The organism is Mycolicibacterium agri (genome assembly GCF_002553505.1).
In the GTDB taxonomy this organism is placed as follows: Bacteria; Actinomycetota; Actinomycetes; order Mycobacteriales; family Mycobacteriaceae; genus Mycobacterium; species Mycobacterium agri.
Genome location: NZ_PDCP01000002.1, coordinates 167,933 through 219,294 on the forward strand (window position 1 = coordinate 167,933; position 51,362 = coordinate 219,294).

At 67.5% G+C, this 51,362-nt stretch carries 48 protein-coding genes and 1 riboswitch (1 of these 49 cut by a window edge); of the genes, 20 read left to right on the forward strand and 28 right to left on the reverse strand.

Features of this window, described 5'->3' with window-relative positions:
* Together CQY20_RS02010 and ddaH are read left to right on the forward strand one after the other, a co-directional pair.
* Positions 1-101: the final stretch of a uracil-xanthine permease family protein gene (locus CQY20_RS02010; protein ID WP_097937968.1), read on the forward strand. Its footprint begins 1,180 nt before the window's first position; only the last 101 of its 1,281 coding nucleotides appear in the window; its start codon lies beyond the left edge, outside the window; it ends in the stop codon at positions 99-101.
* The gene (gene ddaH / locus CQY20_RS02015; RefSeq protein ID WP_097937969.1) at positions 98-898 is read left to right on the forward strand and encodes a dimethylargininase; all 801 of its coding nucleotides are present in this window, start codon (positions 98-100) and stop codon (positions 896-898) included. The genes CQY20_RS02010 and ddaH overlap by 4 nt, the downstream gene beginning before the upstream one ends.
* Here ddaH and CQY20_RS02020 read toward each other — a convergent pair.
* On the reverse strand, positions 888-2,060 hold the full coding sequence (locus tag CQY20_RS02020; RefSeq protein ID WP_097937970.1) for an acyl-CoA dehydrogenase family protein: 1,173 nt from the start codon (positions 2,058-2,060) through the stop codon (positions 888-890). The two genes, ddaH and CQY20_RS02020, sit on opposite strands and share 11 nt — an antisense overlap.
* A gap of 57 nt (positions 2,061-2,117) precedes the next feature.
* Here CQY20_RS02020 and CQY20_RS02025 point away from each other — a divergent pair, with 57 nt between their 5' ends.
* The 3 genes from CQY20_RS02025 (at position 2,118) to CQY20_RS02035 (ending at position 5,227) form a co-directional block, all read left to right on the forward strand.
* Positions 2,118-3,311 carry an NAD(P)/FAD-dependent oxidoreductase gene (locus tag CQY20_RS02025; RefSeq protein ID WP_097937971.1) on the forward strand — a complete coding sequence of 398 codons (1,194 nt, stop codon included), beginning with the start codon at positions 2,118-2,120 and terminating at the stop codon, positions 3,309-3,311.
* Entirely contained in the window at positions 3,308-3,652 is a 345-nt protein-coding gene (locus CQY20_RS02030) for a cupin domain-containing protein (protein WP_097937972.1), read from the forward strand. Before CQY20_RS02025 ends, CQY20_RS02030 begins: the two co-directional genes overlap by 4 nt.
* Positions 3,653-3,790: 138 nt before the next feature.
* Positions 3,791-5,227 (forward strand): FAD-dependent oxidoreductase, encoded by a 1,437-nt coding sequence (locus CQY20_RS02035; RefSeq protein WP_097937973.1) that lies wholly within the window; start codon positions 3,791-3,793, stop codon positions 5,225-5,227.
* A 90-nt stretch (positions 5,228-5,317) separates the two neighbouring features.
* Here CQY20_RS02035 and CQY20_RS02040 read toward each other — a convergent pair whose 3' ends face one another.
* From CQY20_RS02040 to xylA, 6 genes are all read right to left on the reverse strand, one after another.
* Positions 5,318-5,644 (reverse strand): hypothetical protein, encoded by a 327-nt coding sequence (locus CQY20_RS02040; RefSeq protein ID WP_097937974.1) that lies wholly within the window; start codon positions 5,642-5,644, stop codon positions 5,318-5,320.
* 185 nt (positions 5,645-5,829) lie between these two features.
* Positions 5,830-7,113, reverse strand: a complete 1,284-nt coding sequence (locus CQY20_RS02045; protein ID WP_097937975.1) for an acyl-CoA dehydrogenase family protein — start codon at positions 7,111-7,113, stop codon at positions 5,830-5,832.
* Between the two features lie 26 nt (positions 7,114-7,139).
* Positions 7,140-8,399, reverse strand: coding sequence for a sugar ABC transporter permease (locus CQY20_RS02050; protein WP_097937976.1), 1,260 nt, complete (start codon positions 8,397-8,399; stop codon positions 7,140-7,142).
* A 25-nt stretch (positions 8,400-8,424) separates the two neighbouring features.
* Positions 8,425-9,204, reverse strand: coding sequence for an ATP-binding cassette domain-containing protein (locus CQY20_RS02055; RefSeq protein ID WP_097937977.1), 780 nt, complete (start codon positions 9,202-9,204; stop codon positions 8,425-8,427).
* A gap of 33 nt (positions 9,205-9,237) precedes the next feature.
* The gene (locus tag CQY20_RS02060; protein WP_097937978.1) at positions 9,238-10,314 is read right to left on the reverse strand and encodes a sugar ABC transporter substrate-binding protein; all 1,077 of its coding nucleotides are present in this window, start codon (positions 10,312-10,314) and stop codon (positions 9,238-9,240) included.
* A 38-nt stretch (positions 10,315-10,352) separates the two neighbouring features.
* Entirely contained in the window at positions 10,353-11,573 is a 1,221-nt protein-coding gene (gene xylA, locus CQY20_RS02065; protein WP_097937979.1) for a xylose isomerase, read from the reverse strand.
* Between the two features lie 109 nt (positions 11,574-11,682).
* Between xylA and CQY20_RS02070 the strand changes: the two genes are divergently transcribed.
* The gene (locus CQY20_RS02070) at positions 11,683-12,822 is read left to right on the forward strand and encodes an ROK family protein (protein ID WP_097937980.1); all 1,140 of its coding nucleotides are present in this window, start codon (positions 11,683-11,685) and stop codon (positions 12,820-12,822) included.
* Here the strand turns inward: CQY20_RS02070 and CQY20_RS02075 are convergent.
* Together CQY20_RS02075 and CQY20_RS02080 are read right to left on the reverse strand one after the other, a co-directional pair.
* Positions 12,763-14,796, reverse strand: coding sequence for an acetate--CoA ligase family protein (locus CQY20_RS02075; protein ID WP_097937981.1), 2,034 nt, complete (start codon positions 14,794-14,796; stop codon positions 12,763-12,765). The genes CQY20_RS02070 and CQY20_RS02075 overlap by 60 nt on opposite strands.
* Positions 14,793-16,418: a phytoene desaturase family protein gene (locus tag CQY20_RS02080; protein ID WP_097937982.1), complete on the reverse strand. Its 1,626-nt coding sequence runs from the start codon at positions 16,416-16,418 to the stop codon at positions 14,793-14,795. The genes CQY20_RS02075 and CQY20_RS02080 overlap by 4 nt, the downstream gene beginning before the upstream one ends.
* A gap of 114 nt (positions 16,419-16,532) precedes the next feature.
* On the opposite strand from CQY20_RS02080, the gene CQY20_RS02085 reads away from it, so the two are divergent.
* The gene (locus tag CQY20_RS02085; protein WP_097937983.1) at positions 16,533-17,171 is read left to right on the forward strand and encodes a TetR/AcrR family transcriptional regulator; all 639 of its coding nucleotides are present in this window, start codon (positions 16,533-16,535) and stop codon (positions 17,169-17,171) included.
* Here the strand turns inward: CQY20_RS02085 and CQY20_RS02090 are convergent.
* Both CQY20_RS02090 and CQY20_RS02095 read right to left on the reverse strand, forming a co-directional pair.
* Positions 17,158-18,300, reverse strand: coding sequence for an ABC transporter ATP-binding protein (locus tag CQY20_RS02090; protein ID WP_097937984.1), 1,143 nt, complete (start codon positions 18,298-18,300; stop codon positions 17,158-17,160). The two genes, CQY20_RS02085 and CQY20_RS02090, sit on opposite strands and share 14 nt — an antisense overlap.
* Before the next feature lie 13 nt (positions 18,301-18,313).
* Entirely contained in the window at positions 18,314-19,735 is a 1,422-nt protein-coding gene (locus CQY20_RS02095; protein ID WP_097937985.1) for an aspartate aminotransferase family protein, read from the reverse strand.
* Between the two features lie 95 nt (positions 19,736-19,830).
* Here CQY20_RS02095 and CQY20_RS02100 point away from each other — a divergent pair, with 95 nt between their 5' ends.
* The 5 genes from CQY20_RS02100 to CQY20_RS02120 are packed head-to-tail and all read left to right on the forward strand — an operon-like array spanning position 19,831 to position 25,566.
* Positions 19,831-21,084: a polyamine ABC transporter substrate-binding protein gene (locus CQY20_RS02100; protein WP_097937986.1), complete on the forward strand. Its 1,254-nt coding sequence runs from the start codon at positions 19,831-19,833 to the stop codon at positions 21,082-21,084.
* Positions 21,085-21,090: 6 nt separating this feature from the next.
* Complete coding sequence (locus CQY20_RS02105) at positions 21,091-22,032, forward strand: ABC transporter permease (RefSeq protein ID WP_097937987.1); 942 nt, start codon at positions 21,091-21,093, stop codon at positions 22,030-22,032.
* Positions 22,029-22,970, forward strand: coding sequence for an ABC transporter permease (locus CQY20_RS02110; protein ID WP_234816060.1), 942 nt, complete (start codon positions 22,029-22,031; stop codon positions 22,968-22,970). The genes CQY20_RS02105 and CQY20_RS02110 overlap by 4 nt, the downstream gene beginning before the upstream one ends.
* A gap of 7 nt (positions 22,971-22,977) precedes the next feature.
* Positions 22,978-24,360: an aldehyde dehydrogenase family protein gene (locus tag CQY20_RS02115; RefSeq protein WP_371871109.1), complete on the forward strand. Its 1,383-nt coding sequence runs from the start codon at positions 22,978-22,980 to the stop codon at positions 24,358-24,360.
* A 48-nt stretch (positions 24,361-24,408) separates the two neighbouring features.
* On the forward strand, positions 24,409-25,566 hold the full coding sequence (locus CQY20_RS02120) for an aromatic ring-hydroxylating oxygenase subunit alpha (protein ID WP_097937989.1): 1,158 nt from the start codon (positions 24,409-24,411) through the stop codon (positions 25,564-25,566).
* On the opposite strand, the gene CQY20_RS02125 is transcribed toward CQY20_RS02120, so the two are convergent.
* The 4 genes from CQY20_RS02125 to CQY20_RS02140 form a co-directional block, all read right to left on the reverse strand.
* Positions 25,532-26,998 carry a M28 family peptidase gene (locus tag CQY20_RS02125; RefSeq protein ID WP_097937990.1) on the reverse strand — a complete coding sequence of 489 codons (1,467 nt, stop codon included), beginning with the start codon at positions 26,996-26,998 and terminating at the stop codon, positions 25,532-25,534. The two genes, CQY20_RS02120 and CQY20_RS02125, sit on opposite strands and share 35 nt — an antisense overlap.
* A complete protein-coding gene (locus tag CQY20_RS02130) occupies positions 26,995-28,467 on the reverse strand; it encodes a M28 family metallopeptidase (protein ID WP_097938035.1) in 1,473 nt (490 codons plus the stop codon). The genes CQY20_RS02125 and CQY20_RS02130 overlap by 4 nt, the downstream gene beginning before the upstream one ends.
* Before the next feature lie 69 nt (positions 28,468-28,536).
* Positions 28,537-29,256, reverse strand: coding sequence for an ABC transporter permease (locus tag CQY20_RS02135; RefSeq protein ID WP_097937991.1), 720 nt, complete (start codon positions 29,254-29,256; stop codon positions 28,537-28,539).
* On the reverse strand, positions 29,253-30,155 hold the full coding sequence (locus CQY20_RS02140; protein ID WP_097938036.1) for an ABC transporter ATP-binding protein: 903 nt from the start codon (positions 30,153-30,155) through the stop codon (positions 29,253-29,255). Before CQY20_RS02140 ends, CQY20_RS02135 begins: the two co-directional genes overlap by 4 nt.
* A 23-nt stretch (positions 30,156-30,178) precedes the next feature.
* On the opposite strand from CQY20_RS02140, the gene CQY20_RS36155 reads away from it, so the two are divergent.
* Entirely contained in the window at positions 30,179-30,340 is a 162-nt protein-coding gene (locus tag CQY20_RS36155) for a hypothetical protein (RefSeq protein WP_174814694.1), read from the forward strand.
* Positions 30,341-30,489: 149 nt separating this feature from the next.
* Here CQY20_RS36155 and thiG read toward each other — a convergent pair whose 3' ends face one another.
* From thiG to thiO, 3 genes are all read right to left on the reverse strand, one after another.
* On the reverse strand, positions 30,490-31,248 hold the full coding sequence (gene thiG / locus CQY20_RS02150; protein WP_097937992.1) for a thiazole synthase: 759 nt from the start codon (positions 31,246-31,248) through the stop codon (positions 30,490-30,492).
* Positions 31,241-31,438: a sulfur carrier protein ThiS gene (gene thiS, locus CQY20_RS02155; protein WP_097937993.1), complete on the reverse strand. Its 198-nt coding sequence runs from the start codon at positions 31,436-31,438 to the stop codon at positions 31,241-31,243. The genes thiG and thiS overlap by 8 nt, the downstream gene beginning before the upstream one ends.
* Positions 31,435-32,466, reverse strand: a complete 1,032-nt coding sequence (gene thiO, locus CQY20_RS02160) for a glycine oxidase ThiO (RefSeq protein ID WP_097937994.1) — start codon at positions 32,464-32,466, stop codon at positions 31,435-31,437. The genes thiS and thiO overlap by 4 nt, the downstream gene beginning before the upstream one ends.
* Positions 32,456-32,572: riboswitch (TPP riboswitch) on the reverse strand. (Overlaps the previous gene by 11 nt.)
* Before the next feature lie 27 nt (positions 32,573-32,599).
* On the opposite strand from thiO, the gene thiE reads away from it, so the two are divergent.
* Positions 32,600-33,280, forward strand: a complete 681-nt coding sequence (thiE, locus tag CQY20_RS02165) for a thiamine phosphate synthase (RefSeq protein ID WP_097938037.1) — start codon at positions 32,600-32,602, stop codon at positions 33,278-33,280.
* Here thiE and CQY20_RS02170 read toward each other — a convergent pair.
* Complete coding sequence (locus tag CQY20_RS02170) at positions 33,264-33,770, reverse strand: NUDIX hydrolase (protein ID WP_097937995.1); 507 nt, start codon at positions 33,768-33,770, stop codon at positions 33,264-33,266. The two genes, thiE and CQY20_RS02170, sit on opposite strands and share 17 nt — an antisense overlap.
* A 145-nt stretch (positions 33,771-33,915) precedes the next feature.
* Here CQY20_RS02170 and glnX point away from each other — a divergent pair, with 145 nt between their 5' ends.
* The 4 genes from glnX (at position 33,916) to CQY20_RS02190 (ending at position 38,784) form a co-directional block, all read left to right on the forward strand.
* Positions 33,916-35,235, forward strand: coding sequence for a protein kinase G-activating protein GlnX (gene glnX, locus CQY20_RS02175; RefSeq protein ID WP_097937996.1), 1,320 nt, complete (start codon positions 33,916-33,918; stop codon positions 35,233-35,235).
* A gap of 130 nt (positions 35,236-35,365) precedes the next feature.
* Complete coding sequence (locus CQY20_RS02180; RefSeq protein ID WP_371871110.1) at positions 35,366-36,295, forward strand: glutamate ABC transporter substrate-binding protein; 930 nt, start codon at positions 35,366-35,368, stop codon at positions 36,293-36,295.
* Positions 36,295-38,541 (forward strand): serine/threonine-protein kinase PknG, encoded by a 2,247-nt coding sequence (locus tag CQY20_RS02185; RefSeq protein ID WP_097937997.1) that lies wholly within the window; start codon positions 36,295-36,297, stop codon positions 38,539-38,541. The genes CQY20_RS02180 and CQY20_RS02185 overlap by 1 nt, the downstream gene beginning before the upstream one ends.
* Positions 38,542-38,550: 9 nt before the next feature.
* The gene (locus CQY20_RS02190) at positions 38,551-38,784 is read left to right on the forward strand and encodes a hypothetical protein (RefSeq protein WP_097937998.1); all 234 of its coding nucleotides are present in this window, start codon (positions 38,551-38,553) and stop codon (positions 38,782-38,784) included.
* On the opposite strand, the gene CQY20_RS02195 is transcribed toward CQY20_RS02190, so the two are convergent.
* Genes CQY20_RS02195 through fgd form a run of 3 tightly spaced genes read right to left on the reverse strand, consistent with a single transcriptional unit; the run spans position 38,762 to position 42,996 of the window.
* A complete protein-coding gene (locus CQY20_RS02195; protein ID WP_097937999.1) occupies positions 38,762-39,919 on the reverse strand; it encodes an acetate kinase in 1,158 nt (385 codons plus the stop codon). The two genes, CQY20_RS02190 and CQY20_RS02195, sit on opposite strands and share 23 nt — an antisense overlap.
* Positions 39,919-41,976, reverse strand: a complete 2,058-nt coding sequence (pta, locus tag CQY20_RS02200; protein WP_097938000.1) for a phosphate acetyltransferase — start codon at positions 41,974-41,976, stop codon at positions 39,919-39,921. Before pta ends, CQY20_RS02195 begins: the two co-directional genes overlap by 1 nt.
* A 12-nt stretch (positions 41,977-41,988) precedes the next feature.
* Positions 41,989-42,996, reverse strand: a complete 1,008-nt coding sequence (gene fgd / locus CQY20_RS02205) for a glucose-6-phosphate dehydrogenase (coenzyme-F420) (protein WP_097938001.1) — start codon at positions 42,994-42,996, stop codon at positions 41,989-41,991.
* A 70-nt stretch (positions 42,997-43,066) separates the two neighbouring features.
* Between fgd and CQY20_RS02210 the strand changes: the two genes are divergently transcribed.
* Entirely contained in the window at positions 43,067-43,801 is a 735-nt protein-coding gene (locus tag CQY20_RS02210) for an MBL fold metallo-hydrolase (protein WP_097938002.1), read from the forward strand.
* Here CQY20_RS02210 and CQY20_RS02215 read toward each other — a convergent pair.
* From CQY20_RS02215 to CQY20_RS02240, 6 genes are all read right to left on the reverse strand, one after another.
* A complete protein-coding gene (locus tag CQY20_RS02215; protein ID WP_097938003.1) occupies positions 43,798-44,013 on the reverse strand; it encodes a hypothetical protein in 216 nt (71 codons plus the stop codon). The genes CQY20_RS02210 and CQY20_RS02215 overlap by 4 nt on opposite strands.
* A gap of 41 nt (positions 44,014-44,054) precedes the next feature.
* The gene (locus CQY20_RS02220; protein ID WP_097938004.1) at positions 44,055-45,392 is read right to left on the reverse strand and encodes an NtaA/DmoA family FMN-dependent monooxygenase; all 1,338 of its coding nucleotides are present in this window, start codon (positions 45,390-45,392) and stop codon (positions 44,055-44,057) included.
* On the reverse strand, positions 45,389-46,519 hold the full coding sequence (locus tag CQY20_RS02225) for an LLM class flavin-dependent oxidoreductase (protein ID WP_097938005.1): 1,131 nt from the start codon (positions 46,517-46,519) through the stop codon (positions 45,389-45,391). Before CQY20_RS02225 ends, CQY20_RS02220 begins: the two co-directional genes overlap by 4 nt.
* A complete protein-coding gene (locus CQY20_RS02230) occupies positions 46,516-47,604 on the reverse strand; it encodes an LLM class flavin-dependent oxidoreductase (RefSeq protein WP_097938006.1) in 1,089 nt (362 codons plus the stop codon). Before CQY20_RS02230 ends, CQY20_RS02225 begins: the two co-directional genes overlap by 4 nt.
* Positions 47,601-48,104, reverse strand: a complete 504-nt coding sequence (locus CQY20_RS02235) for a GNAT family N-acetyltransferase (RefSeq protein WP_097938007.1) — start codon at positions 48,102-48,104, stop codon at positions 47,601-47,603. Before CQY20_RS02235 ends, CQY20_RS02230 begins: the two co-directional genes overlap by 4 nt.
* A gap of 224 nt (positions 48,105-48,328) precedes the next feature.
* Entirely contained in the window at positions 48,329-50,185 is a 1,857-nt protein-coding gene (locus tag CQY20_RS02240; RefSeq protein WP_097938008.1) for an HNH endonuclease signature motif containing protein, read from the reverse strand.
* A gap of 103 nt (positions 50,186-50,288) precedes the next feature.
* Here CQY20_RS02240 and CQY20_RS02245 point away from each other — a divergent pair.
* Positions 50,289-51,362: integrase catalytic domain-containing protein (locus CQY20_RS02245; protein ID WP_097938009.1), on the forward strand; the 1,074-nt coding region annotated here is incomplete at its 3' end.

Sequence of the window (51,362 nt, forward strand, 5' to 3'; positions counted from 1 at the left end):
CGTTGGGGTCGATCGCCGCACTGCTGGTGTATCACGGTATGCGGCTGCTGGGGCTGCGCACCGTCAAGGCCGCCGAAGACACCAGCCCGATGCGGCCATGACGTACACCCGCCACGCGCTGGTTCGCCGGCCATCCCCCCGACTCGCCGACGGGCTCGTCACCCACATTTCGCGCAGCGATCACGTGAATGCCGAACTGGCGCAACAGCAATGGCAGCGCTACGTGGCGGCGTTCTCGGACGCAGGCTGGACGATACACGAGGTGGCCGCCGCGCCGGATTGCCCCGACTCGGCGTTCGTCGAGGACACCATGGTGGTGTACGGCGACCTGGCCGTCGTCTGCCGTCCCGGCGCAGAGGAACGCTGGCCCGAGATCCCCGCGGCCGAAGAGGCGATCAGCGCGCAGGGCTACCACGTCGTGCGCATCGAGGCGCCCGGCACGTTGGAGGGCGGCGACGTGCTCAAGCACGACGGCACCGTGTGGGTCGGAGTGGGCGGCCGCACGAACGCCGAAGGCATCACACAACTGCGGACGCACCTCGAACCGCTCGGGGTCGACGTGGTTGCCGTACCGGTGAGCAAGGCTCTGCACCTGAAGTCCGCCGTCACCGCGCTTCCGGACGGCACGATCATCGGCTATGAACCCGTCGTCGACGACCCCGGCGTGTGGGGTGATCGGTTCCTCGCCGTGCCGGAGGAACCCGGCGCCCATGTCGTGCTGCTCGATGACCTCGATGACACTGTGCTGCTGATGTCGTCGGCCGCACCGCGCACCGCGGCGTTGTTCGAACAGCGCGGCTATCGGGTGAGCGCCGTCGACATCTCGGAATTCGAGAAACTCGAGGGCTGTGTGACGTGCCTTTCGGTGCGGTTGCGCGGTCGGCCCGCTAGGGATTGAGTAGCGCCGCGGGCCCGCGATTCATCATCTGGCGCGCCACGATGATGCGCTGAATCTCGCTGGCGCCCTCCCAAATCCGTTCGACGCGAAGCTCGCGGAACATCCGCTCGGCAACGTTCTCCCGCATGTAGCCACGACCGCCGAACACCTGCACGGCCCGGTCGGCGACGCGTCCGGCCATCTCCGAGCAGTACAGCTTGGCCATCGAGGCCTGCCCGTGCAGCGTCTTGCGATCGTGGCCGGCGTCGATGGAGCGGGCCACCTCGTAGAGCATCGTGCGGGCGGCGAACAGTTCGGTCGCGCTGTCGGCCAGCATTCCGGCCACCAGCTGATGCTCGCCGAGCTTCTTGCCGCCGATTTCGCGAGTCTGCGCGAACGCCGTCATCTCGTCGACCAGGCGCTGCGCAGCACCCACACAGCGCGCGGCCACCATCATCCGTTCGAACCGGAACCAGTCCTGGGTAAAGGTCATCGGCTCGCCTTCCGCGCCGACCAGATGGGTGGCGGGGACGCGCACGTCGGTGAAGGACACGATCGGGTGCTCGTCGGCGATATTGTGCGAATAATGGGGCGTGCGAACGACTTCCACACCGGGCCACGGCAGATCGACCACCAGCAGCACATGGTCGCCGGCGTGGGGGCCGTCGCTGAGCACTGCTTCGACGAAGACGTAGTCGGCCAGGTTGAACGAGGTGACGTGCCACTTGATGCCGTTGATGACGTACTCGTCGCCGTCACGGTGCGCGGTGGTCTGCAGCGCCGAAACGTCCGAACCGGCGAACTCCTCGGTGATCGCATACGCCTCGTGCTTCTCGCCGCGCACCGTCGGCAGCAGCCAGCGTTCGCGCTGATAGTCGGTGGCCACCTCGGGCCACCACTGCGGCGGCGTCGCCATCACCCAGGCCAGCCCGTTGGTCACCCGGCCGCACTGCTCCTGCACCAGCACCTGCTGCAGCGCGGTGGCGCCGGGACCGCCGACCGACTTCGGCATGTTGGTCGCGTACAAGCCCAGCTCGATGGCCCGCCGCTGGTGTTCGGCGGTCAGCTCCTTCGGCAGCGTCCCGCCTGCGAGCTCGGCCTCGACTTCGAGCGGCATCAGCGACTCCACGAAGGCCCGCGCAGTCTCCTGGATCCGCAGATCCTCGGCCGTGAGTCCGTACATCCGATCCCCGCTTCCCGGTCTTGACTGAGCGTTCAGTCTATGCCAGCGTTCCAGAGTATGACCAGTGCTGACGTCGTAGTGGTAGGTGGTGGAACGGTCGGCGCGTGGACCGCGGTTCAACTCGCCGAGCGCGGGGTGAAGCGGGTGGTCCTGCTGGAAAAGAACACGCTGGGCGACGGGGCCAGCAGCCGAGCCGCGGGCATGGTGCGCGCCCAGGGCGGCACCGAACCCGCCATTGTGCTGGGGATGCGCACCCAGGAGTTCTACGCCGCCAGCGGCGACCGGTTCCCGCTCGACTGCGGCTTCGTCGCGCAGGGCTATCTGATGCCGTGCTTCAGCGACGCCGAGGTCAAGCAGGCCCACGACCGCATTGCGCTGCAACAGAAGCTGGGGCTGACGGTCGAGTGGTGGTCGAGTTCGGACATCGACGACCGCGATACCGGGCTGGCGCCTGGCGCGACGCTCGGCGCGTCCTATGCGCCCGGCGACGGCTACATCGACGCACCCCGCAATGTGCTGGCCTACACCGCGGCGTTGACGGCCTTCGGTGTCGACGTGCGGGAGCGCTGCCGTTTCACCGGGTTGCGCATGTCCGGCGGCCGAGTGGTCGGCGTCGACACCTCCGACGGGCCGATCGACACCGACCACGTCGTGCTCACCGGCGGGCCCAAGCTCGCCGAAGTCGGCGCCGCTGCGGGAGCGAAAGTGCCTGCGGGCGGCGCGCGCCATCAGGTGGTGGTGACCGCGCCGGTGACGGCGTTCGACGTGCACGAGGTGCCGATGGTGTTCGACCTGCCGTCCGGAATCTATTGGCGGCCAGGCGAAGCCGGTGGGCTGCTGTGGGGCATGAGCAATCCCCTTGAGCCGCCGGGTGTGGCCGCCGATTTCGACGAGGCCTACTTCTTGAAGATGCGCGACCGCATCGAGGACCTGCTGCCCGGCATCCGCGGCCTCGGCCTGCGCAGGTCCTGGGCGGCGACGATCGACTACACGCCCGACCATCTGCCGATCCTTGGCCCGCTGCTCACCGACGACGGCACGGTCGACGGCGCAGTGGTCGCCAGCCCGGCCGGACACGGCATGATGTGGGGCCCCGCGGTCGCCGAGGTCGCCACCGACCTCACCCTGACGGGCAAATGCGACTGGCTCGACCTGACCGACCTCGGGTTGGACCGCTTCGACGCCGACGGTAACAGCCGCCTTGCACCAGAACCGATTTCACTTCCCTTCCCAGAGAAAGCAACAATATGATCACAGTCGACACCGAACTTCTTGCCCAGGCCGCCGACGCCGAACTCGAAGACTGGGGGCCGCTGCCCGAGGCGACCGGCGAACCGATGGCCACCCATGGACTCGAGATCTGGGCCGACGGCGACAGATCGGCGGGCATCTGGCAGTGCACACCGGGCCCGTCGTATTGGGTGCAGGACGAGAACGAGGTCATCTACGTGCTGTCGGGCCGCATGACCGTGACACCCGACGGCGGTGAGCCGGCAGAGATCAAGGCAGGCGACGTCGCGGTGTTCCCCATCGGCTGGAAGGGCACCTGGGACATTCACGAAACGGTGCGAAAGGTCTACGCGATCTTCTGATCTCGGCTGGCTCGGGTCGCTTTCGCAATGTTCTGATCTCTATCAGGTCACCGTCACGCAACAGATCGTGCGGCGCCTCGGCTTCGGCCGTTTGATGGTCGACAATCCGAAGGGTGACGCATTCGGGGGAGCACGACGTTGGCGCGTGAAATCTCCCGTCAAACGTTCCTGCGGGGCGCCGCAGGCGCGTTGGCCGCGAGTGCGATGCTCGGCTCGGTGCGGGCCGGCGCCGAACCGCCGGCCTCCGGTTGGCAGGGTCTGTCGTCGGCGATAGGCGGGCAGGTCCTGCTGCCTGACAACGGGCATTTCGGTTCGGCGAAACAGGTTTTCAACACCAACTACAACGGCTCGTCACCGGCCGCAATCGTCACGCCGACGTCGACGGCCGACGTGCAGAAGGCGATGGCGTTCGCCGCGTCCAACAAACTTCCCGTCGCCCCGCGCAGCGGCGGGCATTCCTACACCGGCGCGTCGACGGCCAACGGCGCCTTGGTGTTTGACCTGCGTCAGCTGCCCGGCGGGATCAACTACGACGCGGCCAGCGGGCGGGTGACGACGACGCCTGCGACCAGTCTGTGGGAGCTGCACCAGGCGTTGGCGGCACAGGGCCGGGGCATCCCGACGGGTACGTGTCCGTCGGTGGGCGTCGCCGGACATGCGCTCGGCGGCGGGCTGGGCGCCCAATCGCGGCACGCCGGGCTGCTTTCCGATGCGCTGACGGCGGCGACGGTGGTGTTGCCGGGCGGTCAGGCGGTCACCGCGTCGAACGCCGAGAACCCCGACCTGTTCTGGGCGTTGCGCGGAGGCGGCGGCGGAAATTTCGGGGTGACGACATCATTGACGTTTGCGACGTTCCCCGTCGCGGATGTCGACGTCGTCGACCTGCACTACCCGCAGGAGTCGTTCGCGCAGGTGCTCGTCGGCTGGCAGGACTGGCTGCGGGCCGCCGACAAGCGTTTCTGGGCATTGGCCGACAGCACGACCGAGGCGACGGGCAAGCACTGCCGCATCACGGCGACCGGTCCCGCGGGTTCGGGCAACGGCATGGCCAGCTCGATCACCTCTGCGGTCGGGATGCAGCCAGCGAGAACGGACTCGCACACGTTCAATTACCTGGACCTGGTGAAGTATCTGGCGGTCAACAATCTCAACCCGGCGCCGCTGGGATACGTCGGCGGATCCGATGTATTCCGCACCGTCGATGCGGGGACGGCGCAGGGTATCGCGGCCGCGGTCAACGCATTTCCGCCGGAGGCGGGCCGGATGATCGCGATCATGCACGCGCTCGACGGCGCCCTGGCCACGGTGGGGCCAGGGGCGACGGCGTTTCCGTGGCGCGGACCGTCGGCGCTGGTGCAGTGGTACGTCGAGAACAACGGCGCGCCGACGGCCGCCGCGAACTGGCTCACCAAGGCACACCAAGCGGTGCAACAGTATTCGGTCGGCGGCTACGTGAACTATCTTGAAGCGGGCCAGCCGGCGTCGCGCTACTTCGGCCCGAACACGGCGAAGCTCGGCGCGGTCCGGCAGAAGTACGACCCGGGCCGAACCATGTTCTCGGGTCTGAACTTCTAGCCCCTCAACCCGTCGCCGAGCGTGAAGCCTCTGCCATTTTTGGGCGGATTTTTCGCAGAGGCTTCACGTTCGGCGCGGGACCCTGCGGCGCTACGGCCGAGGTGCCGTTGTCGTCGTCGGCGGACCGGGCCACGGCCCTTGCGGGCCCATCATCCAGCCGGGCCTCATCATCCAGCCGGGCCCCGTCATGCCGCCGTGGTGGTACCCGCCATAGGAATCGGCGTTCGTGGCTCTTCCCACGAAGAAGCCGGAGAAGAAGACGACGGCGACGATGAAGACAACGCCGGCCACGATGCCTACCCATACCAAGAGCGATTGCGACCTGTCGCGGCGGTCCACATGGGGCGTGGTCGCGAAGGTTTGGCGCTCATCCGTCGCCACCGTTTGTTCGGAGCGAGATTCGCGAGCATCAGTCATGACCCGATCGTCACGCGCCCGAGCCGCGGCCCCTAGAGCATTAATGCCTCTCCGGCGTGGACAACCGTCACAACCCGACGAGCGTGAAACCTCAGCGATTTTCGGGCCGATTTCTCGCGAAATCTTCACGCTCGGCGGGAAGGGGGCAGAGGGAGAGACGGGGTCACCACTTCCGGCCAGCACCCCTACCGTCGGCGGGCGAAGTACTTCTTGTACGCCTCGGCGGCCTCGCGCAAGCCCGGATCGGCTTGGAACTTCGACTCGAACTTGGCCCACGCCGCCTCGCGCTTGGCCGGAATGTACTCCGTCGGCCAATACGGGTGCTGCTGCGGGGAATAGTCGCGCAGCACCCGGCGGGCGACGGTGGCCTTGTGCACCTCGTCGGCGCCGTCGGCCAATCCCATCGTCGGGGCGTTGGCATACATCGCCTGCAGTGGCGTCAGATCGGTGGTGCCCAGCGAGCCGAGGATGTGCAGCGCGTTGAACGACACCTCCCGCAGCACCTTGGCCATCGTGAACTTCACCGCTGCGATGTCGGTGCGCGCCTCCTTGGTGCTGGAATTGTCGATCTTCCAAGCCGTTTCGAGCACCAGCAGTCGCAGCATGCGTATCGCGGCGTAGGAGTCGGCGATCTTCTCCTGCACCATCTGATGCTCGGCGATGATCTTGCCGTGCGACTGCCGCGACAGCGCCCGCTCGCACATCATGTCGAACGCGAGCTTGCACTGCGCGATCGTGCGCATCGCGTGATGGATGCGCCCGCCGCCGAGCCTGCGCTGCGCCAACGTCTTCGCACCGTCCTCGGGCCCCAGCAAGTGATCCAGCGGCACCCGCACGTCGCGGTAGATGATGTGGTTGTGGTTGCGCGGCTCCGGCTGAATCTCCACACCGGGGGTGTCGCGCGGCACCACGAACATGCCGTTGGTGCACATCACGAACAGGATGTCGGCGACGCGGCCCGCCGAGGTGAACCACTTCTCCCCGTTGATCACCCATTCGTCGCCGTCACGCACGGCGTGGGTCTTGAACAGGTTGGGGTCCGACCCGCCCTGCGGCTCGGTCATCGAATACGCCGAGAAGATGTCCTGGTTCAGCAGCGGCTCCAGCCACCGCTTCTTCTGCTCCGCGGTGCCGAACGCGGCGAGCATCTCGATGTTGCCGGTGTCCGGCGCGGCCGCACCGAACATCTGCGGCGCCCCCGGGTAGCGGCCGATCACCTCGTTCAGCAGCGCCAGCTTCAACTGGCCGAAGCCGGGCCCGCCCAACTCCTTGTCCAGGAAGATCGCCCACAGCCCCTGGTCCTTGATCTGCTGCTGCAGCCCGCGCACATAGGCCTTCACGCGCGGGTCGGGCGAGCGCACGGCGTAAGGAAACACGTACTCGAGCGGCTCGACCTCCTCTTTGCAGAATTCCTCGACCCAGTCGAGCTTTTCCTGGAATTCCGGTTCAGTCGAGAAGTCCCACGCCATGCCAAGCGATTCTGCCCGAACGGCGGTCAGCTCAGGCCGGAGACCGACCTCCGACGCCGAGATATCGCGTCCACACTGGCCGCCAACAGCAGCACACCACCCGTGACCAGGAAGTTGATGTACGACGACTGGTTGAGCAGGCCCAGGCCGTTGGCGATGGTGGCGACGACGACGCCGCCGATCACCGCGTCCAGCGCGCGCCCGCGTCCGCCGAACAGGCTGGTGCCGCCGATCACCGCCGCGCCGACGGCGTACAGCAGCGTGTTTCCCGCACCCGAGGATGCCGAGACCTTCCCGCCGTAGGAGGCGGCGATGATTCCGCTCAGCGCGGCCATCGACGAGCACACCACGAACACCGAAACCTTGATCCGGCCGACGTTGATGCCCGCACGCCGTGCGGCCTCCTTGTTGCCGCCGACGGCGTAGATGTGTCGGCCGTACGACGTACGGTTGAGCACGAACGTCAGCACGATCAGAAGGAGGCCGACGACCGGAAGAACATAAGGGACACCACGGATTTCGATGTTCGGATTGACGCTGCGGTTCAGGTTGAGCAGGTACGTCACACCGAGGACCACCACCGCCACCGCGGCCACCCGCGCGCCCACCACGGCGGTCGGCGGATGGGCGAGGCCGCGGGCGATCTTGCCGCGCTGGCGATGGAACTCCAGCACGCCATAGCCGCCTGCGATCAGCACCGCGCACACCCAGCCTGTGGTCGGCGGCAGGTTCGCGATGGTGAGGCCGCGGACGACGGGGTCGTCGACCCGCACTGACCCGCCCTCGCCGATCAGCCTCAGCGTGACGCCTTGCAGGCCGAGGAAAAAGCCCAGCGTCACAACGAAAGACGGAATCCCCAGCCTGGCGCACAGCAGGCCGATCAGCAGCCCGATCAGCGCACCGCAGGCGACGCCGGCGAGGATCGCCGCCCACCACGGCCAACCCCGGTTGACGATCATCAACGCCATCACACACGCCGAGACGCCGCCAGCCACGCCCGCGGACAGGTCGATGTCGCCGAGCAGCAGGACGAACACCAGGCCCATCGCCAACACGCAGATCGCGCCCGCCTGCGTGATCAGATTGGCCAGGTTCAGCGCCGACATGAACCGCTCGTTGGCCAGACCGAACACGATGAAGAGCACGACGAGGCCGAGCACCGCGGGCAGCGAGCCCATGTCGCCGCCCCGTACCCGAGGCCCGTAACTGCGCAGTGCGTCGACGAAGGTCTCGTCGCTGCGTGAGTCGACGGCGAAGTCGGCGTCCGCCAGGTTCACAGTGGCCATGCTTCGGTGTCCTCCACGGTCGGCCCTACATCGACTCGGCCGCGGCGGCCGGCGCCAGGCCTAGGCTGCCGGACCGGCCCGCGGTGATGAGCTCGACGATCTGACTGTGGGTGACCTCCGACGCCTTCACTTCGGCGGCCACCCGTCCCAGATACAGCGCACACACCCGGTCGGCGACCTCGAAAACGTCGGCCATGTTGTGCGAGATGAACACCACCCCCAGACCCTGGTCGGCGAGCCTGCGCACCAGGTCGAGGACCTGACGGGTCTGCGCGACGCCGAGCGCCGCGGTGGGCTCGTCCAGCAGCACCACCTTCGAATTCCACAGCACCGATTTGGCGATCGCCACCGTCTGACGCTGCCCGCCCGACAGCGTGGACACCGGCGCGGGCACCGATTTCACGGTGCGCACCGACAGCGACGACAGCGCCTGCCGCGCCATCGACTCCATCGTCGCCTCGTCCAGCACGCCGCGGCGTTTGATCTCCCTGCCCAGGAACATGTTCTGGACGATGTCGAGGTTGTCGCACAGCGCCAGATCCTGGTACACCACCTCGACACCGAGGGCCGCAACGTCATTGGGCCCGTCGATGTGGACCGGCTTGCCCTCGAAGAGGTAGGTACCGGAGTCGATCGGGTAGATACCGGCGATCGCCTTCACCAGGGTCGACTTGCCCGCGCCGTTGTCGCCGACCAACGCCGTGACCTCGCCGGGATAGACGCTGAAGTTCACGTCGTGCAATACGTGCACGACACCGAAACTCTTGTTGACGCCTCGCAGTTCGAGGATCGGTTGATTCACCATGGCGGTTCCGTGTGTTCGCTGGGACGCGCCCGGTTACAGACCGGCGGACGCGCACATCTGCGCGAACTGACCCGCGCAGACCTCGGCCTTGTCCTGCCCACCGTCATCGAACACCACATCCACGTTGTCCTTGGTGATCGCCTTGGGCGTCAACAGCACCGAGGGCACGTCGCGGTTACCGGTGTCGTCGCGGCTCGTCGAATTTGTTTTCACCTCTTCGCCTTTGGCCAACGCGATCGCCGCATCGGCCAACGCGCCCGCTTCCTCCTGCGCCGACTTGTACACCGTCATGCACTGCGTGCCTGCCAGGATGTTCTGCAACCCTTCCACGGTCGCGTCCTGACCCGTCACCGGAACCTGCCCGGCGCGGCCGTTCTTCTCCAGGATCGAGATCACCGAACCGGCCAGCCCGTCGTTGGCCGCATAGACACCGTCGACCTTTCCGTCGGCCGCGGTGTAGAGCTGCTCGAAGATCGTGACGGCCGCATCGTTGTCCCAGTCCGGCACCGCCTGCTCACCGGCCACCGTGATGGTCGGCGTCTTGTCCACCACGGAATGCGCGCCGTCGGTGAACAGCGTCGCGTTGTTGTCGGTCGGAGATCCGTTCAGGAACACCACATCCGCCTGTTTTCCGGCCAGGCAGTCGACCAGGCCTTGGCCCTGCAGTTCACCGACTTTGGTGTTGTCGAAGGAGATGTAGGCGTCGGCCGATCCGCCGAGCGTCAACCGGTCGTAGTCGAGGGTCTTGACGCCCTGGGTCGCGGCCTTCTGCTGGATGGCGGCGCCGCTGTCGGAGTCGAGGTTGACGATGGCCAGCACCGTGACACCGTCGGCGATCATCCCGTCGGCGATGGTGGCCATCTTGTCGGCCGAACCTTCGGCGTTCTGGATGGTGTAGTCGACACCGGCCTCCTTGAACGCCGCTTCCAGCGCCGGACGGTCCTTGGACTCCCAGCGCACCGACGACTTGGTGTCGGGCAGGATGACGCCGATCTTGGCCGATGCCGCGCCGTCGCCGCCAGCGTCGCCACTGCTACCGCTGGAACACCCGGTGAGTGTGACACCAGCGCCGATCACGATGGCGGCGGCCAGGCCGGTGGATCGCTTCATAAGCTGTGCCTTCCTTCGGAAATGGTTGCGGGCGATGCTCATCGGGCACCCACCAAGTGCTCGATGGCGAGCTGGTTGAGTCGCACAAAGCCGAATCCCTTTGCCCCGAAATAGGTATCGGGATCGAAGTCCTCCCACGCGGAACGGTCGGCCAGCAGATCGGTGTAGGTCTCCCCCTGGTTCAGCGTCGGCTCACGCAGTTCGCCCACCCGCGACCGCCGCATCGCCTCGGCCACCTCGGGGTCGGCGCGGAACGCGGCCGCCCGCTGTTTGAGCAGCAGATACATCCGCATGTTCGCCGCCGCCGAGTCCCATACACCCGTGAAATCCTCGGTGCGGCTGGGTTTGTAGTCGAAGTGCCTCGGCCCGGTGTAGCTGGGGCCGCCGTCGGGTCCGCCGTTCTCCAACAGGTCCACCAACGCGAACGCGTTGGCGAGATCGCCGTGCCCGAACACCAGGTCCTGATCGAACTTGATGCCCCGCTGGCCGTTGAGGTCGATGTGGAACAGCTTGCCGCTGTAGAGCGCCTGGCTGATGCCGTGCATGAAGTTCAGTCCGGACATCTGCTCGTGACCGGTCTCGGGGTTGACCCCGAACAGTTCCGGATGCTCAAGGGTGTCGATGAACGCCAGCGCATGGCCGACGGTCGGCAGCAGGATGTCGCCGCGCGGTTCGTTGGGTTTGGGCTCGATCGCGAAGCGCAACGCGATGCCCTGGTCGATCACATACTGCGCCAGCAGATTCAGCGCTTCGCGGTAACGTTCGAACGCGGCCCGGACGTCCTTGGCGCTGTCGTACTCGCTGCCCTCCCGGCCGCCCCACATGACGAAGGTTTCGGCGCCGAGCTCGGCGGCAAGGTCGATGTTGCGCAGCACCTTTCGCAGCGCGAACCGTCGCACCGCGCGGTCGTTGCTGGTGAACCCGCCGTCCTTGAACACGGGATGGGTGAACAGGTTGGTCGTCAGCATCGGCACGACCATGCCGGTGGACGCGAGCGCCGCCTGAAGCCGGTCGATCTGGCTGCGGCGCTCGGCTTCCGACGAGCCGAACGGAAAAAGGTCGTCGTCGTGCATCGTCAGCCCGTAGGCGCCCAGTTCGGCCAGGCGCTCCACCGCCTCGACCACGTCGAGGGCCGGTCGGGTGGCGACGCCGAACGGGTCGGCGGCCGGCCAGCCTACCGTCCACAACCCGAACGAGAATTTGTCGTCGGGGCGCGGCTGCAGATCGCCGGCATGAAGGCTGGACTCGAGTACGGACATCGGAGCTCCCGTGTGGCATGCATCTGGATTTGTTCTGCCGCCGAACATATGATGTGGCCCGCGCCACTGTCAATAGGTGTGCGCCGACGGCAGTGCAACAGGGGGTGGGATGCGAATCGGGACGAGCACCGACGACGTCCGGCGGCGCAACCTTTCGGTGGTGTTGTCGCTGGTGCACCGCCGCCGGGCGCTCAGCCGGGCCGACCTCACCAAGCGCACGGGGTTGTCCCGCTCTACGGTGAAGGCGCTGGTGGAGGAGCTCACCGACGCCGGCCTGGTGGAGGAGGTGCAGGCCGGGCCGCCGAGCCAGGTGGGCCGTCCCAGCCCGCTGGTACGACCCCGGAGCCGGGTCCTGACCGTCGCCGTCAATCCCGAAGTCGACGCGATCACCATCGGGCTGGTGGCGCTCGGCGGGCGGGTGCTGGAGATGAAACGGCGCCCGACCACCGACGTCCCCAGCGCCGCCGAGACGACCGCCGTCGCCGCGAAGGTGATCGCCGGGATGCGCCGCGGGCTCGGCTCGCAGTGCACTATCACCGCGATCGGCGTCGCCGTGCCGGGCCTGGTACACGCATTCGACAAGACCGTGCAACTGGCACCGCACCTGGAGTGGCACGACGAGTCGATCGGCGAGATGCTCAGTGCGGCAACCGGTCTGCCGGTGTTCGCGGCGAATGACGCCAACGCGGGCGCGATCGCCGAGCACATCTTCGGCAACCACCACGACCCCGATCACATGATCTACGTCAACGGTGGCGCCAGCGGCATCGGCGCGGGATTCGTGGTGTCCGGAGAGCTGCTCGAGGGTGCGGCCGGATATGCCGGCGAGCTGGGCCACACCTTCGTGGGCGGCGGAAAACGGTGCCACTGCGGTCAGATCGGTTGCCTCGAAACCGAGGTCAGCCAACGGCTGATCAACGCCGCCGGTGCCGCCAAGAAGCGGCAGGGCATAGAACGGCAGACCCGATATCTCGGTATCGCCCTCGGCAATGCGATCAACATGCTCAATCCGCGGCTGATCGTGCTCGGCGGGTTCCTGCGCGAATTCCCCGTGCTGGCGCCGCAGGCCCTGCTCGACGCCGTGGCCGAGCACAGCATGCGCGGCCCCAACGAGATGGTCCGCATCGTGCCCGCCAGCCTCGGCGCCGAGACGCTGATGATCGGTGCTGCCGAGTTGGCGTTCGCACCGCTACTGGCCGACCCCACGCACCTGAACAAGCGCATCGACCGCGACGGCGCCGCTCGGTGAGGCGATGACGGGATTGACCTCGACCGCGTCGACGAGGTCGCCGATCTCGACGGCGAGTTGCGAGAACGCCATGATCACGTCGGTCAGCGCCTCGATGTCCGCGGCGGGGGCGCCCCGCCAGCCGGCGAGCAACGGACGGATGCGCAAGCCGTCGAGCATGCCGCGGGCGGCGTCGCGCGACACCGGTGGGCAGGCGACCACCCGATCGGCCAGCAGTTCCACCAGCGTGCCGCCTGCCGCGACGATCAGCAGCGGACCGAAGCCCGGGTCCCGCACGACGCCGACGGAGATCTCGACGCCGGGTTCCACCATCGGCTCCACGGTCACCTCGGGCCCGAGCGCGTCGGCCATCGCCGTGTACGCCATCGCGAGCGCCGCGTCGTCGGCGATGTCGAGCACCACCCCGCCGACATCGCTTTTATGCGCGGTCCCAGTGGTTTTCAGCGCCACCGGATAGCCGACGGCATCGGCGGCCGCCAACGCCGCGCCCGCAGAGTCGGCGGTGCGGACGTCGACGACTGGGACGCCGTAGTCGGCGAGCAACTCGAAGGGCGACGCGTCGTCGGTAAGCCGGGACAGCCAGCGCTCGCGTCGCTTTGGCCGCACCGTACAGACCACCCGCGAGACGGGCAGGGGCCAGCGCGCCAGATGCCACAGCGCCGCCAACCCGCTGCGGGCGCCTTCGAGCACCGGAATCCCATTGTCGCGCAGCCGTTCCGCAGAAGGCCGGTCGATCGCCGAAGCCACCGACGTCAGCATCGCCACGGGCGCCTCGGTGGCCTTGGCGACATCGATCATCGCGTCGGCGTAGGCGGTGTCGCCGTCGAACTCGGTGACCAGATCGACGGCCAAAGCGGTGACGGCCACCGCCGGATCATCGACCATCGCCCGCAGGCATGCGCCGAAAAGGTTGCGGGTGTCGGCACCGGTGCCCCACACGTCCAGCGGATTGGTGGCCGCCAGCCCCTCGTCGAGCAGGTCGCCGATCGTCGCCGTGGTGTCGGCGCCCAGTTCGGCGAACTCCACCCCGAGTTCGTGGGCCAGATCGGCCATCAACGCCCGCTCGGCGCCCGAATCATGCACGGTGGCAATGCCACCCGGCGTTGCACGCCGTCCGGCCGAGAACAGTTCGAGCGTGTCGGCGAACTCTGCCAAATCACTGACATGCACGGCGCCGACCGAGGCGCAGAACGCTTGCCATGCCGCGTGCTCGCCCGCCAGCGCGCCCGAGTGCGCGGCCACCATCACCCGTCCGCGCGGCGATCCGCCGACGGTGAGGATCACCACCGGCACGTCCTGGTCGGCGGCGCGCAGCAGCGAGTCGCGCAACCGCGCGACCTCCCGCGGCGCCTCGAGAAGCAGTGCGATGATTCGTGTTTCGGGGTCGTTCAACGCGTAGTCGACGTAGTCGGCGGCGTGGGTGACCAGTTCCTGACCGCTCGACACCGCCAGCCGGAAGCCGAACCCGCGGCGGGCCCGCAGCAGCGTCGAGAACGCCGAACCGGAATGCGTGACGAGGCTGATCCCGCCCTCGGGCAACGGATCCGGCTCCAGGTAGCCCATCGCCCGGACGCCGAGCGCGTTGTTGACGAACCCCATACAGCCGGCGCCGCACACCGCCATTCCGGCCTCGGTGGCAATCCTTCGTATTTCGTCGCGTAGCCCGTGCGCCGAGCCGAACAGCACCGCCGACTTCGCACCGGCGGCCGCGGCCGCCTCCAGTTGTTCGACGAGCACCGCGTCGGGGACGCCGAGCAGCGCCACGTCGACCGGCTCGTCGAGGTCGGCCAGCGACGGCACACATGGCAGGCCGTCGATGCTGTCATAGCGCGGGTTGACCAGATGAAAGCGCGCCGAACCGCGTTGCGCTTCAATGATCATTCGCGAGCCGAAGCTGTCGGGCCGTGGGCTGGCACCGACGAGCGCCATCGACCGCGCGCCCAACATGGCGGCGGTGCGCTCGGCACGGCTCATGTCCGCCGGAACCGCTTCAGGCCTCGCTTGTCGGCCAGCGCGGCCCGCGCGGCCTGCCAACCGGGGATGCCGCACACCCCTCCGCCTGCGTGCGTTCCCGAACTGCCGTTGTACAGCCCGGCGATCGGCGTGCGGTAGTCGGCATAGCCGGGTGCGGGCCGCATGTGGAACAGCTGCTCCAGCGACAGTTCGCCGTGGAAGATGTTGCCGCCGAGCAGCCCGTACTCCTGCTCCATCTCGTACGGGCCGACGATGTCGCGGTGCGTGATCGACGCCTTGAACCCCGGCGCCACCTGGTCGTAGAGGTCGATGAGCCGGTCGGCGTAGGCGTCGAGTTCCTCGGTGTGCGGCGCCTCGTGCCAGTCGGCGGGCACCCACTGGGTGAACAGCGACATGATGTGCGTGCCATCGGGATTGAGCGTTTTGTCCAGCGTGGTGGGGATGACGCCGTCGCTGAACGGCAGCAGTGCGGGCCGTCCGGTGCGGGCGTCCTGGAACGCGGCCTCGATGAACTCGACCGTCGGCGCCATCTCCACCGACCCGGTATGGTGTTCGGCCTGTCCCTTGCTGGGGTTGGCGGTGAAGTTCGGCAGTTCGGCGATCGCCAGGTTGATCTTCACCACGCCGCTGCGGGTCTTGTAGTGCTCGATGTCGCGGACGAACTCCTCCGGCAGCTCGGTACGCGGAATATGGTCCAGGAACGCAGTTTTCGGATGCAACGTGCTGACAACCACCGGCGCGTGAATCTCGTCGCCGTTCTCCAGCACCGCTCCCTGCACGCGGCCGTTGCGCACCAGCAGCCGGGCCACCCGCGCGTTGGTGCGGATCTCGGCGCCGAAGCTGCGCGCCGACTTGGCGATCGCCGCCGACACGCCGCCCATCCCGCCCTCGGGAAAGCCCCAGCTGCCGAGTTGGCCGTCACCGACGTCGCCGATCGAGTGATGGGCCATCACATACGCGGTGCCGGGTTCGCATGGGCCTGCCCATGTTCCGATGACGCCGTTGACCGCGAGCGCGCCTTTGATTTGCGGTGATTCGAACCAGTCGTCGAGCAGATCGGCGATGCTCATCGTGAGCAGCCGGGTGATGTCGGCGGTGGTGCGCACGTTGATGCCACGCTGACTCCACACCAGCTTCGCGAGCTCCAGCAGATCCGACGGGCGCTTCGAGCCGATGTTGGGCGGCACCTGCGTCAGCAGCGGACCCATCACCTCGGCGATGCCCTCCAGCCACGCGTTCCATTTCGGCCACGCCTCGGCGTCCTTCTTCGACCATTTCGCCAGCTCCTCGTAGGTGCGGGCCGGGTCGTCCTCGTAGATCGTCAGCGACCCGCCTTCGGGAAACGCCTGGTAGTAGGGCCCCATCGGGTGCACCTTGTAGCCGTGCCGGTCGAGTTCGAGCTCGCGGATGATGGTCGGCGGCATCAGGCTCATCACGTAGGACAGCCGCGTCACCCGCAGATGCGGGGCGTCCTCCCACGGCGACTCCGTGGTGGCGGCGCCGCCGAGTGAGGCGCGCGATTCCAGCACCAGGGTCCTGGCGCCCGATCGGGCCAGATACGCCGCAGAAACCAGGCCGTTGTGACCGCCGCCGATGACGATGGCGTCGTATGTGTTCGACATATCGGGTCCTTTACTCCCCGCCAGGACGAGCGCCTTGACTGACTGTTCAATCTAATCAAGTGTTAGGCTGCAGACAAGTGGCAACGTTGCGACGAGGAGGGGGAGCACGACGACATGGCCGAACCGGCACCGGCGACGGCGAACAACGAACCCCGTCGCATCGAGATGCTCCGAGCGGCCGCGGAGCTGATCTGCGAACGCGGCTTCGGCGACACCCGCATCGCCGACGTCGCAAAGCGGGCGGGGGTCAGCTCAGCGCTCGTCATCTACTACTTCGGCACCCGCGACCGGCTTCTGGTCGACGCGCTGCGCTACTCCGAAGAGTCGTTCTACGAAGCCGCCGAGCGGATGCTGTCGGAGGTTTCCTCCCTGCGCGAGCGGTTGTCGCTGCTGATCAAGTGGACGTGCGTGCCCGAGGCCAACGACGACGAGATCCCCGGCGCCTGGGGTCTGTGGTTTGACTTGTGGGCGCAGGCTTTTCGGCATGACGAGGTGAAGGCAGGCCGCGTCGAACTGGACGCCAGGTGGCGGCAGATGATCATCGACGCGATCAAGTCGGCGGACCTCGACACCGACGTGGACCCGCGGATGTTCGCGCTGGAGTTCTCCGCGCTGCTCGACGGGCTGTCCATCCAGGTGGCGCTCGAAGACCCCGAAGTCGACTCGGCGGTGGCCTATGACATCGCGATGCGCTTCGCCGAACGCGAGCTGAACCTGCCGCCCGAGAAGAAGCGCCCGGTCAGGAAACGCTGAGCGCGTCCTCGGCCACCGGATCGGCGATCACCGGTGCCGAACTGCGGTGCAGCACGCGCACCGCGTCGTGGGTGCACACGCAGTTGACCCGCTCCCCCGGTTGATGGCGGACCGAGCCGGGACCGGCATGGTTCGGGACCTCGACGACCAATGGCGTGGACGCGCCCACATCCACGTGCACCTGCGTGCAGTGCCCGAGGAAGATCACCGCGGCGACCACACCGGCAATGGCGTTGCGGCCCTGCCCGATTGGCTCGTCTGCACCCTGCACCGTGATGCGTTCGGGCCGGATGACGATGGCCGCATCGCCTGGCGCGGCCGAGTGGTCCACCGCCGCGCCGAGCCGGGTGTCGAGGGCCGAGCACACCGCCGAACCGTTGTCGCACTCGAGCACCTTGGCCTCGAAGATGTTGGCGGCGCCGAGGAATCCGGCAACGAACGTCGTCGCGGGCGCCGAGTAGATCTCCTGCGGGGGTCCGACCTGCTCGATGCGGCCCTCGGCCAGCACCGCGATCTGGTCGCTCATGGTGAGCGCTTCTTCTTGATCGTGGGTGACGTAGACGAAGGTGATGCCCACCTCGCGCTGCAGGGCCCGCAGCTCGAGCTGTAACTGCTTGCGCAGCTTGGCATCCAGTGCGCCGAGTGGCTCGTCGAGCAGCAGCACCTTGGGCCGCAGCACCAGCGCGCGCGCCAGCGCCACCCGCTGCTGCTGGCCGCCGGAGAGCTGAGCGGGTTTGCGCTTGGCGAACTCGCTCATCCGCGCCAGCTCCAGCGCCTCGCCGACACGTCGCTTGGTCTCCTCCTTGGCGGCCTTCTGGTACTTGAGTCCGAATGCGACGTTGTCCCACACCGTCATGAACGGAAACAGCGCGTAGGTCTGGAACACGGTGTTGACCGGGCGCTTGTGCGGCGGGTCCTGGGCGACGTCGCGGCCGTCGAGCAGGATCCGGCCGGAGTCGGGTTTCTCGAAACCGGCGATCATGCGCAGCGTCGTGGTCTTACCGCAGCCCGATGCGCCGAGAAGCGAATAGAACTGGCCCGCAGGGATGTCGAGGTCGATGCCGGTCACCGCGGGCACCCCGTCGAAGGACTTCGCCAGCTGTTCCAGCCGGATCGCGCCGCCCTTCATGGGATCCGGCCGTTCAGCGCGCCACCGCCTCCGCAGGCAGCTGCGACAACCTCTCCGCGAAACGGGCGAAGTTGTCTGCGAACCGGTCGACATCGTCGCGCGTGTGTTGAACCGACAACAGCCATTGCTCCACCTTCCCCCACGGCGGGAGAAACACACCGCCATTGTGCTGCATGAGCCAGTGCAAGTGGCCGAGTCTGGCGTCGATTTGCAGGAAGTCGCGGAATTCGCGCACCGGGTCGCGGCGGAACGTGATGCAGCCCTTGGCGCCGACGGACACCACGTGCCAGCCGAATCCGTGCCTGGCGATGATGGCCTCCAGCGACGCGCGCAGCCGGGTGGCGAGCTCGTCGAGATGCTGGTAGGCCTCCGGCGTGAGGACTTCGGAGAGCGTGGCCCGTGTCGCCGCCATCGCCAGCGGGTTGCCGTTGAACGTGCCGACCTGTTCGTAGCGGCCGTCGGCGATGGCCGACATGACCTCCTCGGTGCCGCCTATCGCGGCCACCGAAACGCCGCCGCCGAGCGCCTTGGCCAGGCAGACCATGTCGGGCACCACGCCGCTACGGGCCGTGACGCCGCCCGGGCCGGTGGTGAAACCGGTCTTCACCTCGTCGTAGATCAGGTATGCGCCCTCGGCGTGCAGCAGGTCCCTGATGGCGGCGAGATAGCCGTCCTCGGGCGGGATGATGCCCGCGTTCATCATCACCGGCTCGAGGATCATCGCCGCGATCTGCCCGCGGTGCTCGGCCAATGCCCGCGCCACGGCGTCGGGGTCGTTGAACGGCACCACGACGACGAGATCGCGGATCGCCTTCGGGATGCCGGAATTGCCCGGCACGCCCGTCGGGTGGTCGCGGGGACCGACCTCGTCGGCCTCGGGCAACACCGAGACCTGCACGGAGTCGTGGTGGCCGTGATAGCAGCCCTCGACCTTGATGATGAGGTCGCGCTCGGTCAGCGCGCGAGCCAGGTGGACGGCGTCCATGGTGGCTTCGGTGCCGGAGTTGGCGAACCGCCACAGCGGCAGCCGGTAACGGCGGGACAGCTCACCGGCGATCCAGATGGCGTCCTCGGTGGGCTGCGCGAAATGTGTTCCGCGCCGGACTCTTTCGCTGACCGCGGCGACGATGGCCGGATGCCCGTGGCCGGCGATGGAGGCCCCGTAGCCGCCGTGCATGTCGACGTACTCGGTGCCGTCGACGTCGTAGACCTTCGACCCGTGCCCGTGGCTCATCCAGACGGCCTGCGGCTCGGCGATCTGCCAGTTCGAGGTCGCCCCGCCCGCGAGGTGCTTGCGGGCCTCGGCGATCAGTTCGGAGCTGCGCGGCTGGCGGCGCAGGAATATCTGTTCCTCGTCGGCGATCAGCTGCGCCAGGCTGTCGGAGGCGTCGGCCACCTCGCTCGATTTATCGCCCGACACCACCGACGAAGACACGGGAAAACCTCCACTCGAGAACGGTTGACTGAGCATTCAGTCTATGCGAGAGTTCCTACCAGCGACAAGCCTCGAAAGCAACGGGGAGGCCCGAGATGCCAGTACCCAACCGACCACACCGTCACGGTCCGACCCGGCGACAGTTCCTTGCGCGAGCGGCGATCCTGGCCGCAGCCGCGCCGTCCCTCGGCGCCGTCTTATCGGCGTGCTCCAAATCGGGGCCGACGTCCGCGCAGCCGACGCTGACGCTGGCCTCGCCGGACAGCCCGGTCAAATGGGACATCCCAGATGACAACAAGCCGATCGCCGACGGGCTGGAACCCGAGAAGGGCGCGACGCTGCAGCTGTACACCTACGCCGACTACATCAGTCCCGACGCGGTGAACTCGTTCCAGGACAAGTACGGCGTGACGGTGGAGATCTCCACGTTCAACGACACCGACGAGGCGATCACCAAAATCCGCGGCGGCAGCGTGAACTACGACCTCTACTACCCCAGCTACGACCAGATCAGCAGGCTGGTGTCGGGCAAGCTGATTCAGCCGTTGAACCACAGCTACATCCCGAACATCAAGAACGTGTGGCCGAGCTTCACCGACCCCTGGTACGACCAGGAGTGGCGCTACACCGTGCCCTACACCATCTACACCACCGGCATCGGCTGGCGGAACGACATTGTCAAGACCGACGTCGCGGCCATGCCGAACCCCTACGACGTGCTGTGGGATCCGCAGTACAAGGGCAAGACCGCCGTCATCGACGATTGGCACACCGCGATGTCGATGGTGCTTCTGCGCGAGGGCATCACGGACGTGAACACCTCGTCGGAGGCGGACCTGAAGCTGGTCGGTGAACAGCTCAACGCGATGGTCGCCGCCACCTCTCCGAAGGTCACCATCACGATGTACAACGACCTGCCCGCCGGCCAACTCGGGGTGTCGCAGATGTGGTCGGGCGACATCATCAACGCGCAGTCCTATCTGCCCGAGGGCACCTCGACCGACATCCTGCAGTACTGGTTCCCGCCCGACGGCAAGGGCCTGGTGGACAACGACCTGATGGTGATTCTCAAGAACGGCAAGAACCCGGTGCTTGCCCACTTGTTCATCAACCACATGCTCGAGCCCGAAGTGGCCATGCAGAACTTCACCGCGATCGGCTATCAGCCGCCGCAGAATTCGATCACCGCGGATTCGCTTGTCGCAGAGGAGTTCATCCCCGAGAATCTGCGGACCGCCATCGTCAAGCCGGAGTACTTCGACGTCGGCTACCGGCTGCTGGAACTCGACGCGGCCAACCAGGACGCCTGGCAGAAGGTGTGGCAGGCGTTCAACGCCGGCGGATCATAAATTTCAGTGACGGTTCCGGTAGTCACCGCTCCATCGCAGACGGCGCCACCGCCCCGCGAGCGCCGCACCCGGCTCTGGGCACTGTTGGCCGCACCCGGAGTCTTCTGGCTGGCGGCGTTTTTCATTTTTCCGCTGTATGTGGTGCTGTGCATCGTCTTCGGTCAGATCGATCCGCTGTTCCGCACGCCGATCCCGGTCTGGAACCCGCTGCAGTGGGACCCCACGCAGTTCAGCTACGTGCTCACCCACATCGTCGGGCCCAACGGCGTCTACGGGCCCGCGATCGTGCGCACCTTCGTCTACGTGTTCGTGGCCAGCTCGCTGTGCCTGCTGATCGCCTTCCCCGTGGCGTATTACGTAGCGCGGCTGTCGGGCAAGCGCAAGGGTCTGCTGCTGGCGCTGCTGATCGCGCCGTTCTGGATCAGCTATATGATGCGGATGTTCGCCTGGGTCAACCTGCTTCAGGAAGACGGCCTGTTCAACAAGATGCTGCGCGTCGGCGGCTTTTTCACGCCCGAGGTGAACTGGCTGACCGGCCAACCTGTGGTGGTGATCCTCGGGCTGGTGTACGGCTATGTGCCGTACATGATCCTGCCGCTCTACGCCGGCCTCGACCGGCTCAGCCAACCGATGCTCGAGGCGTCGCGTGACCTTGGCGCCGACCGCATTTCGTCGTTCTGGCGGGTGACGCTGCCGTTGTGCAGGCCGACGATCGTGGCCGCCGTGCTGTTGACGTGCCTGCCCATGCTCGGCGACTACTTCACCAGCGACATGCTCTCGGCGTCGCCGAAGACGTCGATGGTCGGCAACCTGATCAACGACAGCGTGCAGGCACCGGGGCAGACGGGCCAGGCGGGCGCATTCGTGCTGCTGGTGTTCCTCGTCGCGCTGCTGCCGATGCTGTACTACATCCGGGTGACGTCGCGAACGGGCGAGGTGTCGACATGACCGCGCCAGCACGCACGATGAATCCGGCGCGCACGCGAGGAGCAATGAATCCAGCACGCACGATGAATCCCATCGCGTGGTGGAACAACCCGTGGCGGCCGCCGCGGTTCCTCGTTGCGATCACCGTCGGCTACCTGGTGTGGTCGCTATTGCCGGTCGTCATCGCGATCGCGTACTCGTTCAACGACGGCAAATCCCGCACGACGTGGCAAGGCTTTTCGTTCCGGTGGTACTGGGGCGACCAGACGCTGTCGGTGTGGCACAACGACGCGCTGCACACCGCGCTGCTGCAGACCCTGAAGCTGGGTGTGCTGGCCACGCTGATCACCGTGCCGCTCGGCACGCTGTTCGCGATCGGCATCGACCGCTGGCGTGGCCGACTGCCCGCGGGCGCGAACTTCCTGATGCTGCTGTCGTTCGTGCTGCCTGAAGTGCTGTTAGCGGTCGCGCTGCTGTTCGTCATCACCACCGTCGCCGTTCCCGTGCAACTCGGCACCACCGCCCAGGTGATCGGGCTTGTCACCTTCCAGGTGTCCTACCCCGCGGTGCTGGTGCGGGCCCGGCTGGCCACCATCGGTCCGCAATACGAGGAAGCGGCAATGGATTTGGGCGCATCGCCGCTCGGCGCGCTGCGGCGCATCCTCCTGCCGATGCTGATGCCTGCCGTGTTCGCCAGCACGGTGCTGGTCTTCGCCGACGTCATCGACGACTTCGTGCTGGTGCGCTACCTGTCCGGCGGTGCCTCCACCGAACCGGTGTCGGTGAAGATCTACAACACGGCCCGCGCCGCGCCGACACCGGCGCTCAATGCGCTGGCCACGCTGCTGCTGGTGGCCGCGTTGACCGCCGTGGTCATCGGATTCCTCGTGTACCGCCGCATGACGCGCGGCGACGCCACTGCCGACAGGGGCATCGGCGGATTCACCGGAGAGGCATAAGACCTTGATTCACAACATCATTCGGGGCCGCGCCGTGCCGTCGTCGGCCGGCGGTCATCGCGACCTGATCAACCCCGCGACCGCGACGGTGCACGGGCGCGCCACCGAATCCGGGCCCACGGACGTCGACGACGCGGTTGGCGCGGCGCAGGAGGCGTTCGCATCGTGGCGACTCACCACCCCGGCCGACCGGTCCGCGCTGATGCTGCGCGCCGCCGACATCCTCGAGTCGCACATCGAGGAGTTGACCGACCTCGAGGTCACCGACACCGGAAAGCCCCGCGACGCCACCCGCGACGAGGAGATCCCGGCCAGCATCGACGTCGTGCGCTTCTTTGCGGGCGCGTGCCGCGTGCCCGAAGGCCGAAGCACCGCAGAGTATCTGGACGGCATCACCTCAGGGATCCGTCGCGAACCGGTCGGCGTGTGCGGGCAGATCGCGCCGTGGAACTACCCGTTCATGATGGCGGTGTGGAAGTGGGCGCCCGCGGTCGCGGCGGGCAACACCGTCGTGCTCAAACCCTCGGAGTTGACGCCGTCGTCCACGTCGCGCATGGCCGAGCTGCTCGCCGACGTGCTGCCGCCGGGCGTGCTGAACGTGGTGTGCGGCGGACCCGACGTCGGCGCGGCCATCGCCGCCCACCCCGGTGTCGCGATGGTGTCGTTGACCGGATCCCCACGGGCTGGACGCGCGGTCGCGCACGCCGCCGCCGACCGGTTCGCCCGCGTACACCTCGAACTCGGCGGCAACGCACCGGTGATCGTGTTCGACGACGCCGATCTCGACGCCACCGTCGAGCAGGTCGCGTTCGCCGCGTACTACAACGCCGGCCAGGACTGCACGGCGGCCAGCAGGGTGCTGGCCCACCAAACCGTCTACGACGACGTGGTCGCGCGTCTGGCCGAAGCGGCGCGCACCACGGCGACCGGCCCGCTGATCTCGGCCGCCCAGCGTGACCGGGTGGTGGCGCTGCTGGCGACTGCGCCACCGCACGCGAAGCTGGTCGCAGGCGGCGGCGTGCCGGACCGCGACGGGTTCTATCTGGAGCCGACGGTGGTGGCGGGCCTGCGCCAGGACGACGAACTGGTGCAGTCGGAGATCTTCGGCCCGGTGATCACCGTGCAGTCGTTCCGCACCGACGACGACGCGCTCGCGATGGCCAACGGTGTCGAACAGGGTTTGACGGCCAGCGTGTGGACGCGGTCGCATTCGCGCGCACTGCCGTTCCTGCGGGACCTCGATTTCGGGGCGGTTTCGGTGAACTCGCACGCACCGATGGGATCGGAGTTGCCGCACGGCGGGTTCGGGTCGTCGGGCTACGGAAAAGATCTGGGCATCTACGGACTCGACGACTACACGCGGGTCAAGCACATCGCGCACGCCTGGTAACCCAAGTTCGGTGTGGACCTGATGAGCCCGCCCCCTTAGACTGACTGTATGTTCAAACAGTATCCTCCCGCCCCCCTGCCCGCCGACGGTGTCGCAGCGGCGATGGCTCCGTTCGGCCAGTCGCGGATGCTGCCACGCGAGGCCTACGTCGATCCGGCGGTGTTCGAGTGGGAGATGGCGCACATCTTCAACGGGTGGAGGTGCGTCGGCCACGCCAGCGACCTCGGCGCGATCGGCGCGCAGAAGGCGGTGGGCAGCGGTGCGAACGGCGTGCTGCTGGTGCGCGGCGAAGACACCATCCGCGCGTTCGCCAACACCTGTCGCCACCGCGGGCATGAACTGTTGGCGTGCAACGAAACCACACGCGGCCGCAGCATCGTCTGCCCGTACCACTCGTGGTCGTACAAGCTCGACGGCAGCCTGCGCAACGCCCCGCATTTCAGGCATATCGAAGGTTTCGACCCCGGCGAATTCGGACTGAGCCAACTGCGGCTGGTGAACTGGCACGGCTGGCTGTTCGTCGATCCCAGCGGCGAAGACGCTGAATTCGCCGAGCACGTCGCCGGTCTCGAGGAGATCGTCAGTCCGTACCGGCCCGAGGATCTGGTCGTGGTGGATCGGCATTCCTACGAGCTGGCCACCAACTGGAAGGTGATCGCGGAGAACTACCAGGAGTGCTACCACTGCTCGACCATCCACCCCGAACTGTCGCGGGTCAGCCCGCCGGAGAGCGGCGAGAACCTCGACCTCGCCGGCACGTGGATGGGCGGCTGGATGTCGATAGCCGACGGCGCAGAGACGATGTCGCTCACCGGCGCCAGCGGCGGCGTGGCCATCAAGGGCCTGTCCGAACACGAACTGCGCACGGTCATGTACATCGTGGGCTATCCCAATCTGTTGGTCAGCCTGCACCCCGACTACGTGATGACCCATCTCATGACGCCGCTGGCGGTTGACCGCACCCATGTCGAATGCGCATGGGCGTTCCCCCGCGAGGTCGCCACGAAGCCGGACTTCGACCCGTCCTACGCGGTGGACTTCTGGGATCTCACCAACCGGCAGGACTGGGCGGCCTGTGAGTCGGTGCAGCGTGGCCTCGCCTCACCGCATGCCCGGCCCGGCCCGCTGGCCCCCGACGAAGACGGTGTGTACCAATTCGTTTCGCGGGTCGCTAGGGCCTATTCCGGTGGCGCTGCTCGCGGGTAGGCACACCGTTCACGCCCTCGATTGACTGCGCGTACGTGCCGACGGCGAACGCGGCTCCCGCCCCCATCACGGCCAACGCGTCGCGGTTGACGTTGTCGATCGTGTCGCCGGGCAGATGGTAGTTGCGGTCGAACGCGACCCCGTCGACGCCGCCCCACAGCCTGGCCTGCACCTTGGTTTTGCGCTGTGCCGCACCGGTTGTCGCGCCGCCGATCGGCACACCGGCGGCAAGAAAGGGGCTGTAGTCGCTGGCCCTGCTCAGCGGCTGGTCCGCAGGCCGCACCCCCGCAAGGTTCAGATAACCCGCAAGCGTGCGCTCGACACCTGCCGAGCCGAGAGGCACGCTGTCGGCGGGGATTTCGGGGTTGGGCTGGCCGGACTGGTCGCCGTCGTAGGTGAAGTACCCGGCGTTCGGTGAGCCGATCGTGTCGAAGTTCAGGTACAGCGCGATGTCGTTGAGTTGGTCATCGGAAAGGCCTGCCACGTATTTCGTCGACCCCGCGAGCACCGCCTCCTCCGAGCCCCAGAAGCCGAACCGGACCGCGTTGGTCGCCTGCGGTTGTGAACCCAGCGCCGCGGCGGTCTCCAGCAGCGCCGCCACCCCGGTGCCGTTGTCGTTGATGCCAGGGCTCTTGGCGGCGGTGTCCAGGTGCGCGCCCGCCATCACGGCATTGCGGATGTCGCCGGTTTTCGTCTGCGCCACCACGTTTCGCGATTTCACCATGGCGGCTTTGGCGTCGAGCACCAACCGCACGGGCGCTGACGTGCGGCGTAGCGCGGTGTTCGCGGTGGGGTCGATCACCGCGGTCGGCATTTTCAACCGTTCGTAGTAGCCGGGCGTGAACAGGTTCTGCGGGCTGCCCGCGCTGCGCGGATCGCTGATTACGAGCAGGCCGACGGCACCCTTGGCCCCGGCCGCGTCATGTTTGTCGGCGATCGAACACGTCGTGTCGTCGACGATCGCGATGGCGCCGGTCATCTTCGAGTTTCCGTAGTCGGCGGCGGCACATCCGGCGGGCCGCTGCGGCCGCAATGTGATGGCCCGCAATCCGCCTGCCGGTGTCGGCGTGAGAAGCGAGGCCTGGTCGACGGGATAGTTGCGGCCTGCCACCGTCAACGTCGGCTTGCCGGGCGACGCCACACCGAGCCGCTCATACTCCGGCGTATCGACGTCGAACCCCTTGTCGCGCAGGGTTTGTGCGACGTAATCGACGCTGGCGTCGTAGCCCGCTGTGCCTTCGGACCGCGAGCCTCCGTTGGCGTCGGCGATCTCCTGCAGCTTGCGCAGGTGGTCGAACATGCCGTCGACGCCGACCGTGTCGGACAACTGACGGGCCAGATCCGGTGTCGGCGGCGGCGCCGACGAACATCCGCCCAGCAATGTGACGAGCACAAGGGTCGCGACCGCCAGCGGCCTGACCGGGACGGTCATGACTCGGTCAGGACGTGCCGGGTGCGGTCGTCGCGGATCGGCACGCCGTTGCGGCCACGCTGATCCTGGGCGTAAATGCCGACGACGTAGGCGACTCCGGCGCCGTTGATCTCCATCGCTTGTCGGTTGATCTGATCCAAGGTATCCGTTCTCTTGTGGTAGTTCGGGTCGAACGGTTCGTCGGCCTTGCCGCCCCACAGCTCAGCCTGTTCGCGGGTCATCTTCTCCTCGGCACCGGAGAACAGTCCGCCTGCGGGCACTCCCGCCTTGGTGAACCCGTCGTAGTCGGAGCGCCCGACGAACGAGGTGTCCTGCGCGGTCTTGCCCGCGTCCTCGAGGTAGGCGACGAAGTTGCGTTCGATGCCCGCCGAGCCCTCCGGGACGCGGGGTGGGACCTCGCGCGGGCTCGGTGGCGCGGACTGGTCACCGTCGTAGGTGAAGTATCCGGCGTTCGGTGAGCCGAGCATGTCGAAGTTCAGGTACAAGGCAATGTCTTTGAGCGCCTCGACATCCAGCGACTCGACGTAATCGTTCGAACCCCGCAGGCCCTGTTCTTCTGCGCCCCAGAATCCGAACCGCACCGCGTTCTGTATGGGCGGCGACGGCCCCATCTGCAGCGCGGTCTCCAGCACCGCCGCGACGCCGGAGCCGTTGTCGTTGATGCCGGGCCCCTCCGGCACGCTGTCCAGATGCGCGCCGACCATCACGACGTCGGCGCTGGATCCGGTGCGCGTCTGGGCGATGACGTTGCGGGTCTTCTCGACACGCACGCCGGCCTTCAGCTTGAGTGTGGTCGGCCCCGGAGCGTTGCGCAGCCGCTCGCCGGTGGCCTGGGTGACGCTGACGACCGGGATCTTCGGGTTGGAGTCCTCGCCGAGCGTGCCGCCCATCTCGTCGTTGTCCTCGTTGTTGGCGACGATCAACGCCACCGCGCCGCGTTCGGCTGCCACCGCCTGCTTGATCGAGAACTGACAGGTGCCGCGGTCGACCAGCACCACCGCGCCCCGGACCGGAAGGCCGTCGTAATCGGATGCGGTGCACCCGGGCGAATCGTCGACTGGGGCCGCCACCAGCGGCCCGGAGACCCCTTCGGGCGGGGTGCCGATGGTGAACTCGAGCGGCTTGGCTTCGATCGCCGCCTCACCGACCGTCAGCTGCGGTTCCTCGGCGAACGGCAGCCGCACCTCGAACTCCGGGGTCTGCACGTCGAAACCCTTGTCACGCAGCGCATTGGCCACGTAGTCCGCGCTCGCGTCGTAGCCGGGCGTGCCGAGCGCGCGATTGCCGCCATGCTCGTCGGCGATTTCCTGCAGCTTCGTCAGATGCGCCATCAGCGCGTCACCCGTGACCTGCTTGCCGAGTTTGGCCGCGTACTCGGCCGCCGCGACGGACGCCGCAGTGGACGAGGGCGGGCTGGCCGCTTCCTTGGCCGTCTTGTCTCCGCAGCCGCTGAACGACACCGCGACCATCGTCGCTGTCAGCACCGCTGTCGTCACTCGCAATACGCGCCCCACCGCCCCCACGTTAGCGGCTGCCCCTCACGCGTCTCGTCGGTTGATCATGACCAGGCCCGCAACGAACACGACCGCGGTGACCGCCGCGAAGTACACGATCGAGCCGACCTCGCCCCACGGCATGGCATACGCCGGGTAGAGCCATTGCACGTCTGTGAACCTGATGGCGTTGGCGAACGGCAGGTACGGGCCGACCTGCGTGCTGATGTTGGGCAGGTTGCCCAGCATCGGCTCGGCGACCAGCGGCCACAGCAGCAGCAGTGCGACCGCCCCCGCCGAAGCGCGGATCAACGCGCCGACGCCGACGCCCAACACCGCCGCGAACACCGCGTACAACGCGATCGAACCGACCAGCCGCCAGCTCTGCGGGTCGGAACCGGCCACCACGATCGAGGCCATCACCATCAGCGCGGCGTATGAGCCGGAAAAGACGGCGGCGACAACCGCTTTGGCGCACAGCACCAGCGTCCGGTGCGGGACGGCGAGAAATGTGGTGCGGATCATGCCGCTGCGGTACTCGTTGGTGACCGTCAGCGCCGACAGGATCATCAGCACCGGCACCCCGAAGACCGCGACCCCCATCGCCGCCTTGTCCGGCGCCAACGGCCCAGGACCGTACACCGTCGACGCCTGCGCGGCGGCCATGCCAAGACTCAGCACCGCCACCGCCGCCGCCGCCCACAACGACGATCTGGTGGTCACCAGCTTGATCCGTTCGGCGTTCAGCACCGCTGTCGCGCTCATGTCGCCGCCCGGTACTGCACGGCGTCGTCGGTGAGTTTCAGGTACGCGTCCTCCAGCGATGTCTGTTGTGAACTCAACTCGTGCAGCGTGATTCCGTTCTTGGCGGCCAGCTCGCCGACCACATCACTGGCTGCGCCGCGCACCAGCAGACCGGCGGCGTTGGCGTCGTCGTCGACGGTGATGCCTGCCTCGGTCAGCACCTGGCGCAGCAGTTCCAACTGCGGGCTGCGCACCCGCACGCTGTCGGCGCGGCCGACGAATTCGCTGACCGTCGTCGACGCGATCAACTTGCCGCGTCCGATCACCACGAGCCGGTCGCCGGTGTTGGCCATCTCCGCGAGCAGATGGCTGGACACGAACACCGTGCGGCCCTCGCCCGCAAGCGTGCGCATCAGCGTTCGCACCCAGCGGATGCCTTCGGGGTCGAGGCCGTTGACCGGTTCGTCGAACAACAGCACCGGCGGATCGCCGAGCAGCGCGGCGGCGATGCCCAGCCGTTGGCTCATGCCGAGCGACAGCGTGCCCGCCTTCTTGGCGGCCACCTCCGTCAATCCGACCATGTCCAGCACCTCGTCGACGCGGCTCGTCGGCAGTCGATGCGTGGCGGCGATCCAGCGCAGATGAGCCCGCACCGACCGGTTGGGGTGCGTCTGCCTGGCGTCCAGCAGCGCGCCCACGTGCCGCAGCGGCTCGGACAGCTCACGGTAGGCCTTGCCGTCGATGGTCGCGGTGCCCGCCGTCGGGCGGTCGAGGCCGAGGATCATCCGCATCGTCGTGGTCTTGCCTGCACCGTTGGGGCCGAGGAATCCGGTGACAACGCCCGGCTCGATAGTGCAGGTGAGGTCGTCGACCGCGCGGGTTCGGCCGAAAACCTTGGTGAGCCCGACCAGTTCGATCATCGCGCCCATCCTGTCATGAGCCGATGATGAGGTCGGCGACCGCGCGCATGCCCGCCGCGTTCGGGTGCGCGGGAAACGGCCTGCCGGGCACCGGCATGAATATCCGCGACGGCTTGGTCGTCCACGGCGTCCGTGGCTTCTGCGTCGTGCTTCTGTGGCGGCTTTTGTGGCGCCGGCGGTCGTGACTCGTCGCGAGAAGGAATCTACGCAGCCCTTTCCTCGCAATTTCGCTGCGAGGATTCCGTTTCGCGGTGGTGAGGTGAGGGGCGGGAGGCATCCGGCGGCCTCGGCCGTCAACCGCTCGAGCGTCGCGGCGATGCGACATAGCGTTTCGTCATAGAGAAGGGCTGGACGGCTGCGCCCAGAACCGCTTCGGGATCCGGCCTGCCCTGCGCGCGAGGTAGCCCGCGTTGACGGCGGCGGCCATCGCGGCCGCCATCGTCGGCGGGTCGGCGGCGCGTGTCACCGCGCTTGCCAGAAGCACAGCGTCACAACCCAACTCCATGGCCTGGGCGGCGTCGCTCGCGGTGCCGATGCCCGCGTCGAGGATCACGGGAACGTTTGCCTGCTCGACGATCATCTCGATGTTGTGCGGGTTGGCGATGCCGAGGCCGGTGCCGATCGGCGAGCCGAGCGGCATCACCGCCGCGCAGCCGGTGTCCTCGAGCCGACGCGCCAGCACCGGGTCGTCGTTGGTGTAGGGCAGCACCGTGAAACCGTCGTCGACCAATTGCTCTGCAGCGCGGACCAATTCGACGGCGTCCGGCAGCAGCGTCCGTTCGTCGGCGATGACTTCGAGCTTGACCCAGTCGGTCTGCAGCGCCTCGAGGGCCAGCTGCGCGGTCAGCACCGCCTCCGCGGCGCCGCGGCAACCCGCCGTATTGGGCAGCGGCGTGATGTTCAGCCGGTTCAGCAGGCCGAGCACGCCGGTGCCGCCGTCGGCGTCGACGCGGCGCATGGCGACCGTCGTCAACTCGGTGCCCGACGCGACCAGGGCCTCCTCCAGCACGGCGAGGTTGGCGGCACCCCCGGTGCCGAGGATCAGCCGCGAACCGAATTCGCGACCGGCGATCGTGAGCTTCTGATCAACCACCCTGCACCGCCGTCACCACTTCGAGGCGTGCACCGTCGGACAGCGCGGTGTCCCACTGCGAGCGCGGCAACACCGACCAGTCGACTGCGACGGCAATGCCCTTCTCGGGAAAGCCGAGCCGCTCCAGCAGAGCCATCACCGTGGTCTGCTCGTCGACTTCGACCTTCTCGTCGTTGACCGTGACAATCATCGAACCTCCACCAGTTCGGCGTCCGGCAGCGGAGCGCCGTTGAGTTCACCTGCAATCGCCTCGGCGGTCCACGGCGCCAGCAGGAAGCCGGACCGTCCGTGCCCAGCCGCCACCAGCGTTCTCTCGTCGAGACGGCCGACGATCGGCAGGTTATCGGGCGTCATGGGCCGCAAACCCGCCGAGCACTCGGCCAATTCGTATTCGCCCAGCCCCGGCATGATCGCGCAGGCGTCGTCGAGAAGTTCCCGCACACCGGTCACCGTCGGCGCGGTGTCGCGGCCGTGCTCGTACTGCGTCGCACCGATCACGACCCCGTCGGCGCGCGGCACCACGTACACCTGCCTGCCGTGCACGCGCGCGCGGACCACCCTGCGCGGCACCGGCATACAGCCCCGCCGCCAGCGCAGCCGCAGCACCTCACCCTTGACCGGCCGGATCGGCAGGCCGGGCCACAACGACGGCGCGTCGACGCCGTTGGCGATGACACGGACGTCGGCGCCGACCGACGCCAGATCGGTCACCGGCGGGCACATCCGCACACCGAGGCTCTCGCAGTGCGCCGCCAGCGCGGCGACCACGGCCCTGTTGTCGACGGCCAGTTCGGTTTCGGCGATGAAGCCGTGCCGAATGGCCTGCGCGAGAAGCGGTTCGACGTCGCGTGCGGCCGTGGTGAAGTGCACCGGGTGCCCTTGGGCAGCCAGCCACTCGCCGACGGTTTTCAGGTCGGCGACGTCGGCGCGGTCGACGGCCACGACCAGCGACTCGCGCGCGGTGATCACGCTGTCGGGCAGCCCGTCGAGGAAGCCGCCGTGCCACATCTCCAGAGACGCCAACCCAAGCCGCAGCAGCCGTTCCTCGCCCGGCCAGCCTTCGCTGTGCGGGGCGAGCATGCCGCCGGCCACCCATGAGGTGCCGGGGTCGTCGGTGCGGTGCACGCGCACGTCCCAGCCGTCGAGCGCGGCGCGGCGCGCAACCGAAAGGCCGATGACACCGCCGCCGATGACGGCGAGTGATCCGATAGGTGGCATGTCCCTCCCTTCGCCGGCATGACCCGGATCAGGTGCAACGGTAAGGGCAGGTGTCAAACCGTGTGCCCACTCTCAGTCCGCTCTCCGGACTCCCGTGTCGAGCACCCACACTACCCTCACGGGTGTGCATCACCTGACGGATCGGTCTGCGAGGCAGGCCCGGCTGGCTCAAGCGCAGCTGTATCTGTGCACCGACGCCCGCCGCGAGCGCGGTGACCTGGCCGAGTTCGCCGACGCCGCGCTGGCCGGCGGGGTCGACATCATCCAGCTGCGGGACAAGGGCTCCCCCGGTGAGCGGCAGTTCGGCCCGCTGGAGGCCCGTGACGAACTGGCCGCCCTCGAGGTGCTCGCCGACGCCGCCGCCCGGCACAACGCCCTGTTGGCCGTGAACGACCGCGCCGACATCGCCCGCGCGGCCGCCGCCGACATGCTGCACCTGGGTCAGGACGACCTGCCGCTGGACATCGCCCGCGAGATCATCGGGCCCGAGCCGCTGATCGGCCGGTCCACCCACGACCGCGACCAGGTCAGCGCCGCGGTCGCCGAAGCCGTCGACTACTTCTGTGTCGGGCCGTGCTGGCCGACCCCGACCAAGCCGGGTCGACCCGCGCCGGGCCTGCCGCTGGTCGGGTTCGCGGCCGGGCTCGGCACCGACAAGCCGTGGTTCGCGATCGGCGGAATCGACGAACAGCGCCTGCCCGAGGTGCTCGACGCCGGGACGCGCCGCGTCGTGGTGGTGCGCGCGATCACCTCCGCCGACGACCCGCAGGCGGCCGCCAAGCGGTTGAAGCAGCTGCTTACGAGCTCCCGTTGACCAGCAGCGGGATGGACGCCGCGACCGCGCGCAGGTGCGACCAGCTGGCGGCGAAGCCGGGATGCAGCGGAAGTTCGTCGACCTCGTCCTCGGCCACCCAGCGCAGCTCGGCGCTCTCCCGGTTCGGCACGGTGTCCAGCAGCGCAGGCGCGTCGGCGATCACGGTGGTGTAGGTCCAGCTCGGACCGTTCGGGCCGGCCACCTCGGCGGTGATCACGGTCGTGCGCACCACGAGCAGGTGGGCGGGCAGCCCCGCCTCTTCGTGTGCCTCGCGGACGGCGGCCTGTTCGGCGGTTTCGTGGCTGTCCCGCGCACCGCCGGGCAAACCCCAGGTGCCGCCCTGATGACTCCACGGGGCCCGATGCTGCAGAAGCACCGCGGCCGACCCGTCGGGACGAGGCGCGCGCAGCAGCAGACCCGCGGCGCCGTGCCTGCCCCAGTAGGCCGCGCCGCTGTCGGAAACAACCCAACCGTCGCCGTCGCCACGCACGGTCTCAGCTTAGGGAACACATCGTTCACCGGTGGTCGCCGAATGCCCACACGTCACACGGATAACTCTTAGAATTCTTTTATAGAGTGAGCGTAGGTCGGGAAAAGTAGCTGGAGAGCCAGAGAAAGATGGAGTCCGCAGACCCGTGACTGTGGAGTTGGCGCACCCGTCGACCGAGCCACTGGCGTCGCGGTCGCCGACAACGCCAGCGCACCCGCGCTGGTGGTTCCTGTGGACCACTCCCGGCCGGATTCTGACGATCGGCATCGTGCTGTCGGCCCTCGTGATCGCCAGCGCATTTGCCACATCTACCACCGTCAACGATCGCCAGAACCAGCTGACCGCGGTCCTCGACCACACCGAGCCGTTGGCGTTCGCCGCGGGCCAGCTCTACACCACGCTGTCGGTCGCCGACGCCGCCGCCGCGACCGCGTTCATCGCGGGCTCTGAACCGCAGGACGTGCGGCAGCGTTACCAACAGGCGATCACCGACGCCGCCGCAGCTGTGACCAGGGCATCAAGCGGCCTGACGGAGGAGCCGTTGATCCAGTTGCTGAGCCGGATCAACGCCAACCTGGCGGTCTACACCGGGTTGGTGGAGACCGCGCGCACCAACAACAGGGCGGGCAATCCGGTCGGCTCGTCGTACCTGTCCGAGGCGTCCTCGCTGATGCAGGACACGATCCTGCCCGACGCGCAGCGGCTCTATCAGGAGACCTCGGCGCGGGTCGACAAGGAGACGACGGCGTCGACGCGCATTCCGGCGCCGGTCATCCTGGTCGTGTTGGCCACGCTGTTGTTCGGCGCGTTCGCCAATCGCTGGCTGGCCCGCCGCACCCGGCGCCGCATCAACATCGGTTTCATCGCCGGTGGGATGGCCGTGCTGATCATGTTGATCTGGGTGTTCACCGCGCTGATCATCTCGACCCTCGACAGCCGCAGCGCCAAGAACACCGCCGCCGAGTCGCTCAAGACCATCACCACGCTGGCGATCACCGCGCAACAGGCCCGCGCCGACGAGACGCTGTCGCTGATCCGCCGCGGCGACGAGGCCGTGCGCAAGCAGTCCTACTACCAGCGCATCGACGACATGCAGCGGCAGCTGTCGGAGTACCTCAGCCGCGAGGACGCGATCGACAAGGCCGACCTGGCCAACGCCGAGCAGTTGCTGCGTCGCTGGCGCGCGGCCGACGACCGCATCAGCGCCTACATCGCGGTCGGCAACTACCAGGCGGCCACGCAGGTGGCCCTTGGCAAGGGTGAGGACGATTCGACGCCTGCGTTCGACCGGCTGGACGCGACGCTGAACAAGGGCATCGAGAAGAGCCGCGAACAACTGCGCAGCGACATCCTCAACGCCCGCCGGGTGCTGTCCGGCGCGACGGTGGGCGCCGCGGTGTTGTCGGTGGTGGCCGCGATCGCGGTGGCGCTGGGATTGTGGCCCCGACTTAGCGAGTACCGCTGATGAGCGCTTGCGCGAAGAAGAGACAAGCCCTGATGAGCGCTTGCGCGAAGAAGAGACAAGCCCTGATGAGCGCTTGCGCGAAGAAGAGGCGGCCGAGATGAGACTCAAGATGGTGTGCGCCGCGATCGCCATGGTGACCGCGCTGGCGGGCTGTGCTGAAGCCGAAAGCCTCACGCCGATACCGAGTCTCTCGCTGCCGCCGGTGACGCCCGCAGGCATGGAGGAACTGCCACCGAAGATCGTGGAGCCGTCGCAGGACGCCGAGGACTGCGACCTGACGGCGAGCCTGCGCCCGTTCTCCAACCGCGAGGACGCCCAGGAGGCGGTGGAGCACATCAAGGCCCGCGGCCGCCTCATCGTCGGGCTCGACATCGGCAGCAACCTGTTCAGCTTCCGCGACCCGATCACCGGCGAGATCACCGGCTTCGACGTCGACATCGCAGGCGAGGTGGCGCGCGACATCTTCGGCACCCCGTCACAGGTCGAGTACCGCATCCTGTCGTCGGCCGACCGCATTTCGGCGTTGCAGAACAACCAGGTCGACATCGTCGTCAAGACGATGAGCATCACCTGCGAACGCAAGAAGCTGGTCAACTTCTCGACCGTGTATCTGGTTGCCAATCAACGGATTCTGGCGCCCCGCGACTCCGCCATCACGCGGGCAAGCGACCTGTCCGGCAAGCGGGTCTGCGCCGTCAAGGGCACGACGTCGCTGCAGCGGATCCAACAGATCAGCCCGCCGCCGATCGTCATCCAGGTGGTCACATGGGCCGACTGCCTGGTCGCGCTGCAACAGCGTCAGGTCGACGCGGTCAGCACCGACGACTCGATTCTGGCGGGGTTGGTGGCCCAGGACCCGTATCTGCACATCGTCGGGCCGAGCATGAACCAGGAGCCCTACGGCATCGGTGTGAACCTGGAGAACACCGACCTGGTGCGCTTCGTCAACGGCACCCTGGAGCGGATCCGCCGCGACGGCACATGGAACACGTTGTACCGCAAGTGGTTGACGGTACTCGGCCCGCCGCCTGCGCCCCCGGTCCCGAGGTACGTGGACTGATGACTACCGCTGACGACGAATTCGAAGGCCCCGGCACACAACCGGCCAGCCTGGAGGAAGTCGACATGGACTCCATGTCGACGATTCGGCCGATGGCGACGCAGGCGGTGTTCCGTCCCCGCTACGACGACTCGGACGGCTCGGAACACTCCGTCGACACCGAACCCCAGGACCACACGACGACGTTGACGCGGTTGTCGCCGACCCGGCGGCTGGGCGGCGGGCTGGTGGAGATCCCGCGGGTACCCGAGATCGACCCGCTTTCGGCGTTGATGACCAATCCCGTTGTGGCCGAGTCGAAACGGTTCTGCTGGAACTGCGGGCGCCCGGTCGGCCGGTCGTCACCGGAGGGCAAGGCGTTGTCGGAGGGCTGGTGCCCGCACTGCGGCAGCCCGTATTCCTTCCTGCCGCAACTGGCTCCTGGTGACAGGGTCGCCGACCAGTACGAGATCAAGGGCTGCATCGCACACGGCGGACTGGGTTGGGTGTATCTGGCCTTCGACCACAACGTCAACGAACGCCCCGTCGTGCTCAAGGGTTTGGTGCACGCCGGCGACGCCGAGGCGCAGAAGATCGCGATGGCCGAGCGGCAGTTCCTCGCCGAGGTGACGCATCCGGGGATCGTGAAGATCTACAACTTCGTCGAGCACCCCGACAAGCACGGCAACCCCATCGGCTACATCGTGATGGAGTACGTCGGCGGGAAGTCGCTGAAACAGGCCAAGGGGCACAAGCTGCCGGTCGCGGAGGCCATCGGCTACATGCTCGAGATCCTGCCAGCGCTGGGCTATCTGCACTCCATCGGGCTGGCCTACAACGACCTCAAGCCCGAGAACATCATGATCACCGAGGAGCAGCTCAAGCTGATCGACCTCGGCGCGGTGTCGCGGATCAACTCCTTCGGATACCTCTACGGCACACCGGGTTACCAGGCTCCTGAGATCGTGCGGACGGGGCCGACGGTGGCCACCGACATTTACACCGTGGGCCGCACGCTGGCGGCGCTGACGCTCAAGCTGCGCACCCGCAAGGGCCGCTACGTCGACGGTCTGCCCGAGGACGATCCCGTTCTGGCCGAATACGACTCGTTCGGCCGGCTGCTGCGCAGGGCCATCGACCCCGATCCGCGGCGACGGTTCGGAAGCGCCGAGGAGATGACCAGCCAGCTGCTCGGTGTGCTGCGCGAGGTGGTCGCCAAGGACACCGGAACGCCTCGGCCGGGTCTATCGACGGTGTTCAGCCCGACCCGCTCGACGTTCGGAATCGACCTTCTCGTCGCACACACCGACGTCTACCGCGACGGGCAGGTGCACTCGGAAAAGCTGACGGCACAGGAGATTGTCCGGGCGCTACCGGTGCCGCTGGTCGACCCGACCGACGTCGGCGCCACCGTGTTGTCGGCCAGCGTACTCAGCCAGCCGGTGCAGACGCTCGACCAGCTGCGTGCGGCCCGCCACGGCAGGTACGAGTCCGAGGGCATCGACCTGTCGGAATCGGTTGAGCTGCCGTTGATGGAGGTGCGCGCGCTGCTCGACCTCGGCGACGTCGCCAAGGCCACCCGCAAGCTCGACGACCTCGCGGCACGGGTCGGTTGGAATTGGCGCCTGATCTGGTTCCGCGCGGTCTCGGAGATGCTGACCGGCAATTACGAGTCGGCGACAAAGCATTTCACCGAGGTGCTCGACACGCTGCCCGGCGAGTTGGCGCCGAAGCTGGCGTTGGCGGCGACGGCCGAGCTGGCAGGCAGCCCCGACGACGGCAAGTTCTACAAGACCGTCTGGAGCACCGACAACGGCATCATCTCCGCTGGTTTCGGTCTGGCGCGCGCCCAGTCGGCGGCAGGCGATCGCGACGCGGCCGTCCGCACGCTCGACGCGGTACCGGCCACCTCGAGGTATTACACGACGGCGCGGCTCACCAGCGCGGTGACGCTGCTGTCCGGACGGTCGATGAACGAGATCACCGAAAAGCACATCCGCGAGGCCGCCCGCCGCGTGGAGGCGCTGCCCGACACCGAGCCGCGGGTGCTGCAGATCCGGGCGCTGGTGCTCGGCACCGCGATGGACTGGCTGGCCGACCACGAGGCCAGCAGCAACCACATCCTCGGGTTCCCGTTCACCCAGCATGGTTTGCAGCTCGGCGTTGAGGCGTCGCTGCGGGCGCTGGCCCGCGTCGCTCCCACCCAGGCCCACCGCTATGCCCTGGTCGATCTCGCCAACAGCGTGCGGCCGACGAGCACCTTCTAAGATCGGCCCGTGGAGACGTTCAAGCGCTACCTGATGTTTCAGGCCATGATGTTCGTCTTCGGCATCGTCGGGCCGATCTTCCTCATCGGCTACTTCGCGGCCCAGCCCGACCCGTCGCTGAAGTGGATGTACTGGTGGGGGCTCATCATCACGTTCATCGATGTGATGATCGCCCTCGGACTGACCGCCAGCACCGAGGTTCGAACGCCGAAAACACCATTCACGAACCGGGATTCCGGATAAGCTCCGCGCACGCCTGAGCGATCGCCAGCTCCTCGTTGGTGGGGACGACCAGAACCGTGGTGGGTGAACCGTCCGACGAGATCCGGCGTGCGCCTTTGTCGGGGCTCTCGTTGCGGCGCTCGTCGAGCTCGACGCCCAGCGGGGTCAGCCCGGACAGGGCGTCGCGGCGCACGGCCGCGTCGTTCTCGCCGACCCCGGCCGTGAACGTGATGACGTCGGTGTTGCCCAGCACCGCCATGTAGCCGCCGATGTACTTGCGCAGCCGGTGGATGTAGACGTCGTAGGCCAATTTCGCTGCCTCGTCGCCGGATTCGATGCGCTTGTGCAGCGCACGGAAGTCCTTCTCGCCGCCAAGACCGAACACGCCGGACTCGTCGTTGAGTATGTCGTCGAATTCTTCGACGCCCAAGCCGGCGGTGCGCGACACGTAGGAGAAAATGCCGGGGTCGATGTCACCGGAGCGGGTGCCCATCACCAGACCCTCCAACGGCGTCAGGCCCATCGACGTGTCGACGGGTCTACCTCCGGCGATCGCTGACGCCGACGCGCCGTTGCCCAGGTGCAACACGATCTGGTTCAGTGAATCCAGCGGCGCGTCAAGGAATTTAGCCACTTCTTCGCTGACGTACTGGTGTGAGGTGCCGTGGAACCCGTAGCGACGCACGCCCCAGCGCTGGGCGATGTCACGTCTGATCGCATAGGTCGCGGCCGCCGGCGGCAGGTCGTGGAAGAAGGCCGTGTCGAACACCGCGATGTGCGGCAGGTCGGGCAGCGCTTTGCGCGCGACCTTGATGCCCTGCACCGCAGGCGGATTGTGCAGCTCGGCCAGCGGCTCCAACTCGCCGAGCTGTGCGAACACGTCGTCGTCGATGAGCGTCGGCTCGTAGAGGTTGGGGCCGCCGTGCACGACGCGATGCCCCACCGCTGCCAGGTTGAGGCTCTCCAGCGGTCGGCCGGACTCGGTCAGCTCCTCAAACGCGGCCTGCAGCGCCGCCGAGTGGTCGGCCACCGGCCCGTCGCCGATCCGCTCGATGACCCCGTCGGCCACCATGGTCGCCGAGTCAGGTTCTACAACAGCGTATTTCAGCGATGACGAGCCGGAGTTGACGACGAGTACTCTTGATGAATCAGCCATCACTTGTCCTGAGCTTGGATCGCCGTGATTGCCACGGTGTTGACGATGTCCTCGATCAGCGCGCCGCGCGACAGATCGTTGACCGGCTTCTTCAAACCCTGCAGCACGGGACCGATCGCGACGGCACCGGCGCTGCGCTGCACGGCTTTATAGGTGTTGTTGCCGGTGTTGAGGTCGGGGAAGATCAGCACCGTCGCCCTGCCCGCCACCTTCGAGTCCGGCATCTTGCTCTTCGCGGTCGTCGGATCGACAGCGGCGTCGTACTGGATCGGCCCGTCGACCAACAGGTCCGGTTCGCGCTGTCGCACCAACTCCGTTGCCTGCCTGACCTTGTCGACGTCGGCTCCGGTGCCCGATGTGCCGGTCGAGTAGGACAGCATCGCGACCCTGGGCTCGATGCCGAACTGCGCGGCGGTGTGCGCCGACGAGATCGCGATGTCGGCGAGTTGCTCGGCGGTGGGGTCGGGCACGATCGCGCAGTCGCCGTAGGCGAGGACGCGGTCGGCCAGGCACATCAGGAAGATGCTCGACACGGTGGTGATGCCGGGCTTGGTCTTGATGATCTCCAACGCGGGCCGGACGGTGTGCGCGGTGGTGTGCATCGCACCGGACACCATGCCGTCGACCATGTCGTTGTACACCAGCATGGTGCCGAAATAGGAGATGTCGGTGACGGTTTCGCGGGCCTGTTCGAAGGTGACACCCTTGTGCTTGCGCAGCTGCGCGTACTGGTCGGCGAATTGGTCGCACAGCTCGCTGGTCGTCGGGTTCAGCACCTTCGCCGCGGACAGGTCCACCCCCAGCTCTGCGGCGCGGGCGCGGACCTGCGTCTCATCCCCCAGGATCGTCAGCTCGGCCACGTTGCGGTGCAGCAGCCGGCCCGCGGCCCGCAGGATGCGGTCGTCCTCCCCCTCCGGAAGCACGATGTGCTTGCGGTCGGCCCGCGCTCGCTCGATCAGCTGATGGGTGAACATCTGCGGGGTGACGACCGACGGTATCGGAAGGGCCAGCTGTGCAAGGAGATCGGCGACGTCGACGTTGGTGTTCATCAATTCGATCGCGGTGTCGATCTTGCGGTGTGACGACGCTGTGACACGGCCGCGGGTCGCGGCGACCCGGCTTGCGGTTTCGAAGGTGCCGAGCCCGGTGGCGATGATCGGCAGCCGTTGGCGCTGGCCGCCGACCAGCTTGGCGATGCACGGGTGCAGCTCCAGCCCGCCGTTGAGCAGGATGCACGACAATGACGGAAAGCCCTCCGCCGCATGGGCGCTCACCACGGCCAGGACGACGTCGGAGCGGTCACCCGGCGTGATCACCGCGACCCCCTCGGTGAGCCGTTCCAGCACGTGCTCGGCCGTCATGCCCGCCACCAGGACGCCCGTCGCCTCGCGCTTGAGCAGCTCGGGGTCGCCGCTGATCACCGTGCCGTCGACGGCGTGGGCGAGCTCGCCGACGGTCGGCGCGGCCAGCAGCGGCTCCTCGGGCAACACGTACGACTTGGGCGGGAAGCCTTTGAGCGCCTCGGCGACCGCAGCCAGCTGCGCCGGATCGCACCGGTTGGCCACCACCGCCGCGGTGTGGGCGTGCTGGCCCGCGATCTCGGCCAGGCACAGCTCGACGACCCTGGCCACCTCCTCGGGCGTGCGGTCCTTGGCCTTGACCGCCAACACGACGGGCGCGCCGAGGCTGGCCGCGATCCGCGCGTTGGTGTCCAGCTCGCTGGGCGCGGTGACGTCGGTGTAGTCGCTGCCGACGACCACCACCGCGTCGCATTGGTCGGCGACGTCGTGGTAGCGGTCGACGATGTCAGCGATGGCCGCATCGGAATCCTCATGCAGCTGTTGGTAACTCACCCCGGCGCACTGCTCGTAGGTCAAGCCCGCGGTGGTGTGGGCGAGCAGCAGCTCCAGGATGTGGTCGCGGTCCCCGCTTCGGGTGATCGGCCGGAACACCCCGACCTTGGCGACGGTGGCGGCCAGCCGATGCAGAATGCCCAACGCGATCGTGGACTTGCCGGTGTCGCCTTCCGGCGCGGCAATGTAGATCGCGTTGGGCACGCGGCAAACGTATCAGCCGAGGCGGCGCAGCCGTGGCTCCAAATCCTTGGCGAACAGCTCCAGGAAGCGGCGCTGATCGTGTCCGGGTGCGTGGAACACCAAGTGGTTCAAGCCCCACTTGACGTACTGGCCCACCTTCTCGACGGCCTCGTCGGGATCCGATGCCACGATCCAGCGCTTGGCGACCTGTTCGATCGGCAGCTCGTCGGCGGCCTTCTCCATCTCGATCGGGTCGTCGATGCTGTGCTTCTGTTCGGCTGTCAGCGACAGCGGCGCCCAGAACCGGGTGTTCTCCAGCGCGAGCTCGGGATCGGTGTCATAGGAGATCTTGATCTCGATCATCCGGTCGATCTCGTCGGGATTGCGGTTGGCCGCCTCGGCGCCCTCCTTGACGGCGGGGATGAGCTTGTCCTTGTACAGCTCCTCGCCCTTGCCCGAGGTGCAGATGAAACCGTCGCCGGCACGGCCGGCGTACTTGGCCACCACGGGCCCGCCCGCGGCGACGTAGACGGGGATGCCACCCTCGGGCACGTCGTAGATCGAGGCGCCCTTGGTGCGGTAGTACTCGCCCTCGAAGTCCACGCGGTCGCCGAGCCACAGCTCGCGCATCAACCGCACCGCCTCGCGCAGCCGGGCGAAGCGTTCCTTGAACTCCGGCCACTCGCCCTCGTATCCGGTGGCGATCTCGTTGAGCGCCTCGCCGGTGCCGACGCCGAGGAAGATGCGTCCGGGATACAGGCAGCCCATCGTCGCGAACGCCTGCGCGATGACGGCGGGGTTGTACCGGAACGTCGGCGTCAGCACCGATGTGCCGAGGGTCAGCCGCTTGGTGCGCTCGCCCACCGCGGTCATCCAGGCCAGCGAAAACGGCGCATGCCCACCCTCGTGGCGCCATGGCTGGAAGTGGTCGCTGACCGTCGCGCTGTCCATGCCGTGTTCCTCGGCGGCCACCGCCAACTCGACGAGCTCACGCGGCGCGAACTGCTCCGCCGACGCCTTGTACCCCAGTTTCAGTTCCATCTGTCCTCTTTCTGCTCGCCGTCCGCACTTCGTTTCTACTCCATCTGCGCGATCTGCCTAAACTCGCGGGATGGCACCAGTCCTGAGCGCCATCACCGACCGTGTGCATTTCGCACAGACCGACCTCGTCAACTGGACCCTGGTCGTCGACGACTCCGGCGTCATGCTTATCGACGCGGGCTTCCCGGGTCACCGCGACGACGTGCTGGCCTCGCTGCGCCAGTTGGGTTTCGGCGTCGACGATCTGCGGGCGATCCTGTTGACCCACGCCCATATCGACCACCTCGGTTCGGCGATCTGGTTCGCGAAAAACCATGGCACACCGGTGTATTGCCACGCCGACGAGGTGGGCCACACCAAACGCGAGTACCTCGAGCAGGCCTCGCCGGCCGATGTGGCCATGCACATCTGGCAGCCGCGCTGGCTGAAATGGTCGATCGCGATCAGCCGCAAGGGGGCGTTCAGCCGCGAGGGCATACCGACCGCCCAAGCGCTGTCGGAGGACGTCGCGGCCGGACTGCCCGGCGCACCGATGGCCATCCCGAGCCCGGGACACACCGGCGGGCACTGCTCCTTCGTCGTCGACGGGGTGTTGGTCGCCGGCGACGCGCTGGTCACCGGGCATCCGGTGTCCACCCGCACCGGCCCCCAGTTGCTGCCCGACGTGTTCAACCACGACCAGGAGGGCTGTGTGCGCAGCCTGTCGGCGCTGGGCATGCTCGACACCGAGGTGCTGGTCCCCGGGCACGGGCCGGTGTGGCGCGGGTCGATCCGCGAGGCCGCAGACGCCGCGTCGGCGCGTTAGGCGAGCGCCTCGTAGCCGAGCAAAAATACCGCGGTCAGGCACAACCCGCAGCACAGCACGAACGTCGGCATCAGGATCTTGTCGTCGAGGTCGGCGTCGTCGACCGATCCGCGACGTCGACCGAGGAATGACCGCAGCATGATGCCCGCAATGAAGGTCAGCGCCGCGGCGGCAAGGAGCAGCCATCCGATGGTTGTCTGCGAAATAGGCACCCATACACCCCCGCCGCCGTCTGCGACAGCTCAGGGCCAGCCTATAGGCCAAGGTGGTCCCGGAGGGTTTGCCCGTCATATTGGCTGCGGAATCCGTACCGCTCCTGCAGTAGCGGCACCACCCGGTCGACGAATTCATCGAGCCCGTGGGGCGTCAGGTGCGGCACCAGGATGAATCCGTCGCAGGCGTCGGACTGGATGTGCAGGTCGATCTCGTCGGCAACCTCAGCCGGTGTGCCGACGAACTGCTGGCGGCTGGTGACCGCGATGATCAATTCGCGGATGCTGAGCTTGTCGGCCTCTGCGCGTTCGCGCCAGGCGGCGGCGATGGCCTTGGGGTCGCCGTGGCGCACTCGACCCTGGGTGATGGTGGGGTCGTCGGCGGGTTCGATGTCGGGCAGCGGGCCGTCGGGGTCATAGGCCGACAGGTCGCGCTGCCACACCTGTTCGAGCATGGCGATCGCGGTGGGCCCGCTCACCTGTTGGTAGCGGATGTGCCTGGCCCGGTCGGCGGCTTCGGCCGCGGTGTCGCCGAGTACGAACGTGGCGGCAGGAAAGACCTTGAGCCGGTCAGGATTTCGGCCGAACGCTGCGGCACGCTGCTTGACGTCGGCGTAGTAGCGCTGCCCGGCCTCCAGCGCCGAGTGCAGCGTGAACAGCGCGTCGGCGTACTCGGCGCCGAAGGCCCTGCCGTCGGAGGAGTCGCCGGCCTGCAGGAGCACCGGGTGGCGCTGCGTGCTGGCCGGAAGCGTTGCCACGCCGTGCACGTCGAACTGCTTGCCGTGGAAGTCGACGGTGTTGATGCGGTCGGGATTGACGTAGATGCCGGAGTCGGCGTCGGCGCGGATGGCGTCGTCGGCCCAGCTGTCCCAGAACTGTCTTGCGACGGTGACGAACTCGGCGGCCCGCACATACCGGTCGGCGTAGTCGAGGAATCCGCCGCGGCGGAAGTTCTCGCCGGTGAACGCGTCCGATGACGTCACCATGTTCCAGCCGGCCCGGCCGTCGGACAGGTGGTCGAGGGTGGCGAATTGGCGTGCCACCTCGAAGGGTTCGTTGAAGGTGGTGTTGATGGTGCCGACCAGGCCGAGGCGTTCGGTGACCGCGGCAAGGGCGGCCAGGACGGTGAAGGTGTCGGGCCGGCCGACGACGTCGAGGTCGTGGATGCGGCCGCGGTGTTCGCGCAGGCGCAGGCCTTCGGCGAGGAAGAAGAAGTCGAAGAAGCCGCGTTCGGCTGCGCGGGCCAGATGGGCGAACGAGTCGAACTCGATCTGGCTGCCCGACTCGGGATCCGACCACACCGTGGTGTTGTTGACGCCGGGGAAATGCGCGGCCAGATGGATCGGCTTGCGGTGGTTGCCTTCTCGAACGGCGGTCATCCAGTCACCCCCCAGCGTTTGGCGATGAGCTCGTGGGAACGGAGCCGGTCGGTGTGCCGGTGCGTGACCGAGGTGATGACGAGTTCGTCGGCGCCGGTGACGCGCTGCAGGGTCTCCAGTCGTTCGGCGACGACGTCGGGGTCGCCGACGAACTGGGTGGCCACCCGGTCATGGACCACTGGGCACTGTTCGTCGTTGAGGGGCTCGGTCTTGTCGGGGTCGGGGTAGGGCACCGCGCCGCCGCCCTTGCGGATCGAGTAGACCCAGTTCCCGTAGCTGGAGGCCAAATGCTTTGCGGTGGCGGTGTCGTCGGCGACGACCACGTCGGCCGACACCATGACGTAAGGCTGTTGCAGATACTGTGAGGGCTGAAAAGCATTGCGGTAGGCCTCGACTGCCTCCAGCGCGGTGGCGGGAGTGATGTGGTAGCTGGCGACGAACGGCAGCCCGCGCGCGCCTGCCACCTGAGCGCTCTGACCCTTGCTGCTGCCGAACACCAACGGTGTCAGGGCGGTTCGCTCGCCCGGCACCACGTGCAGGTCGTAGTCCTTGACCCGATAGCAGCCGCGCAGCATGGCCAGGATGTCGTCGACCTGCTCGGCGAAGTCGGGCGATTGCGCTTCGGGCTGCTGGAGGACCGTCATCTGCGCGCGCAACCGGTCGGTGATGATCGAGCGTATGTCGAAGGGCGGTGGAATGACGAGCCCGTCGACGTTGCGCCACTGCGGCTCTGGCTTTGGTTCGGGCTGTTTGGTTTTGGGCTCTTGGGTCTTTCGGGCGGCTTCGCGGCGGCGCTGCCCCGAGCGACCGATGCCGAGGTCGATGCGGCCGGGATAGAACGCGTCGAGCATGCCGAAGCTCTCCACGACGGCCGCGGCGGTGGTGTGGCCCAATTGCACTGCGCCTGCTCCGACACGGATGTGCTCGGTGGCTGCGGCGATCTGGCCGATCAGCACCGCGGGCGACGAGCTGGCGACCGCGACGAAGTGGTGCTCGGCGATCCAGTACCGCTTGAAGCCCCACTGCTCGGCGTGCTGGGCGAGGTCGATGGTGTTGCGCAGGGCGGTCGGCGCGTCGCTGCCTTCGCTGATCGGCGACAGATCAAGGATCGACAAGGGGATGGTCATGCCGGCTCCACCTTGGCGTAACGGTTCTCGGCGACGGGCAGGGCGAGGCGTTCGCGCAGGTTCTCACCGTCGCGGTAGGCGCTGCGGAACAGGCCGGCGCGCTGGAGCAGCGGCACGACGTCGTCGACAATGATGGGCAGGTCGGTGGCGTTGACGGCGGGGCGCAGCCGGAAGCCGTCGAGGCCCAGCGAGTGCCAGCGTTGGAGGAGCTCCGCGAGTTCGGTCGGCATACCGTCGAAAGTCTTTGCGTCGGAACGGGTATCGATGACTTTCGAGAACGACACATAGATGTCGGCGTAGACCTTGAGGTCGGTGCCGCCGACCCGGTGGATCTGGCCGAGGATCGTCGATACGTCGGCGTCGTTGTGGGGGGTGATGAAGACCAGATCAGTACTGCGGGTGGCGAATTCGTAGACCGGTAGCTGATGGGCCAGGGCGGTGACGACGGGCTGGCCCTGCGGCGGGCGCGGTGTGATGGACGGCCCCTTGACAGAGAAGTACTTGCCGACGAAGTCGACGTAGTGCAGCTTGTCGCGGTCGACGAAACGCCCGGTTGAGACGTCGCGGATGACGGCGTCGTCTTCCCAGCTGTCCCATAGCCGTCGCACCACTTCGACGACGTCGACGGCCTCATCGAACAGGTCTATTTCGGCCGGATTTCGCCGGCCGAACAGCGCGGCTTCGTGTTGGGTGCTGCTGACCCGGACCTGCCAGCCGGCACGGCCGTGGGACACGAAGTCAAGGGTGGCAATGGCTTTCGAGATGTGGAACGGCTCGGTGTGGGTGACCGTGGTGACAGGGATGAGCCCGATGTGGCGGGTCGTTGGGGCGACTCGGGCGGCGATGAGCACGGCGTCGGGCCTGCCCGCGAGCCAGCGCGGCTCGATCTCCGGCTTGCGACGCCGCTGCGGAGTGAGGGAGTCGTCAAAGGTGATGAAGTCCAGCAGGCCGCGCTCGGCGACGGCGGCGAGGTCGGTCCAGTAGCGGCCGCTGGTGATGGGCTGGGCGTCGGGTGTGTGACGCCATGCCTCGGGATGCCAACCGTAGCCGTCGAGTGCGACTGCGAGGTGCAGGTGTTCGGTCATGACGTCAACGTCTTCAGGAATGCGAGTGGATAGGCCTCGCCGTCGGCGGGCAGGGGCTTGTCGAGACGGCGGTAGCCGGAGGACACGTACAGCTCCTCGGCCTCGGGTTGGCGGTCGCCGGTGGTCAGGTAGATGCGGCGGTAGCCGCGGGCGGCGATCTCGGATTCGAGCACCGACAGCAGCGCCCTGGCATACCCGCGGCGACGGTAGCGGCTGTCGGTCCAGATCCGCTTGAGTTCCGCGGTCTCATCGTCGAACCGGCGGAACGCACCGCCGGTGACCGGTCGGCCGTCGCGCAGGCCGATCAGGAGGGCGCCACCTGGCGGGGTGAACTCCTCAGCCGGATATGTCCGCAGCCACTTCGCGACGCCCTCGATGGGCGCGTGATAGCGGGTCGCGTACTCCACCGCCAGCTCCGCCAGCAGCGGCTCGGCCAGGGGATCGTCCTGGTCGACCGCGACGAAGCGGAGCTGATCGACGGTGTCGGCGTGCGGGCTCATCACGTAACTGTCTAACGCAGTCCGCAAGGGGTTGTTCCATTACGTGAGTTCAGATCGGGCTGATCCCAAATATCCGCAGGTCGTCGAGGTCTTGGCGTCGCCTACGACGGGCCCGCCGATTGACACTTGGTGGCTCGATCTCTGGTCGCGCGGACCCACCAGTTCAAGGATGTACCTGGCGACTGGTCGTTGCTCGCCGTCGCCTAAAGCGGTTGCACCGCAACTTAGAAGGGTGGGGGTTTGTTGCGTTCGGTGATGCGGGGGTTGTTGAGTTTGCGTTCGGCGTGGATGCGGGCGGCGCGGTCCTGGGCGCGGGTGCGGCGTCGTTTGGGCATTTTCAGCCCGCGCAGCGGATGCGCCTCGATTACCGGTGGCTCGCCGTGCCACAGGGTGGCGGTGGGCGCACACAGCTGCGGGTAGAGCTGGCGGCTGCCGGGATGGGTGACATAGGTGTGGCCGGTCGGGCTGGTCCAGATGATGGTGCCGTCGGGCAGTTGTTTGTCGCGCCACCCGCGGCGTCCACCCCAGAAGGTTTTGAGCATGTGGTGAAACCGGCACAAACACTTCAGGTTCGACGGATGGGTCGGACCGGCCGGGTAGGGCACGGTGTGGTCGATATCGCAGCCAGTGGCCGGCTGATCACAACCCGGGAACCGACACGTCACATCGCGACACCGCACGAAATCCGCCAGCCGCCGCGACGGGCCATAGCGCGGTTCGGCCACACTGTCGGGCCCGGGATGGGCGACCTGGCGCACCTGGGCCCCGTCCATCAGCGCCGCCGCCAGCGCGCTGGTCAACACACCGGCCCCAAACAGATACCCCGGCGGCGACCCACACCGCGGCGCCGCCAGCCGATACCGCGCCGACGACGCCCCAGCCGACCCCGCCCTGCCCCGATCAGCAGTCGACTCCCGCTCGGCCGCATTCGATACGGCAGACCCCTCAGCTGTAGCCGGCTCACAACCGGCGGTGGTGTCGCCGCCGGCGACAGCGGAGTCATCGGCTGAGTCGGATTCCTCAACACCGCAGTCGCTTTCGGACATTGCGGCGTCCTCGGCATCGTCGTCAGCATCGGCCGAATCGGTGCCGGGCGCCCCGGCGCTGTCCTCGCCAGCCGCGTCGTCGGCGTGGTCATCGGACGTGCCGGTCCGATCACCGGAGTCCGGGCCGCCGCTTGGATCAGGACCGCCGCCGGAGTCGGGACCGCCGCCGGGGTCAGGTCCATCGGGGCCGCCGCCGGGGCCGCCGCCGTTGTTGGTGGGGTGCTGGTCGGCGAGGAGGTAGACCACGGCGTTGTTGGGTGGGCGGGCGATCAGCGGGGTGGGGCATTCGGGCTGACCGCAGGTGCAGCCGAACTCCCCACCGGTGGCCAACGCCGCCAAGGCGGCCACCCGGCGTTCATCGAGGCTGCGCGGATCACCCTCACACACCCCGGCCGCCATCTCATCGACCGCGGCCTCGATCACCGCCGCATCAGGGGCATACAACCGCGCCCACAGGCTGGTCATCCCCGGCGCATCAGTCGGCGAGCCGAACTGCACCGCCGGGTCGGCGTTGGACTGATGGATCTGGCGCAGCCCACCCGGATCGTGCTGTTCGATCACCGCGTCGATAGCGGTCTGAATCTTCTTCACAGACCACGGCCCCCACCGGCTCACCCGCGCCGCCAACTCGGCATCCACCGCCGCCAACACCTGCTCATCGGTGATCAACCCAGTCCGATAAACAATGACACGCACCACCTCATCGCTGATCACCCCAGCGGCGAACAACTCCCCCACCCTGGGCAGCTGCTCGCGCAACACCGTGCCACGATGAGCCAGATACAACGCCAACCGGGCGCTGATATTGACCGCCGCGGCCAACTCCGCCCCCACCGCAGCCTGCGGATCCACCCACCACCGCTCCCGCTCCTCGGCAGTCTCACCAGTGCGCCGGGAAAACAACTCAGCCATCGCGGCCAACTTGGCCGCCGCCGCCGCGGCCTCCGCACGCGCCCACCCAGCCGCCGCATCGATCACCGCCGCATCCGACAACAACCCCAACTGGCCGATCCCCGGCACCGAACCATCGAACATACATTCGAACCTAGCTCGGCCCGCGGACCGCGTTGACTCATCAGGAATGCGCGCGAAAGGCTGAGTCGTTGCCTCACTCAAAATGCGCGCGTAGGCCCAGTGAATGGGATTGACGTTGGCGCAGCGCAGAGCAATCACCGAGACGGCCGCAACCCGCTACCAGCTGGCGGGTAAGCGCGCGAAGAGTCGGATCCTCGATGAGTTGTGCGCCAACACTGGGTGGCATCGCACGCACGCCCGCAAGGCACTCAAAGCGGCGCTGCAGCCACGGGTTGTTACCGCGCGCAGTGGGCGGCCGGTCAAGTACGACGATGATGTCAGCGCGGCGCTGACAGTGTGCTGGAGCGTGCTCGGAATGCCGGCCGGCAAACGACTCGCGCCGATGCTGTCTGAACTGGTGGCCGTGCTTCGGCACTTCGGAGAACTCGACATCGATGAGGACACCGCGGCGCTGTTGGTGTCGATGTCGGCAGCCACCATTGATCGCCGCCTGGCCGGTGAGCGGGCCAAATACCGGCTCAGGGGGCGGGTCGGCACGAAGCCGGGATCGCTGCTGAAAAGCCAGATCCCGGTGCGCACCTGGGCCGAGTGGGACGACGCTCAACCCGGGTTCGTCGAGATCGATCTGGTCTGGCACGACGGCGGTATTCGCGGTGGGGGCCATGCATTTACCTTGACGGTCACCGACATCGCCACAGGCTGGACCGAGAACCGCTCCGTGCCGGACAAGAGCGCTAAATGCGTGCTGTCAGCACTCAACGACATCGCCTGCAAGATGCCGTTCCCGATCCCGGGTGTGGACTCCGACAACGGATCGGAATTCATCAACGACCACCTGCTCGATTGGTGCCAAGGCCGCCAGATCACCTTCACCCGGGCACGGCCGGGTAACAAGAACGACGGCTGCCACGTCGAGCAGAAGAACTGGTCGGTGGTGCGCACCGTTGCCGGCTACCACCGCTACGACACCGCTGCAGAACTGCTGCTGCTCAACGAGATATGGCAGCTACAGTCCAAGCTGACCAACTACTTCTACCCCCAGCAGAAACTGCTGTCGAAGACTCGCCACGGCGCCAAAGTGTCCAAAAAGCACGACCAAGCCACCACCCCGTTTCATCGCACAGTCGACCACCCCACCATGAACGTGGAACGCATCGTGGCACTGACCCGGACCTAC

Coding starts and splice junctions, on each gene's coding strand:
- ddaH (WP_097937969.1), top strand. CDS start 98: ATGACGTACACCCGCCACGCGCTGGTTCGCCGGCCATCCCCCCGACTC.
- CQY20_RS02020 (WP_097937970.1), bottom strand. CDS start 2,060: ATGTACGGACTCACGGCCGAGGATCTGCGGATCCAGGAGACTGCGCGG.
- CQY20_RS02025 (WP_097937971.1), top strand. CDS start 2,118: ATGACCAGTGCTGACGTCGTAGTGGTAGGTGGTGGAACGGTCGGCGCG.
- CQY20_RS02030 (WP_097937972.1), top strand. CDS start 3,308: ATGATCACAGTCGACACCGAACTTCTTGCCCAGGCCGCCGACGCCGAA.
- CQY20_RS02040 (WP_097937974.1), bottom strand. CDS start 5,644: ATGACTGATGCTCGCGAATCTCGCTCCGAACAAACGGTGGCGACGGAT.
- CQY20_RS02045 (WP_097937975.1), bottom strand. CDS start 7,113: ATGGCGTGGGACTTCTCGACTGAACCGGAATTCCAGGAAAAGCTCGAC.
- CQY20_RS02050 (WP_097937976.1), bottom strand. CDS start 8,399: ATGGCCACTGTGAACCTGGCGGACGCCGACTTCGCCGTCGACTCACGC.
- CQY20_RS02055 (WP_097937977.1), bottom strand. CDS start 9,204: ATGGTGAATCAACCGATCCTCGAACTGCGAGGCGTCAACAAGAGTTTC.
- CQY20_RS02060 (WP_097937978.1), bottom strand. CDS start 10,314: ATGAAGCGATCCACCGGCCTGGCCGCCGCCATCGTGATCGGCGCTGGT.
- xylA (WP_097937979.1), bottom strand. CDS start 11,573: ATGTCCGTACTCGAGTCCAGCCTTCATGCCGGCGATCTGCAGCCGCGC.
- CQY20_RS02070 (WP_097937980.1), top strand. CDS start 11,683: ATGCGAATCGGGACGAGCACCGACGACGTCCGGCGGCGCAACCTTTCG.
- CQY20_RS02075 (WP_097937981.1), bottom strand. CDS start 14,796: ATGAGCCGTGCCGAGCGCACCGCCGCCATGTTGGGCGCGCGGTCGATG.
- CQY20_RS02080 (WP_097937982.1), bottom strand. CDS start 16,418: ATGTCGAACACATACGACGCCATCGTCATCGGCGGCGGTCACAACGGC.
- CQY20_RS02085 (WP_097937983.1), top strand. CDS start 16,533: ATGGCCGAACCGGCACCGGCGACGGCGAACAACGAACCCCGTCGCATC.
- CQY20_RS02090 (WP_097937984.1), bottom strand. CDS start 18,300: ATGAAGGGCGGCGCGATCCGGCTGGAACAGCTGGCGAAGTCCTTCGAC.
- CQY20_RS02100 (WP_097937986.1), top strand. CDS start 19,831: ATGCCAGTACCCAACCGACCACACCGTCACGGTCCGACCCGGCGACAG.
- CQY20_RS02110 (WP_234816060.1), top strand. CDS start 22,029: ATGACCGCGCCAGCACGCACGATGAATCCGGCGCGCACGCGAGGAGCA.
- CQY20_RS02120 (WP_097937989.1), top strand. CDS start 24,409: ATGTTCAAACAGTATCCTCCCGCCCCCCTGCCCGCCGACGGTGTCGCA.
- CQY20_RS02125 (WP_097937990.1), bottom strand. CDS start 26,998: ATGACCGTCCCGGTCAGGCCGCTGGCGGTCGCGACCCTTGTGCTCGTC.
- CQY20_RS02130 (WP_097938035.1), bottom strand. CDS start 28,467: ATGGTCGCGGTGTCGTTCAGCGGCTGCGGAGACAAGACGGCCAAGGAA.
- CQY20_RS02135 (WP_097937991.1), bottom strand. CDS start 29,256: ATGAGCGCGACAGCGGTGCTGAACGCCGAACGGATCAAGCTGGTGACC.
- CQY20_RS02140 (WP_097938036.1), bottom strand. CDS start 30,155: ATGATCGAACTGGTCGGGCTCACCAAGGTTTTCGGCCGAACCCGCGCG.
- CQY20_RS36155 (WP_174814694.1), top strand. CDS start 30,179: ATGATGAGGTCGGCGACCGCGCGCATGCCCGCCGCGTTCGGGTGCGCG.
- thiS (WP_097937993.1), bottom strand. CDS start 31,438: ATGATTGTCACGGTCAACGACGAGAAGGTCGAAGTCGACGAGCAGACC.
- thiO (WP_097937994.1), bottom strand. CDS start 32,466: ATGCCACCTATCGGATCACTCGCCGTCATCGGCGGCGGTGTCATCGGC.
- CQY20_RS02180 (WP_371871110.1), top strand. CDS start 35,366: ATGGTGACCGCGCTGGCGGGCTGTGCTGAAGCCGAAAGCCTCACGCCG.
- CQY20_RS02185 (WP_097937997.1), top strand. CDS start 36,295: ATGACTACCGCTGACGACGAATTCGAAGGCCCCGGCACACAACCGGCC.
- CQY20_RS02195 (WP_097937999.1), bottom strand. CDS start 39,919: ATGGCTGATTCATCAAGAGTACTCGTCGTCAACTCCGGCTCGTCATCG.
- fgd (WP_097938001.1), bottom strand. CDS start 42,996: ATGGAACTGAAACTGGGGTACAAGGCGTCGGCGGAGCAGTTCGCGCCG.
- CQY20_RS02210 (WP_097938002.1), top strand. CDS start 43,067: ATGGCACCAGTCCTGAGCGCCATCACCGACCGTGTGCATTTCGCACAG.
- CQY20_RS02220 (WP_097938004.1), bottom strand. CDS start 45,392: ATGACCGCCGTTCGAGAAGGCAACCACCGCAAGCCGATCCATCTGGCC.
- CQY20_RS02225 (WP_097938005.1), bottom strand. CDS start 46,519: ATGACCATCCCCTTGTCGATCCTTGATCTGTCGCCGATCAGCGAAGGC.
- CQY20_RS02230 (WP_097938006.1), bottom strand. CDS start 47,604: ATGACCGAACACCTGCACCTCGCAGTCGCACTCGACGGCTACGGTTGG.
- CQY20_RS02235 (WP_097938007.1), bottom strand. CDS start 48,104: ATGAGCCCGCACGCCGACACCGTCGATCAGCTCCGCTTCGTCGCGGTC.
- CQY20_RS02240 (WP_097938008.1), bottom strand. CDS start 50,185: ATGTTCGATGGTTCGGTGCCGGGGATCGGCCAGTTGGGGTTGTTGTCG.